General features: G+C 61.5%; 47 protein-coding genes and 1 pseudogene (1 of these 48 running past the window's edge). 22 read left to right on the top strand and 26 right to left on the bottom strand.

Annotation, left to right across the window (positions count from 1 at the left end; translation table 11 throughout):
• The 6 genes from lexA to uvrA form a co-directional block, all read left to right on the top strand.
• Positions 1-268, top strand: the end of a protein-coding gene (gene lexA / locus ACLBW8_RS27700; protein WP_064451939.1) for a transcriptional repressor LexA. 350 nt of this gene lie to the left of the window's left edge; the window shows 268 of its 618 coding nt (coding positions 351-618); the start codon falls outside the window, past its left edge; the stop codon is at positions 266-268.
• On the top strand, positions 268-882 hold the full coding sequence (imuA, locus tag ACLBW8_RS27695; protein ID WP_221294480.1) for a translesion DNA synthesis-associated protein ImuA: 615 nt from the start codon (positions 268-270) through the stop codon (positions 880-882). Before lexA ends, imuA begins: the two co-directional genes overlap by 1 nt.
• Positions 883-889: 7 nt before the next feature.
• Complete coding sequence (locus tag ACLBW8_RS27690; protein ID WP_447806822.1) at positions 890-2,305, top strand: Y-family DNA polymerase; 1,416 nt, start codon at positions 890-892, stop codon at positions 2,303-2,305.
• Entirely contained in the window at positions 2,281-5,373 is a 3,093-nt protein-coding gene (locus ACLBW8_RS27685; protein WP_447806821.1) for an error-prone DNA polymerase, read from the top strand. The genes ACLBW8_RS27690 and ACLBW8_RS27685 overlap by 25 nt, the downstream gene beginning before the upstream one ends.
• A gap of 120 nt (positions 5,374-5,493) precedes the next feature.
• Positions 5,494-7,206 (top strand): ATP-binding protein, encoded by a 1,713-nt coding sequence (locus ACLBW8_RS27680; RefSeq protein WP_447806820.1) that lies wholly within the window; start codon positions 5,494-5,496, stop codon positions 7,204-7,206.
• Positions 7,203-9,722, top strand: a complete 2,520-nt coding sequence (gene uvrA / locus ACLBW8_RS27675) for an excinuclease ABC subunit UvrA (RefSeq protein WP_447806819.1) — start codon at positions 7,203-7,205, stop codon at positions 9,720-9,722. Before ACLBW8_RS27680 ends, uvrA begins: the two co-directional genes overlap by 4 nt.
• Positions 9,723-9,833: 111 nt before the next feature.
• Here the strand turns inward: uvrA and tkt are convergent, their stop codons facing one another.
• A complete protein-coding gene (tkt, locus tag ACLBW8_RS27670; protein WP_447806818.1) occupies positions 9,834-11,894 on the bottom strand; it encodes a transketolase in 2,061 nt (686 codons plus the stop codon).
• Between the two features lie 175 nt (positions 11,895-12,069).
• On the opposite strand from tkt, the gene ACLBW8_RS27665 reads away from it, so the two are divergent.
• A complete protein-coding gene (locus ACLBW8_RS27665; protein ID WP_064451946.1) occupies positions 12,070-12,309 on the top strand; it encodes a YdcH family protein in 240 nt (79 codons plus the stop codon).
• A 135-nt stretch (positions 12,310-12,444) separates the two neighbouring features.
• Here the strand turns inward: ACLBW8_RS27665 and hglS are convergent, their stop codons facing one another.
• Positions 12,445-13,821 (bottom strand): 2-oxoadipate dioxygenase/decarboxylase HglS, encoded by a 1,377-nt coding sequence (hglS, locus tag ACLBW8_RS27660; protein ID WP_447806817.1) that lies wholly within the window; start codon positions 13,819-13,821, stop codon positions 12,445-12,447.
• Between the two features lie 287 nt (positions 13,822-14,108).
• Between hglS and ACLBW8_RS27655 the strand changes: the two genes are divergently transcribed.
• Both ACLBW8_RS27655 and ACLBW8_RS27650 read left to right on the top strand, forming a co-directional pair.
• Complete coding sequence (locus tag ACLBW8_RS27655) at positions 14,109-15,518, top strand: OprD family outer membrane porin (protein ID WP_064451948.1); 1,410 nt, start codon at positions 14,109-14,111, stop codon at positions 15,516-15,518.
• A 145-nt stretch (positions 15,519-15,663) separates the two neighbouring features.
• Positions 15,664-18,300, top strand: a complete 2,637-nt coding sequence (locus tag ACLBW8_RS27650) for an MGH1-like glycoside hydrolase domain-containing protein (protein ID WP_447806816.1) — start codon at positions 15,664-15,666, stop codon at positions 18,298-18,300.
• Here ACLBW8_RS27650 and ACLBW8_RS27645 read toward each other — a convergent pair.
• From ACLBW8_RS27645 to ACLBW8_RS27635, 3 genes are read right to left on the bottom strand one after another with little or no spacing between them, the layout of a single operon-like run.
• Positions 18,297-18,473: a hypothetical protein gene (locus tag ACLBW8_RS27645; RefSeq protein ID WP_447806815.1), complete on the bottom strand. Its 177-nt coding sequence runs from the start codon at positions 18,471-18,473 to the stop codon at positions 18,297-18,299. The genes ACLBW8_RS27650 and ACLBW8_RS27645 overlap by 4 nt on opposite strands.
• A gap of 13 nt (positions 18,474-18,486) precedes the next feature.
• The gene (locus ACLBW8_RS27640) at positions 18,487-18,801 is read right to left on the bottom strand and encodes an SCP2 sterol-binding domain-containing protein (RefSeq protein ID WP_003215671.1); all 315 of its coding nucleotides are present in this window, start codon (positions 18,799-18,801) and stop codon (positions 18,487-18,489) included.
• Positions 18,802-18,857: 56 nt separating this feature from the next.
• The gene (locus ACLBW8_RS27635; RefSeq protein ID WP_064451951.1) at positions 18,858-19,568 is read right to left on the bottom strand and encodes a histidine phosphatase family protein; all 711 of its coding nucleotides are present in this window, start codon (positions 19,566-19,568) and stop codon (positions 18,858-18,860) included.
• A gap of 194 nt (positions 19,569-19,762) precedes the next feature.
• On the opposite strand from ACLBW8_RS27635, the gene sohB reads away from it, so the two are divergent.
• Positions 19,763-20,788 (top strand): protease SohB, encoded by a 1,026-nt coding sequence (gene sohB / locus ACLBW8_RS27630; protein ID WP_064451952.1) that lies wholly within the window; start codon positions 19,763-19,765, stop codon positions 20,786-20,788.
• A 109-nt stretch (positions 20,789-20,897) separates the two neighbouring features.
• Here the strand turns inward: sohB and ACLBW8_RS27625 are convergent, their stop codons facing one another.
• Positions 20,898-22,433, bottom strand: a complete 1,536-nt coding sequence (locus tag ACLBW8_RS27625; protein ID WP_447806814.1) for an MFS transporter — start codon at positions 22,431-22,433, stop codon at positions 20,898-20,900.
• A gap of 150 nt (positions 22,434-22,583) precedes the next feature.
• Between ACLBW8_RS27625 and ACLBW8_RS27620 the strand changes: the two genes are divergently transcribed.
• Positions 22,584-23,480 carry a LysR family transcriptional regulator gene (locus ACLBW8_RS27620; RefSeq protein WP_447806813.1) on the top strand — a complete coding sequence of 299 codons (897 nt, stop codon included), beginning with the start codon at positions 22,584-22,586 and terminating at the stop codon, positions 23,478-23,480.
• Here ACLBW8_RS27620 and dhaL read toward each other — a convergent pair.
• The 7 genes from dhaL to ACLBW8_RS27585 form a co-directional block, all read right to left on the bottom strand.
• On the bottom strand, positions 23,437-24,084 hold the full coding sequence (gene dhaL / locus ACLBW8_RS27615) for a dihydroxyacetone kinase subunit DhaL (RefSeq protein ID WP_447806812.1): 648 nt from the start codon (positions 24,082-24,084) through the stop codon (positions 23,437-23,439). The genes ACLBW8_RS27620 and dhaL overlap by 44 nt on opposite strands.
• Before the next feature lie 3 nt (positions 24,085-24,087).
• The gene (locus tag ACLBW8_RS27610) at positions 24,088-25,089 is read right to left on the bottom strand and encodes a dihydroxyacetone kinase subunit DhaK (RefSeq protein WP_064451956.1); all 1,002 of its coding nucleotides are present in this window, start codon (positions 25,087-25,089) and stop codon (positions 24,088-24,090) included.
• 152 nt (positions 25,090-25,241) lie between these two features.
• Positions 25,242-26,357 (bottom strand): MDR/zinc-dependent alcohol dehydrogenase-like family protein, encoded by a 1,116-nt coding sequence (locus ACLBW8_RS27605; RefSeq protein ID WP_064451957.1) that lies wholly within the window; start codon positions 26,355-26,357, stop codon positions 25,242-25,244.
• Between the two features lie 26 nt (positions 26,358-26,383).
• Positions 26,384-27,139: an SDR family oxidoreductase gene (locus tag ACLBW8_RS27600; RefSeq protein WP_128591012.1), complete on the bottom strand. Its 756-nt coding sequence runs from the start codon at positions 27,137-27,139 to the stop codon at positions 26,384-26,386.
• 154 nt (positions 27,140-27,293) lie between these two features.
• Positions 27,294-28,301, bottom strand: a complete 1,008-nt coding sequence (locus ACLBW8_RS27595; RefSeq protein WP_447806811.1) for a substrate-binding domain-containing protein — start codon at positions 28,299-28,301, stop codon at positions 27,294-27,296.
• 58 nt (positions 28,302-28,359) lie between these two features.
• The gene (locus tag ACLBW8_RS27590; protein WP_064451960.1) at positions 28,360-29,337 is read right to left on the bottom strand and encodes an ABC transporter permease; all 978 of its coding nucleotides are present in this window, start codon (positions 29,335-29,337) and stop codon (positions 28,360-28,362) included.
• The gene (locus tag ACLBW8_RS27585; RefSeq protein ID WP_259762664.1) at positions 29,334-30,821 is read right to left on the bottom strand and encodes a sugar ABC transporter ATP-binding protein; all 1,488 of its coding nucleotides are present in this window, start codon (positions 30,819-30,821) and stop codon (positions 29,334-29,336) included. Before ACLBW8_RS27585 ends, ACLBW8_RS27590 begins: the two co-directional genes overlap by 4 nt.
• Positions 30,822-31,104: 283 nt before the next feature.
• On the opposite strand from ACLBW8_RS27585, the gene rpiB reads away from it, so the two are divergent.
• The 3 genes from rpiB (at position 31,105) to ACLBW8_RS27570 (ending at position 34,548) form a co-directional block, all read left to right on the top strand.
• Complete coding sequence (gene rpiB / locus ACLBW8_RS27580) at positions 31,105-31,566, top strand: ribose 5-phosphate isomerase B (protein ID WP_447806810.1); 462 nt, start codon at positions 31,105-31,107, stop codon at positions 31,564-31,566.
• Between the two features lie 63 nt (positions 31,567-31,629).
• A complete protein-coding gene (locus ACLBW8_RS27575; RefSeq protein WP_053255665.1) occupies positions 31,630-32,610 on the top strand; it encodes a sugar-binding transcriptional regulator in 981 nt (326 codons plus the stop codon).
• A gap of 372 nt (positions 32,611-32,982) precedes the next feature.
• Positions 32,983-34,548: a TerC family protein gene (locus tag ACLBW8_RS27570; RefSeq protein ID WP_064451962.1), complete on the top strand. Its 1,566-nt coding sequence runs from the start codon at positions 32,983-32,985 to the stop codon at positions 34,546-34,548.
• Between the two features lie 100 nt (positions 34,549-34,648).
• Here the strand turns inward: ACLBW8_RS27570 and ACLBW8_RS27565 are convergent.
• Both ACLBW8_RS27565 and ACLBW8_RS27560 read right to left on the bottom strand, forming a co-directional pair.
• Positions 34,649-34,861, bottom strand: a pseudogene (locus ACLBW8_RS27565) (thioredoxin domain-containing protein); the annotation flags it as partial.
• 93 nt (positions 34,862-34,954) lie between these two features.
• Positions 34,955-35,203 (bottom strand): hypothetical protein, encoded by a 249-nt coding sequence (locus ACLBW8_RS27560; RefSeq protein ID WP_064451964.1) that lies wholly within the window; start codon positions 35,201-35,203, stop codon positions 34,955-34,957.
• A gap of 333 nt (positions 35,204-35,536) precedes the next feature.
• Between ACLBW8_RS27560 and ACLBW8_RS27555 the strand changes: the two genes are divergently transcribed.
• From ACLBW8_RS27555 to ACLBW8_RS27520, 8 genes are all read left to right on the top strand, one after another.
• The gene (locus ACLBW8_RS27555; protein WP_064451965.1) at positions 35,537-36,385 is read left to right on the top strand and encodes a transporter substrate-binding domain-containing protein; all 849 of its coding nucleotides are present in this window, start codon (positions 35,537-35,539) and stop codon (positions 36,383-36,385) included.
• 52 nt (positions 36,386-36,437) lie between these two features.
• Positions 36,438-37,100: an amino acid ABC transporter permease gene (locus ACLBW8_RS27550; protein ID WP_064451966.1), complete on the top strand. Its 663-nt coding sequence runs from the start codon at positions 36,438-36,440 to the stop codon at positions 37,098-37,100.
• A gap of 11 nt (positions 37,101-37,111) precedes the next feature.
• The gene (locus tag ACLBW8_RS27545; protein WP_053255671.1) at positions 37,112-37,774 is read left to right on the top strand and encodes an amino acid ABC transporter permease; all 663 of its coding nucleotides are present in this window, start codon (positions 37,112-37,114) and stop codon (positions 37,772-37,774) included.
• Entirely contained in the window at positions 37,771-38,553 is a 783-nt protein-coding gene (locus ACLBW8_RS27540; RefSeq protein ID WP_064451967.1) for an amino acid ABC transporter ATP-binding protein, read from the top strand. The genes ACLBW8_RS27545 and ACLBW8_RS27540 overlap by 4 nt, the downstream gene beginning before the upstream one ends.
• A gap of 14 nt (positions 38,554-38,567) precedes the next feature.
• Positions 38,568-38,957: a RidA family protein gene (locus tag ACLBW8_RS27535; protein ID WP_064451968.1), complete on the top strand. Its 390-nt coding sequence runs from the start codon at positions 38,568-38,570 to the stop codon at positions 38,955-38,957.
• Between the two features lie 167 nt (positions 38,958-39,124).
• Positions 39,125-39,889, top strand: coding sequence for an IclR family transcriptional regulator (locus ACLBW8_RS27530; protein ID WP_221294494.1), 765 nt, complete (start codon positions 39,125-39,127; stop codon positions 39,887-39,889).
• 9 nt (positions 39,890-39,898) lie between these two features.
• Entirely contained in the window at positions 39,899-41,107 is a 1,209-nt protein-coding gene (locus ACLBW8_RS27525) for an amino acid deaminase (RefSeq protein WP_447806809.1), read from the top strand.
• A 355-nt stretch (positions 41,108-41,462) separates the two neighbouring features.
• On the top strand, positions 41,463-42,368 hold the full coding sequence (locus ACLBW8_RS27520; protein WP_447806808.1) for a sugar kinase: 906 nt from the start codon (positions 41,463-41,465) through the stop codon (positions 42,366-42,368).
• 128 nt (positions 42,369-42,496) lie between these two features.
• Here the strand turns inward: ACLBW8_RS27520 and ACLBW8_RS27515 are convergent, their stop codons facing one another.
• From ACLBW8_RS27515 to ACLBW8_RS27465, 11 genes are all read right to left on the bottom strand, one after another.
• Complete coding sequence (locus ACLBW8_RS27515; RefSeq protein WP_003174397.1) at positions 42,497-42,772, bottom strand: peptidylprolyl isomerase; 276 nt, start codon at positions 42,770-42,772, stop codon at positions 42,497-42,499.
• Positions 42,773-42,815: 43 nt separating this feature from the next.
• Complete coding sequence (locus ACLBW8_RS27510; RefSeq protein ID WP_447806807.1) at positions 42,816-45,353, bottom strand: PAS domain-containing protein; 2,538 nt, start codon at positions 45,351-45,353, stop codon at positions 42,816-42,818.
• Positions 45,354-45,489: 136 nt separating this feature from the next.
• Complete coding sequence (locus tag ACLBW8_RS27505; RefSeq protein ID WP_447806806.1) at positions 45,490-47,448, bottom strand: acetoacetate--CoA ligase; 1,959 nt, start codon at positions 47,446-47,448, stop codon at positions 45,490-45,492.
• 172 nt (positions 47,449-47,620) lie between these two features.
• Positions 47,621-48,394 carry a 3-hydroxybutyrate dehydrogenase gene (locus tag ACLBW8_RS27500; RefSeq protein ID WP_447806805.1) on the bottom strand — a complete coding sequence of 258 codons (774 nt, stop codon included), beginning with the start codon at positions 48,392-48,394 and terminating at the stop codon, positions 47,621-47,623.
• A 7-nt stretch (positions 48,395-48,401) separates the two neighbouring features.
• A complete protein-coding gene (locus tag ACLBW8_RS27495) occupies positions 48,402-49,793 on the bottom strand; it encodes a GntP family permease (RefSeq protein ID WP_447806804.1) in 1,392 nt (463 codons plus the stop codon).
• Positions 49,794-50,090: 297 nt separating this feature from the next.
• Complete coding sequence (locus ACLBW8_RS27490; protein ID WP_064451976.1) at positions 50,091-51,488, bottom strand: sigma-54 interaction domain-containing protein; 1,398 nt, start codon at positions 51,486-51,488, stop codon at positions 50,091-50,093.
• 40 nt (positions 51,489-51,528) lie between these two features.
• Entirely contained in the window at positions 51,529-53,100 is a 1,572-nt protein-coding gene (locus ACLBW8_RS27485) for an ABC transporter ATP-binding protein (RefSeq protein ID WP_447806803.1), read from the bottom strand.
• Between the two features lie 10 nt (positions 53,101-53,110).
• A complete protein-coding gene (locus tag ACLBW8_RS27480) occupies positions 53,111-54,133 on the bottom strand; it encodes an ABC transporter permease (protein WP_043050504.1) in 1,023 nt (340 codons plus the stop codon).
• Positions 54,133-55,191, bottom strand: coding sequence for a microcin C ABC transporter permease YejB (locus tag ACLBW8_RS27475; protein WP_064451978.1), 1,059 nt, complete (start codon positions 55,189-55,191; stop codon positions 54,133-54,135). The genes ACLBW8_RS27480 and ACLBW8_RS27475 overlap by 1 nt, the downstream gene beginning before the upstream one ends.
• Positions 55,191-57,053 (bottom strand): extracellular solute-binding protein, encoded by a 1,863-nt coding sequence (locus ACLBW8_RS27470; RefSeq protein WP_447806802.1) that lies wholly within the window; start codon positions 57,051-57,053, stop codon positions 55,191-55,193. The genes ACLBW8_RS27475 and ACLBW8_RS27470 overlap by 1 nt, the downstream gene beginning before the upstream one ends.
• 130 nt (positions 57,054-57,183) lie before the next feature.
• The gene (locus ACLBW8_RS27465; RefSeq protein ID WP_010210937.1) at positions 57,184-57,465 is read right to left on the bottom strand and encodes a peptidylprolyl isomerase; all 282 of its coding nucleotides are present in this window, start codon (positions 57,463-57,465) and stop codon (positions 57,184-57,186) included.
• Between the last annotated feature and the right edge of the window lie 206 nt (positions 57,466-57,671).

Here is a 57,671-nt window from a genome sequence, read left to right as displayed (position 1 = left end):
CTACCTGCTGCGCGTGCAGGGCGACTCAATGATCGAAGACGGCATCCTCGATGGCGATCTGGTGGGCGTACGCCGCAGCGCCGAGGCCTTGAATGGGCAGATTGTAGTGGCGCGCCTGGACGGCGAAGTCACCATCAAACGCTTCGAACGTCACGGCGACCATGTACGCCTGCTGCCACGCAACCCCGCGTATCAACCCATCGTGGTAGGCCCTGATCAGGACCTGGCTATCGAAGGGGTGTTCTGCGGCCTGGTGAGGCAAGGCTGATGGGCGCCGTCGTTGCCCTGGACTCGCTGTTCAATGGCGGCCGAGTCTGGAAGGGCCGGCCTGCCGCACCGGCGGCCAGCGTGCATCCCACAGGGCTTGCGGCGCTGGATGCGGTGCTGCCCAGCGGCGGCTGGCCAGAATCGGCCTTGAGTGAAATCCTGATGGCCAAGGAAGGTGTCGGCGAACTGCAATTGGTACTGCCGACCCTGGCGCGCTTGTCGGCGGCAGGGGAGCGCATTGTGCTCGTGGCACCGCCCTACACTCCGTACCCTCACGCCTGGCAGAACGCCGGGGTGGATTTGCGCCAGCTCTCGGTGATCCAGGCCGACGAACGTGATGCATTGTGGGCGGTGGAGCAGTGCCTGCGTTCCGGTAGCTGCGGCGCGGTGTTGTGCTGGCCGCGCAAGGCCGATGACCGGGCCTTGCGCCGCTTGCAGGTGGCGGCGGAAACCGGGCAGACCCTGGCGTTTGCCTGGCGATCCTTGAATGAGGCGGTCAACGCGTCGCCCGCCGCCTTGCGCCTGGCGGTCGAAGCCAGGCCTGCCCAGGTGCGGGTGCTCAAGTGCCGCGGTGGGCTGGCCCATCCGGCGCCGATTGCGCTGGCGGGGCACTGAGGTTGCCATGCGCTGGGTGTGTATTGTCTTCCCGCAATTGGCGCTGGACGGGGTGCAGCGTGTGCATCCCGAACCCGACCAACCGCTGGCGCTGCTGGCCGGTACGCCGCAGCGCCGTGTGCTGCAAACCGTCAATGACGCCGCGCGCGCCTTGGGTTTACGCCCCGGCCAATCCCTGACGGCGGCGCATGCCCTGGCCAAGACCTTTGCCAGCGCCGAATACGACCCCGCAGAGATCGAGCGTTGGCAGCAGTTTCTCGCCGCCTGGGCCTACCGTTTCAGTTCCCAGGTCAGCGTGTATTACCCGCGCGCCTTGTTGTTCGAGATCGAATCGAGCCTTGGGCTGTTCGGGCCGTGGCCGCAGCTCGAGGCGCGTTTGCGCCAGGAGCTGACCGAGCTGGGGTTTCGCCACCGTATCGTTGCCGCGCCCAACCCGGCGGCGGCGCGGGTGCTGGCGAATAGTTACGATGGCCTGGCCGTGGCCGATGATCACGCCTTGATGCAGGCGTTGGCGCCACTGCCCATCGACCGCGCCGGTCTCGACCCGCAGGCTGCCACGGCCTTGTCGCGCATGGGTCTGCGTACGTTGGCCCAGGTGCAGGCGTTGCCCCGGCATACTCTGGCACGGCGCTTTGACGCCGATTTGCTCAAGCACCTGGATGCGCTGAGCGGACAGCGGCCGTTGGCCCTGGCGTTCTATCAGCCGCCGGACCGTTTCGATGTGCGCATCGAGTTGAATTTCGACGTGCAGTCCCACCAGGCGCTGCTGTTCCCCTTGCGTCGTTTAACTGGCGACCTGTCCGCCTTCCTGTGTGGGCGCGACAGTGGCGTGCAGCGTTTCGACCTGCATTTGGAACACACCCAGGCGCCCGACAGCGTGATCAAGGTCGGCCTGCTCAGCGCCGAACGTGAGCCGGCGATGCTGTTCGAGCTGGCCCGAGGGCGCCTGGAGCAGATGCAAGTCACCGCGCCGGTACGCGGCTTTCGCTTGGTGGCCCAGGACTTGCCGGTGTTTGTGCCGCAACGCCAGGACCTGTTCGACGATCGCCCGCAACAGACCTTGCCCTGGGCGCAACTGCGCGAACGCCTGCGTGCGCGTCTGGGCGATGAGGCGGTGCAAGGCCTGCGTTTTCACGCCGACCACCGCCCCGAATGCGCCTGGCAAGCGGCCGCCGACAACCACGCGTGCCCGACCTTGAACAAGGTGCAACGCCCCGGTTGGTTGCTGCCTGAACCGACCTTGCTGGCCGAGCACGGTGTACAGATTTTGATGGGCCCGGAACGCATCGAATCCGGCTGGTGGGATGGCGCCGATATCCGCCGCGACTATTACCTGATCCAGACCCGCGCCGGCCAGCAAGGCTGGGCCTATCGCACCGTGGGGCAAAGCGATGGGCTGTGGCTGCAAGGCTGGTTTGCATGAGCTACGCCGAGCTGCATTGCCTGTCCAATTTCAGTTTCCAGCGCGGCGCCTCCAGTGCGCTGGAGTTGTTCGAGCGCGCCAAGCGTCAGGGCTACAGCGCCCTGGCGATCACCGACGAATGCACGTTGTCGGGCATCGTGCGTGCCTGGCAGGCAGCGAAGGCGGTGGACTTGCCGTTGATTATCGGCAGCGAGATGCGCATCGAGAACGGCCCGAAACTGGTGTTGCTGGTGGAGGACCTTACTGGCTACCAGCACCTGTGCCGCTTGATTACCGTGGCCCGCCGCCGCGCCGAAAAAGGCCGCTATCGCCTGCTGCACGAGGACTTCGCACAACCGCTGCCCGGCTTGCTGGCGCTGTGGGTGGCCGAAGACAGCGACACCCAGGCCTCGATCCAATGGCTGCGCCGCACCTTCGCCGAACGCCTGTGGCTGGCGGTGCATCTGCACTGCGGCCAGGACGATACGCGCCATCTGGAGCAGCGCTTGCACCTGGCCGCCAGCCTGCAGATTCCGGCGGTGGCGTGCGGCGATGTGCACATGCATGCGCGTGGCCGCCGCGCCCTGCAAGACACCATGACCGCTATCCGCCATCACGTGCCGGTGGCCGAAGCCGGCACGCGTTTACATCCCAATGGCGAACGGCACTTGCGCAGCCTGCAGGCCCTGGCCGTGTTGTACCCGCAAGCCTTGCTTGACGAGACCTTGGCCATCGCACGTCGCTGCACCTTCGACTTGAGCCAGTTGCGCTACCACTACCCGCGCGAGTTGGTGCCCGACGGCCATAACGCAAAATCCTGGTTGCGCGCCGTGACCGAAGAAGGCATCGCGCAGCGTTGGCCGCAGGGCGTCGATGCGAAGACCTTGCAGCAGATCAACCATGAACTGGAGCTGATCAGTGAGCTGGGCTACGAAAGCTATTTCCTCACGGTGCACGACATCGTGCGCTTCGCCCGCAGCCGCTCGATCCTGTGCCAGGGCCGGGGCTCGGCGGCCAACTCGGCGGTGTGTTTTGCCTTGGGCATCACCGAGATCAACCCGAGCCTGATGAACATGCTGTTCGAGCGCTTCCTGTCCAGGGAGCGCAACGAGCCGCCGGATATCGATGTCGATTTCGAACACGAACGCCGCGAAGAAGTGCTGCAGTACGTGTTCCAGCGCTACGGCCGCACCCGTGCGGCATTGACGGCGGTGGTCAGTTGTTACCACGCAGCCGGCGCGGTGCGCGATGTGGCCAAGGCCCTCGGCTTGCCGCCGGACCAGATCAATGCCCTGGCCGAGTGCTGCGGGCGCTGGAGCGAAGACGCGCCGCCGCTTGAGCGCCTGCGTGAAGGCGGCTTCGACCCGCAAAGCCCGATCCTGCGCCGGGTGCTCACGCTGACCCAGCAATTGATCGGCTTCCCTCGGCACCTGTCCCAGCACCCCGGCGGCTTTGTGATTTCCGAATACCCGCTGGACACCCTGGTGCCGGTGGAAAACGCCGCCATGGCCGAGCGCACCATTATCCAGTGGGACAAGGACGACCTCGACGCCGTCGGCCTGCTCAAGGTGGATATCCTGGCGCTGGGCATGCTCAGCGCGATCCGCCGCTGTTTCGATTTGCTGCGCCGCCATCGCAACCTGGACCTGTCACTGGCGGACATACCCAAGGAAGATGCCGCCACCTACGCGATGATCAGCAAGGCCGACACCATCGGCGTGTTCCAGATCGAGTCGCGGGCGCAGATGTCGATGTTGCCGAGGCTGCGGCCGCAAACGTTCTACGACCTGGTGATTGAAGTCGCCATCGTACGGCCCGGGCCGATCCAGGGTGGCATGGTGCATCCGTATTTGCGTCGGCGAAACAAGGAAGAACCCACCACCTATCCTTCCCCGCAGCTCAAGGCGGTGCTGGAGCGTACCTTGGGGGTGCCGCTGTTTCAGGAGCAGGTGATGCAAATCGCCATGGTGGCCGCCGACTACGGCCCCGGCGAAGCCGACCAGTTGCGGCGCTCGATGGCTGCCTGGAAACGCCACGGAGGGCTTGAACCGCATCAGGAGCGCCTGCGCACCGGCATGCTCAAAAACGGCTACAGCGAGGCCTTTGCCGCGCAGATCTTCGAGCAGATCAAAGGCTTTGGCAGCTATGGCTTTCCCGAGTCCCACGCGGCCAGTTTCGCCTTGTTGACCTACGCCAGTTGCTGGCTCAAATGCCATGAACCGGCGGCCTTCGCCTGCGCGTTGATCAACAGCTGGCCCATGGGCTTCTACAGCCCCGACCAGATCCTGCAGGACGCGCGACGCCATCGGTTGCAGGTGCGCCCGGTGGATGTGCTGGCCAGTGACTGGGATTGCAGCCTGGAGCCCATCGACGGCCAGCAACCGGCGATTCGCATGGGCCTGCGCATGATCTCGGGGTTTCGTGAAGAGGACGCGCGGCGCATCGAAGTGGCGCGCCAATACCGGGCCTTCAGTGACATCGCCGACCTCGACGCGCGCGCCGGGCTGGATGCCCGGGCCCAAGCGTTGCTGGCAGATGCCGGTGCGTTGCGCGCGCTGGCCGGCAATCGACACGCCGCGCGCTGGGAAGTCGCTGGCGTACACAAGCAACTCGGGCTGTTTGCCGGCCTGCCCAGCCCTGACGAAGCCGTGGTAGAACTGCCGGAGCCCACGGTCGGTGAGGACTTGCAGGCCGACTACGCCACGGTTGGCACCACCCTTGGCCCGCACCCGTTGGCGTTGTTGCGCGATGAACTGCGTAAGCGGCGCTGTCGCAGCTCCCTGGAGTTGATGGCGGTGGCGCATGGGCGCAATGTCAGCGTTGCCGGCCTGGTCACCGGCCGGCAACGCCCAGGCACTGCCAGTGGCGTCACCTTCGTCACTCTGGAGGATGAGTTCGGCAACCTCAATGTGGTGGTCTGGCGCGACCTGGCTGAGCGTCAGCGCCAGGCCCTGGTGGGCTCGCGGCTGCTGAAAGTCGACGGGCGCTGGGAGGCGGTGGGCGAAGTACGGCACCTGATCGCTGGGCGTTTGACTGACCTGACGCCGTTGCTGGAAGGGATCAATGTGCGCAGTCGGGATTTTCACTAGTTGCCCATGTCTTCATGGATAAGCTATATGGAATGAAACGATTTATTGCAGCCAGGCTCCAAGCTTTAATAAGTGGAGCTACGCCACCTACCCACCGTTTTGTTCGCCAAGAGCCAACCGATGCATTTTTTATCCAACACCCATGGCTGCGAAGGCTGGGGCGGTGAAATGGCCCAGCGGATCCGTGCGTTCGACTGGTCATCAACCGAGTTGGGGCCCATTGACGCGTGGCCCTACAGCTTGAGCTGCGCCGTACAAATGCTGCTGGCATCGCCCATGCCCATGGTGATGCTCTGGGGGCCGTTGGGGTACATGATTTACAACGACAGTTATTCGGTGTTTGCCGGTGGCCGGCATCCATACCTGTTGGGCACACCCGTGGAGCTGGGCTGGCCGGAAGTCGCTGACTTCAACCGCAATGTGCTGAATACGTGCCTCGCGGGTGGCACCTTGTCGTACCGCAACTTTCCGTTGGAGTTGCTGCGTAACGGTATGCCGGAAGAAGTCTGGATGGATCTTTCCTACAGTCCCGTGGCCGATGATAACCAGCAACCGGCCGGGGTTCTGGTGATCGTTACCGAGACCACTGAGCACGTGAAGTCCGAACGGGTGCGTCAGGAACTGACCCACAACCTCGAACAACGCGTGGCCGCCGAAGTGCAGGCACGTTCCGCCGCTGAAGACCAACTGCGTCAGTCGCAAAAGCTCGAAGCCATCGGCGGCCTGACCGGCGGCGTGGCCCACGACTTCAATAACCTGCTGCAAGTGATCGCCGGCAACCTGCACTTGCTGGCCCGGCATGAGCCGGACAATGCCCAGGTGCAACGCCGTGTCTCAGCGGCCATCGCAGCGGTGGAGCGTGGGGCCAAATTGTCATCGCAGCTGCTGGCTTTTGCACGTCGCCAACCGTTGTCGCCGGCGGTGCACAACCCGCAACGCATCTATGCAGGGCTGGGTGAACTGCTGCAACGGGCGCTGGGGGAAACCATTCATCTCGACGTGCAACTGCCTCAGGACTCCTGGTGCATCAATGTCGACCGCAACCAGCTGGAAAACGCGCTGCTCAACCTGGCAATCAATGCCCGGGATGCCATGCAAGGCGAGGGCGTGATTCGCATCAACGGCGAAAACATCATTCTTAACCCTGGCGATTGCATCGGTAAAAGTATCAAACCGGGTGAATACGTGCGCCTGGCGGTGACCGACACGGGCGTCGGTATGACGCCGGAGGTGCTCAAGCGCGCCTTCGAGCCGTTCTTTACCACCAAGCGTGAAGGGCACGGCACCGGCCTGGGCCTGAGCATGGTGTTCGGCTTTGTGCGGCAAAGTGGCGGGCATGTGGAGGTGTGGAGCGAGGAGGGCAACGGTTCGGTGGTGCAGATGTATTTCCCCCGCAGCCTGGAACCGGAAAGCTTCGATGAGCACAGCGAGATGGCGCCCCACAGCGGTGGCCAGGAAACCATTCTGGTGGTTGAAGACAATGAGGGCGTGCGCCTGACCGTCGTCGAACTGCTGCAGCAATCGGGCTACACCGTACTCACGGCCGAGGACGGCGACCGAGCGATGCAAGCGTTGCAAGGCGGGGTGCAGCCGGACCTGATCTTTACCGACGTGGTGATGCCGGGTCGGGTCAAAAGCACTGACCTGGCCGACTGGGCGCGCGTGCAGCAGCCGCCTGTCGCGGTGCTGTTCACCTCCGGCCACACCCGCGACATCCTCTCCACCAATCACCTGTTAAGCCCCGACATTCATCTGCTGAGCAAACCCTATAGCCCCGAAGCGCTTACGCATAGGGTGCGCAGCGTGCTCACCGCAAGACAAGGCTGCTCATGACTTCACAGCGCAACATCCCCCCGATCACGGCCCAACACCTCGGGTTTGTCCGTGTGCGGGGTGCCCGCGAACATAACTTGCGTAACGTCGATGTGGACATTCCCCGGGATGCCCTGGTGGTATTCACCGGTGTCTCGGGTTCCGGCAAATCATCCCTCGCGTTTTCCACGGTGTATGCCGAAGCCCAGCGCCGCTATTTCGAATCGGTGGCGCCCTATGCGCGGCGCCTGATCGACCAGGTCGGCGTACCCGATGTGGACTCCATCGAAGGCCTGCCACCGGCCGTGGCCTTGCAACAGCAGCGCGGCACGCCCAGTGCGCGTTCTTCGGTGGGCAGCGTCACCACCTTGTCGAGCCTGATCCGCATGCTGTACTCCCGCGCCGGCAGCTACCCGCCGGGGCAGGCGATGCTGTATGCCGAGGACTTTTCGCCGAACCTGCCCCAAGGGGCCTGCCCGCAATGCCATGGTTTGGGCCGTGTGTATGAGGTGACCGAGGCGCTGATGGTGCCCGATCCTTCCTTGACCATTCGCCAGCGCGCGGTGGCGTCCTGGCCGTTGGCATGGCAAGGGCAGAACCTGCGCGACATCCTGGTGACCCTCGGCTATGACGTGGATATCCCCTGGCGCGACCTGCCGAAAAAGCAGCGTGAATGGATCCTCTTCACCGAAGAAACCCCGACTGTACCGGTGTACGCAGGCTTCACCCCCGAGCAGACCCGCGACGCGTTGAAACGCAAGTTGGAGCCGAGCTACCAGGGCACGTTCAGCGGCGCGCGGCGCTATATCCTGCACACCTTCACCCATACCCAAAGTGCGCTGATGAAAAAGCGCGTCTCGCAATTCATGCAGGGCAGCGCCTGCCCGGCGTGCGAGGGCAAGCGGTTGAACCAGGCGGCGCTGTCGGTGAAGTTTGCCGGGGTGGATATTGGAGCGTTGTCGCAGCTGTCATTGGCGCAACTGGCCGAGTTGTTGCGTCCGGTGGCGGCGGGGCAGGACACCCTGAAACTGTCGGTGGAAAAGCGCCTCGCCGCCCAGCGTATTGCCCAGGACCTGCTTGAGCGCGTCAGCACGCTGACCGAGCTGGGCCTGGGCTATTTGTCCCTGGAGCGCAGTACGCCGACGTTGTCCTCCGGGGAGCTGCAGCGCCTGCGCCTGGCGACGCAATTGGGCTCGCAACTGTTCGGGGTGATCTATGTGCTGGATGAGCCGTCCGCGGGCCTGCACCCGGCGGATGGCGAGGCACTGTTCACCGCGCTTGATCGATTGAAAGCCGCAGGCAATTCATTGTTTGTGGTGGAGCATGACCTGGAAACCATGCGCCGCGCCGACTGGCTGATCGACGTGGGGCCAGCGGCCGGTGAGCACGGCGGGCAAATCCTCTACAGTGGGCCGCCAGCCGGTTTGGCGGATGTGCAGGCCTCGCAGACGCGCGAGTATTTGTTCGCTGAGCGACGCCCGTCGCCCCCGGCGCGACGTGAGCCCGCTGGCTGGCTGAAGCTCGAAGGCGTGACGCGCAATAACCTCAATGAGGTGCGCGTGGACTTTCCGCTGGGCTGCTTTACGGCGGTGACCGGTATCTCCGGCTCGGGTAAATCCAGCCTGGTCAGCCAGGCGCTGCTGGAACTGGTGGGCACCGGCCTGGGCCGCGTGGTGCAAAGCGACGAAGAACCGAGCCTGGAAGACGACACCCCGCAAAGCAGTGGCGGGCGGATCAGCAGCGGGCTGGAGCACATCCGCCGTCTGGTGCAGGTGGACCAGAAACCCATCGGCCGCACGCCGCGCTCCAACCTTGCGACCTACACCGGGCTGTTCGACAACGTGCGCAAACTCTTCGCCGCCACACCCGCGGCCAGGAAGCGCCACTATGACGCCGGGCAATTCTCCTTCAACGTCGCCAAGGGCCGCTGCCCCAATTGCGAAGGGGAAGGGTTTGTCAGCGTCGAGTTGCTGTTCATGCCCAGCGTGTACGCGCCATGCCCGACTTGCCATGGTGCGCGCTATAACCCCGAGACGTTGGCGGTCACCTGGCAAGGCTTGAGCATTGCCCAGGTGCTGGGGCTCACGGTGGAGCAGGCGGTGGAGGTGTTTGCCGAACAGCCCGGTGTGTTGCGTTCGTTGCAGGTGCTGCGGGATATCGGCTTGGGGTATTTGCGCCTGGGCCAGCCGGCCACCGAACTGTCCGGTGGCGAGGCGCAGCGGATCAAGCTCGCCACCGAGCTGCAACGCAATGCGCGGGGCGCCACGTTGTATGTGTTGGATGAGCCGACGACCGGCTTGCACCCACGGGATGTGGACCGCTTGCTCAGCCAGCTTAATCAGCTGGTGGACGCGGGGCATACGGTGGTTGTGGTGGAACACGAAATGCGCGTGGTGGCCCAGAGTGACTGGGTGATTGATATCGGGCCCGGGGCCGGGGATTTGGGCGGGAAGGTGGTGGCCTGTGGCACGCCGCAGACAGTCGCGAAAAGCAAGAACAGCCGGACCGCTCCGTTTCTGGCGCGAGAGCTGCCCTAAGCGTCAACGCCGAACAAAGGTGGGAGCGGGCTTGCTTGCGAATCGCGTGTGTCAGTTTAAATAGCTATCGACTGATCCAGCGCATTCGCGAGCAAGCCCACTGCCACAGGATTACCCGTGTTCAGCCAGCTGTTGCTTGGCCAGCTTCACCACGTTTTCCAGCGTAAACCCGAACTTCTCCTGCAAGTTGGCCAGTGGCGCCGACGCGCCAAAGCTGTTCATCACGACTTTGGCGCCGGTCTGGCCGACATAGCGGTCCCAGCCCAAGGGGCCTGCCTGTTCCACCACCACCCGCGCCTTGACCGCTGGCGGCAGCACGCTGTCGCGGTAAGCCGCGTCCTGCTCTTCAAACAGCTCCCAGCTCGGCATCGAGACCACCTGCGCGGCAACCCCTTCGGCTGTCAGTTGTTCATACGCCGCCACTGCGAGGCTGACTTCACTGCCCGTCGCCAACAGCAGCACTTCAGGCTTGTCCGCACCGGCCAACACGTAAGCCCCCTTGGCGGCACCCGATGCGGCCGCGTACTTCGTACGATCCAGCGTCGGCAACGCCTGACGTGACAACACCACGCAACTTGGCCGATGGGTTTGCGCCAGGGCGACTTTCCACAGTTCCAGGGTTTCGTTGGCATCGCCCGGGCGCAGGGTCAGCAGCCCCGGCGTGGCACGCAGTTGAGTCAGGTGTTCGATCGGTTGGTGGGTCGGCCCATCTTCGCCCACGCCAATCGAGTCATGGGTAAACACGAACACCACCGGCAATTCCATGATCGCCGCCAGGCGGATCGGCGGCTTCATGTAGTCGCTGAACACCAGGAACGTCGAGGTATACGGGCGCAGGTAGGACAGCGCCATGCCATTGGCGATTGCGCCCATGGCGTGCTCGCGGATGCCAAAGTGCAGGTTGCGCCCGCTGTAGTCGTCAGCACTGAAACGCCCGGCCCCGTCGAAGGTGAGGTTGGTCTTGGTCGACGGTGACAGATCCGCCGAGCCGCCGAGCAGCCAGGGGATTTGCTGGGCAAAGGCATTGAGCACCTCACCACCGGCGGCACGGCTGGCCACGCCTTTGGCGTCGGCGTCGAAGGTGGGCAACTCATCCTGCCAATGCTCCGGCATTTCGCCGGCGCGCATGCGGCTCAGTTCATCCGCCAGTTCAGGCTCATACTGTGCCAACTGCGACAAGTGCTGGTTCCATTCTTCATACAGCGGCTCGCTGCGCTCCAGCAGTACATCACGCAGCACCGTGCGGGCTTCATCGGGCACCAGGAAGCTGGAATCCTGCGGCCAGCCGTAAGCGGCTTTGGTCAGGCGGATTTCTTCAACGCCCAAGGGTTCGCCGTGGGCGGCGGCGGTATTGTGTTTGTGGGGCGAGCCGTAGCCGATCACGCTGTCGACCACAATCAGGGTCGGCGCGCCGGTGTTGGTCTTGAAGGTTTCCAGCGCTGCGCTCAAGGCCTGCAGGTCATTGGCATCGGTGACGTGCACGGTGTGCCAGCCATAGGCCTGAAAGCGCTTGGCCACGTCTTCACTGAACGCCAGTTCGGTGTGGCCCTCGATACTGATGGTGTTGTTGTCGTAGATCCAGCAGAGGTTATCCAGCTTCAAATGCCCGGCCATGGACGCGGCTTCGCTGCTGATGCCCTCCATCATGTCGCCGTCACCGCACAGGGTGTAGACGTTGTAATCGAACAGCACTTTGCCGTCGCGGTTGAAACGCTTGCCCAGCCAACGCTGGGCCATGGCCATGCCCACGCTGTTGGCGCAACCCTGGCCCAGCGGGCCGGTGGTGGTTTCTACGCCGGTGGTCATGCGGTACTCGGGGTGGCCCGGGGTCTTGGAACCCATCTGCCGGAACTGCTTGATATCGTCCAGGCTGATCGCCGGCTGGCCCGAGCGTTTGCCGTGGGCATCAATCTCGACCACACCGGCCAGGTGCAGCAGCGAATACAACAGCATCGACGCATGCCCCACCGACAACACAAAACGATCACGGTTGGGCCAATCGGGATGGTGCGGGTGATAGCGCAGGAACCGGCTCCACAGCGTGTACCCCACCGGCGCCAGGCCCATGGGCGTGCCGGGGTGGCCGGAGTTGGCCTTCTGCACGGCGTCCATGGCCAGGGTGCGAATCGTGTTGATGCATTGGGTGTCGACAGCAGTGGCAGCATGAGTCATGAAACCGTTCTCCCTCAGGTGGCGATCTACAGTGGAGGGCAGGGGGCGGCAAAGGTTTGATCCCATCGGTCGCGCTGCGACGAACGGGGCCGCATTGACCCAAGACATGACAAGACCCCTTGGAATGGGCTAGCTTCAAGAGCGTAGGCCATTGATCAACTTGCGGAGGTACTCCATGCCAGTGAAACACGACCTGTATCAGGATTTGGGTTTGAGCAAGGAAGTCGTTCACGAACGCAGGAGGAGCGATGACCGCTTGAATTCGCTGCTCGAACAATACGATGCCGCCGACAAGGAGGTAGTCGTTTTCGAATCGTCAGGCGGAGCGGATGACGAACTGGAGAAGTTGAAGAAGAAACGGCTGTCGGTCAAAGACAAGATTGTGCTGCAACTCGCTCCTACAACGGGGCGGTAATATTTGTTCAGAATTGTCTGAGGGACAGGCGGCGTTTCACTGATTATGATGCCCGCCGTCCACCCGGCTCTGGGGACTGTTGCGGCGCAAGGATTGCGCTGCTGAGCCGGGTGGGCAACCTGTTTCACACCCGCCTCATACCCCCAGCGCTTGAATGCATTCATCCATCGAGCGTTGCTGCGTCTCGCCATACAGCCTCAATTCATCAATCGTCTGGCGCCCCAACGCCGTCTCGAACTCGGCCTGATTCGATGTGGCCGCATAGTGACTTTGCGCCGCATCGCCCAGGTTTGACTGGAAGATCCCCGCTGCACTCACCGGCAGAAAGTCTTCATACACCAACGGCTCCACATCCACGTGCCCGGCAGCAATCAACGCCTCCAGCGTTTGCGGTTGATCGGCCTGGCCGCGTGCCGCCAAGCCTCGCTCCGTGGCGAAGTAGCGAAAGTACGCGAGGCCCTGCTCACGCATCTGCGCGTGGTTATCGGGGAAGGCCTGGAAGTGTTGCTCCATCAACGCCACATAACGTGCCGCGTTACCCTCATTCGGGAATGCGCCCAGTTCGTCGCGCGCCGCGTTCAGCAGTTGGTCGTACAGGGCGCGGCCTTTGGGCGTCAGCGCCACACCGCGCTGTTCAATTTCGCCGAAACGCGCACTGTGGCTGCCTTGGGCGTCGGTGAAGGCGATGGGCTCGTCGAGGGCCTTGAAGCTGGTCTGGCGCAGCAGGATCGGACACTCGCGGCGTGGCGGACCTTCGATCACCGCTTTAGGGGTAATGCCTTTGCCCGGCATGGCGGCCTGCACCTGGTCGATGTCCAGGGTGCGCGGTGTCAGGTGGTTGATGTGCGGGCCTTTGAACGCCACCACGTCGGCGACCAGGCGGTGTTGGTCGCTCAACTGCTGGTACTGCGCGCCGGTGACGGTGGCGGTGTGGTGCCAGCGAAAGGTTTCCAGGGCCTGGTGGATAAATGCATCGGCATCAGACGCACTCAGGCCGCCGTCCCGTTCTGCTTGTTCGACCAACGCCAGCGCGCCGGGGGTGAAGATCGAGCGCCTGGCCAGGGCGTTTTCGGCGAAGGCGCGCAGTTCGAGGTTTTCGATCAGTTCCAGGCGTAACAGTGAGGTAAACACCCGGAACGGGCTGGCCTGCAATGAACGTTCATGCACCGCGCGAAAGGCGGTGGAGTGCACGGGCACGCCGGCCGGCGTCAGGTCGTAATAGCCCACCGGTTGCATGCCCATCACCGCAAACAGGCGGCTGATGGTTGCCAGCTCAAGGGCGGTGCCCAGGCGGATGGCGCCGTGACGTTCCATGTCCAGGCGCTCTATTTCGCCAGTGCGCCGCAACTGCCGGGCCAGGCTTGAATCACTGCCCAGCACCCGCGCATTGGTCTCGGCTACCAGCTCCATCAGCGCGCCATACAGTGGAACTTCATCTCGGTACATGTCGGACATGGCCCTGGAAAAGTCTTTGCGTATCTCGTCGGGGCTGACATAGGCGGCGCTTGGCATAGAAAAATTCCTGAACACTGTAAAGGAGGCTTGGCATTTCTCTGGATTTTGTTGGGCTGGCGCTAGGCTTGCAAACGAAGAATCCTCAGGACTTCATTCTGCAAATGACTGATATGACGCGAATATGACAAAAGCTGACGTTTGAAAAATTTCATTTTTCATGGGCTTTTCTAACAAATTCTTCACGAGGCGCGCCCCGGTCCTCATGAAACAATCGTCACGTTTGTAGGGATGAAAACGCCGTTTGCACACAACGCACATAAAAAAATGTTTAGGGGCTGCCACACATGAAAATTTCTACACTGGCGTTATCCATCACCGCTGCATTGCTCGCGCAACAAGCTTGCGCGGATGATTTCGGGCTCGGCGCTCTGGGCACTGGCACGGGGCACAGTGGCTTTCTTGAAGACAGCCACGCGGCGGTCAGTTCGCGGACGATGTACTACAGTGCGGACAACCGCTCGGGCACCAGCAACGATCTGCGCGAAGCTGCGACATTGCTGCGGTTCGACTACAAATCCGGCTACACCCAAGGCACCCTTGGCGTCGGTTTCGACGTGATGGCGTTCGGTGCCCTGCGCCTGGACGGTGGCGATGGCCACGCCGCAGGCCCAGGCCTGTCGGGTAACGGCAACAGCTTCTTCCCGACCAAAAACAACGGCACCGAGCCTGCCGACAGTTTCGGCCGCGCTGCGGGTAACGTGAAATTCCGCATTTCCCAGACCGAGTTGCACGTCGGCGGTGCTTTGGCCCCGGTGTTGCCTATCCTGGTCTCCAACGACAGCCGTGTTGCACCGCAGACCTTTGACGGCGGCATCCTCACGTCCAGTGACATTCCTAACGTGACCTTTACCGGTGGTGAGCTGAACAAGGCCGAAGGCCGTGCTTCCAGCAACTCCACAGGCTTGAGCGTCGCTGGCGGTACCCGCGACAGCGACAGCTTCAAGTTCGGCGGTGTGGACTACAAACCGTTCGGTTCGTCCGACAACGCCATCGCTAAAAACCTGACGTTGCAGTACTACTACGCCGACCTGCAGGACTTCTACAAACAGAACTACTTCGGCCTGGTTCACCTACTGCCGCTGGGCAACGACCAGTCGTTCAAAACTGACCTGCGTTACTTCGACAGCACCAGCGATGGCAAAAACGGTGAGGCCGGCTACCAGTTCAACAACAACGGTGGCTACGCCAAGCACGCTGGCGAAGTGGATAACAAAACCTACAGCGCCGCGTTCACCTACCAGTTGGGCGGCAGCAGCCTGATGCTCGGCCACATCGGTGTCAGCGATGACGGCGGCTTCGTCTGGGTCAACCAGGGCAGCATCGCCGATCCAAACGCACAAGGCGCGGGCGGCAGCGACTTCTACCTGTTTACCGATGCCGTGGTGGGCCAGTTCTCCCGCGCGGGCGAGCAGGTCAATTTTGGTCAGTACTCGTATGACTTCAAGGCGTTCGTACCTGGCCTGAAAGCGTCCGTGGCTTATCTGGACGGCACGGGCATCAAGTCCAAAGTCGCCGGCGGTCCTGACCAGAAAGAAAACGAAACCGACTTCCGCCTGGATTACGTCGTGCAGCAAGGCCCGCTCAAAGGCTTTGGTACCACCTTCCGTACCGGTACCTACAAGGGGCATAACACCGGTACTGCGGATCAGGACCAAACGCGTCTGATCTTCAACTATACCTACGCGATCTTCTAAGAACGCGCGTGCTTTTGCAGCGCTAAAAAAACGCAGGCCGCCTAATCAGCGGCCTCTTTTTTTGCGCGAGCGGATGAGACTTCATGTGCATCCGCGCATGGATGGGTTCTACACTGCCCCCACTGTGTCAGTGATGGAGGACCCGATGACGGCCACGCCTGCAACCCACATCCGCGCAACGATTGAAGGCCAGCGCCTGGCAACCCAAGAGCCCGAGCGTTGGCGCGACTGGGGCCCTTACTTGAGTGAACGCCAATGGGGCACGGTGCGCGAAGACTACAGCGCCGACGGTGACGCCTGGACCTACTTCCCCCATGAACATGCCCGCAGCCGCGCCTACCGCTGGGGCGAAGACGGCTTGGCCGGTTTCAGCGACAAGGCACAACGCTGGTGCCTGGGCCTGGCGCTTTGGAACGGGCGCGACACGATCATCAAGGAGCGTCTGTTCGGCTTGAATAACGCCGAGGGCAACCACGGTGAAGACGTCAAGGAACTGTACTTTTTCGTCGACGGCGTACCGAGCCATGCCTATATGCGCATGCTCTACAAATACCCGCATGCCGCCTTTCCTTATGCTGACCTGATCGCCGAGAACGCCCGCCGTGGGCTTGAAGATGCCGAGTATGAAATTCTCGACACCGGCGTGTTTGAAGACAACCGCTATTGCGATATCAGCGTCGAATACGCCAAGCATCATCCCGACGATATTTTCATGCGGGTCACCGTGCATAACCGTTCGGACCAGCCGACGCAGCTGCAGGTGCTGCCCCAGTTGTGGGCGCGCAATGACTGGAGCTGGACCTTTGACGCGCCCAAGCCGCAATTGCGGCTGGACGGCGAGCAGGTGCTGGCCCTTCATCATGAACTGCCCGATCGCCATTTCAGCGCCTGGGGGCAGGACGGGCTCGAGTGGGTGTTCTGCGAAAACGAGAGCAATATTCCCCGGTTGGATGGGCAGCCGGCGCCTGGGCCGTTCAAGGATGGCATCAATGATTACGTGGTGGACGGCGTTCAGTCGGCGATTCGCCGTGACGCGGGCACCAAAGTCGCGGCGCGTTTCACCCTTGAACTGGCGGGCCTGGAGAGCAAAACCCTGTACCTGCGGTTTGCGCCTACGGATGCACCCGAGGTCAACGCACGCAAGCTGTTTGAGCTTCGCCGTCAGGAGGCTGACGACTTTTATGCGGCCCTGCAACAGGGGATCACCGATGAAGATGCGCGCAACGTGCAGCGCCAGGCACTGGCCGGTTTGCTGTGGTCCAAACAGCTTTACTATTTTGACGTAAACCAGTGGCTCGACGGCGACCCGGCCCAACCGGCGCCACCGCCCGAGCGCTTGCATATCCGCAATACCCATTGGCGGCACCTGTCCAACTTCGACATTCTCACCATGCCCGACACCTGGGAATACCCGTGGTACGCCTCCTGGGACCAGGGCTTCCAGGCGGTAGCGATTGCGCTGATTGATCCGGAGTATGCCAAGCAACAGTTATTGCTGTTGGTGAAAGACCGCTTTATGCACCCCAATGGTCAACTGCCGGCGTATGAATGGCGTTTCGACGACGCCAACCCGCCAGTGCATGCCTGGGCCAGTTGGCGGGTGTATCAGCAGGACAAGGCGCTGACCGGGGTTGGCGACATGGATTTCCTTGAGCGCATTTTCCACAAGTTGCTGCTGAATTTTTCCTGGTGGGTCAACCGCAAGGACGCCGAGGGCCGCAACCTGTTCCAGGGCGGGTTCCTGGGCCTGGACAACATTGCCTTGTTCGACCGCTCCGCGGCATTGCCACCGGGCTACCAGCTGGATCAGGCCGACGGCACGGCGTGGGTGGCCGCCTATGCGCTGGACCTGATGCGCATTGGCCTGGAGCTGGCCAAACGCAATGTGGTCTACGTCGATATCGCCGTGAAGTTTTTCGAGCACTTCCTGTATATCGCCGGTGCGATCAACCGCGTCGACGACAGCGCCGAGGGCCTATGGGATGAGCAGGATCAGTTCTTCTATGACGTGCTGCACCGCCCCGACGGCCAGAACGAGCCGGTGCGCCTGCGTTCCATCGTCGGCCTGATGCCGTTGTTCGCGGTGCTGGTGCTGGAGCAGCGCGAACATGAAGGCCTTGAGGGGTTGCGTGAACGGTTGCTGGGGTTCATGAAGCACCGGCCGGATTTGGCGAAGCTGGTGTCGCGCTGGAACGAACCCGGGCAGGGCAATCGCCTGCTGCTGGCGTTGTTGCGCGGCGAGCGCACCAAGGATTTGCTGCGGCGCATGCTCGATGACACTGAGTTTTTGTCGGCCTTTGGCGTGCGTTCATTGTCCAAGGCCTTTGCCGAGCAGCCGCTGGCGCTGAAGATGAATGGCGACACGTTGTGCGCGCGCTATCAGCCTGGCGAATCCGACTCACGCTTGTATGGCGGCAACTCCAATTGGCGTGGGCCACTGTGGATGCCGGTGAATTACATGCTGATCGAATCGTTGCGCGAATTTCACCGCTACTACGCGGACAATTTCTCTGTGGAGTACCCGTCTGGGAGTGGTTATCTGGCGTCCCTGGAGGAAGTGGCTGACGGCCTCAGTCAACGCCTGACTCGGTTGTTTTTAAGGGATGAGGAGGGGCTGCGGCCGTCGATGGCGGGGTATGCGCAGCTGGAGGCGGACCCGGCCAGCCGTGACCTAGTGTTGTTCCATGAGTATTTCCATGGTGAAACCGGGCGTGGGTTGGGCGCGTCACACCAGACCGGGTGGAGTGCGTTGGTGGCGTTGCTGCTGCAGCCAAAGATCTAAGCGGCACCACTGATCTGTTGTTCAGTGGGAGCTGGCTTGCCTGCGATGAAGTCGACACTGTCTGCATCCATGGCGATTGCTGTCGCAGGCAAGCCAGCTTCCACATGGAAAGGACATAGCTTAGAAATGGCAGGTAAAAAAATCCCGCCGGCAAAGGCGGGATCGGTATTCAAGGCTGCCCTTGAATCAAGCCGGGAACAGTTCGCTCAGCTTCATGGCCAGCATCATGTCGCCTTCGGTGCGCAGTTTGCCGCCCATGAAAGCCTGCATGCCGTCGGTGGAACCGTCAACGATGCCTTTCATGGTTTCGCCGTCCATGACCAGTGTCACCTGGGCGTCCGGGTTTTCGCCTTCCAGCAGTTCGCAGGTGTTGTTCTTGACCACCAGCGAGAAGTTCTGGGTGTCGTCGATACGGAAACCGAATACCAGGTCCAGGCCGTCGGCAGCGGCTGGGTTGAATTTGGCTTTCATTGCTTCTACAGCTTTGGCTACGTCAGTCATGGTTTCGATCCTTTATGGGTGAGTCCAGTGACCTAGGGGTCACGGTTGGCCGCAATTCATCGGAAAGTGATGAGCTGCGGCGCCTTCAACAGTTGCAAGTGGGTATGACTGTTGAAGGAAGCCAGTGCCACCTCGCGACCACGGAATTTCAGCTGGTTAAGCGAGGTGTTAACAATTTGCCAGTTCAATTCGAAAGCCTGGGCAGCAGGCATTCGGGTAATCAGGTGGAGCAGGGCAGTGATGGTTCCGCCGGAGGTAAACACGGCGATCTTGTGCGCGTTATCGGCCGCTTCAAGAATGCGTTGCAGGCCACCTTGTACACGTTCGACAAACCCCAGCCAGCTCTCCAGCCCGGGCGGATCATAGGTGCCGGCCAGCCAGCGCTCGATGATCAGCGCGAAGATGCGTTGGAATTCGCTGCGGTTCTGCGCACCATTGCGCAGCACATCCACAGCGTGGGGTTCGCTGGCGAGCAAGTCAGGGAGCAGGGCGCGGATGATCGCTTCGCCGTCGAATTCGTTGAAGGCAGTGTCGATTTCCAGCGCTGGTATTGGCTGGCCGAGGGCGCTGTATTGTTCGAATGCGGCAGTGGCGGTGTGTTGCTGGCGACGCAGGTCACCCGAGACACAGCGGTCAAACGTAATGCCCAGGTCCGCCAGGTGGCGACCGAGCACTTGCGCTTGTTCCACGCCGACGGGCGACAGGACGTCATAGTCGTCTGCACCGAAGGAGGCCTGGCCATGTCGAATCAGATAAATGCTGCCCACGTCCGTTTTCCCGGTACGTTGAAAGTCTGGCGAGGTTATGAGGATGCCTGCGAGCTGTCAATGAAAAAACATACGCTTGTTTTAAAAGCGCGTTAGAGGGCCGCTGCTGGCGGTTTGAGCACTGGTCCGAAGGCAGTGCCATCGGTATGCTGAGACCATCCGCGCCTGGCGCACTGCAACTTGTAAGGAGTCACATGGATTTTCTGGCCGAATACGCGAGTTTTCTGGCGAAGACCGTCACCTTGGTGGTCGCTATTCTGGTGGTACTGATCAGCTTCGCGGCGTTGCGCAGCAAGGGCCGTCGCAAATCCGCCGGCCAATTGCAGGTCAGCAAGCTCAATGACTTCTATAAAGGCCTGCGTGAGCGCCTGGAATCGAGCCTGCTCGACAAGGACCAGCTCAAGGCCTTGCGCAAGTCCGAAAGCAAAACCGAAAAGAAGAAAGGCAAGAAGAAACCCGAGGCCAAGCCACGGGTGTTCGTGCTGGATTTTGACGGCGACATCAAGGCTTCGGCCACCGAGAGCCTGCGCCATGAAATCACCGCGCTGCTGAGCCTCGCCACGCCGAAGGACGAAGTGGTGCTGCGCCTCGAAAGCGGCGGCGGCATGGTGCACAGCTATGGCTTGGCCTCTTCGCAACTGGCGCGTATTCGTCAGGCGGGCGTGCCGTTGACCGTGTGCATCGACAAGGTCGCGGCCAGCGGCGGCTACATGATGGCGTGCATTGGCGAGAAGATCATCAGCGCGCCGTTCGCCATCCTCGGCTCCATTGGCGTGGTGGCGCAGTTGCCTAACGTGAACCGCCTGCTGAAAAAACACGACATCGATTTTGAAGTGCTGACCGCCGGTGAATACAAACGCACCCTCACCGTGTTTGGCGAAAACACCGAGAAGGGTCGCGAGAAATTCCAGGAAGACCTGGACATCACTCATCAATTGTTCAAGAACTTCGTGTCGCGCTATCGCCCACAGTTGGCAATCGACGAAGTGGCGACCGGTGAAGTGTGGCTGGGTGTTGCCGCCCTCGACAAACAACTGGTCGACGAGCTGCAAACCAGCGACGAATACCTGGCCACCAAGGCCAAGACCGCCGAGGTGTTCCACCTGCACTATGCCGAGCGTAAAAGCCTGCAAGAGCGGGTAGGCCTGGCGGCCAGCGGCTCGGTAGACCGTGTGCTGTTGACCTGGTGGAGCCGGTTGACCCAGCAGCGCTTCTGGTAAGTCCAGAAGGTAGCCGATCCCAATGTGGGAGCGGGCTTGCCCGCGATAGCGATGTCCCAGTCGATACATCTACCGACTGACCCGCCGCCATCGCGGGCAAGCCCCACATTTAGTTCTGAGTCAGTCTGGAAGACTGTTGTTGTACTGAGGGAATTGGTTTTCGCATCAACATCCCCACCACCAACGCCCCCAGCAGCCCCAACAATCCCGCCACCCACAACACCGTGCTGAACCCGCCCACAAATGCCTGCCGTGCCAGCGGCTGAGCTACTTCCCGTGCCTCCTGCGGCAGCAAGCCCATCGCCGCCGGCATATCCCCGGCCACTACCCGCGAGGCGATACCCGCCACCTGGTCCTGCCATTGCGTGTCGATACTCGCGCGAAGCAACTGCTCACTGTGGCTGCTCAGCAATGCCCCATACACACCAATGGCCAACAGGATCGCGCTGAAGCGCATGGTGGTGCTCATGCCCGACGCCATCCCCGCCCGGTCGCGTGGCACGCAGGCCATGATGTTTTTCTGCGTGTCGCCATTGAGCAGGCCGGCCCCGGCGCCCGTGACGGCAATCGCCAGCGCGAAGGCCAGGTAGCCGCCGACATTCACCGCCCAGGCGCTCAACACGTTGCCGCAGCCGACCAGGGTCAAACCCGCGGCCATCATAGTCGCTGGCGCAAAGCGCACCGCCAGGTGTGCACCGATGCGTGGGCAGATCAGCATGGTCAGGGCAAACGGCAACATGCCCAGGCCCGAAGCAATCGCCGAGAAGCCCAGGCCGTTCTGCAAGTAGAACGGCAGCAACGTCATCATCACCTGGGCGCAGCCGGCATAGGCAAACATCCCGAGCAGGGCGCCGATAAACCGTGGGTGGCGGAACAGTTGCAGGTCCACCATGGGCCGTTGTTGCGCGCGCTCGACCAGTACAAACACACCCAGCAACACAGCCCCGCCGATCAGGCGCGCAGAGGTCAACGGACTGTCCCAACCGATGCGGTTGGCCTCGATCAGCCCCCAGATCAGGCACAGCAGGCTGGCACTGAATGCCAGGCTGCCCCATGGATCCAGGCGTGCTGACTGAGTGTCGCGGGACTCTGGAATCGCACGCAGCACCAGCGCCATCAACCCCAGGCCCACGGGCAGGTTGAGGTAGAAAATCCAGCGCCAGCCCAGGTATTGGGTAATCAGGCCGCCCAACGTTGGCGCGGCGGTCATCGCCACGCCCATGCACGCGCCCCAGAACGCCCAGGCTTTGGCGCGTTCCACTTCATCGTGAAAGGTATGGCCGATGGAGGCCAGGGCCGACGTCAGCAGCAAAGCCGCGCCGACGCCTTTGACGGCGCGGGCAATGTCCAGAAACATGGCATTCGGCGCTGCGCCACACCCCATGGACGCCAGGATGAAAAGGCTCAAGCCCCAGACCAGGGTCTTCTTGCGCCCGAAACGGTCGGCGATGCTGCCGGCCGGTAACAGCAGTGCGGCGAACGCGAGCATATAGGCGCTGACCACCCACTCGATATCGGCGAAGTTGGCGCCCAGGTCGCGGGCAATGCTCGGCAGCGTCACGGCGACGATATTGGTGTCGAGCACGATCAGCGAACAAACGCCGGAGGCGGTCAGCAACGTCAAGCGCGGACTGACCTGGCTCATGGCTGAATTACCTTGGGGGCAATATGGAAAAGGCAGTTGACGTACATCGCAAGGGCTCTCTAGTGTTGAGGTCTTGTGAGCTTATCCCTGGCGCTTGCTTGAGTTGTTAGCTGGGCTGAAGCACTTCATTACCTTTGAGCTAATCCTGCGATGGAAATCCGCCACTTCCGCTATTTCCTGGCGGTCGCCCGCCAGCGCAATTTCACCCGCGCTGCCGAGCAATTGGGCATCGCGCCGCCCACCCTGAGTCGGCAGATACAGGACATGGAAACCGCCCTGGGCACGCGTTTGTTTATCCGTCAGCAGCGCGAAGTCAGCCTTACCGAGGCGGGCGCTGCGTTACTGATCGAGGCGGAAGCCACCGTGCGTCAGTTCGAGTTTGCCCAGCGCAACGCCCAGCGCGCCGGACGTGGGGATATCGGGCATGTCGAACTGGGCTACGTGGCCTCGGCGGTATACTCGGGGCTGTTGCAGCGGCAAATGCAAGCGTTCAGCCAGGCGTTTCCGGATGTGAGCGTGAATGTGCGCGAATGCGCGATGGCCACATTGCCGACGGCGGTGGCGGACGGGCGCTATGACATCGGCTACATCCGCTCGCCGATGACGCTGCCCGATGGGGTGGAGGCAGTGCGCCTCGACAGCGAAGGTTTTGTGCTGGCGCTGCCGCAGGATTCCTGGCTGCTGGGGCTCAAGGCCATCGGCTGTGAACACCTGCAAAACGAGACCTTTATCTTGCCGGAGCAAATCAGCGGGACGTTGCACGTGGCGGCGCAGGGCGGTTATGCGCCGCGCCTCGGGCCGCAACCGGGCGGCTTGGTGGCGGTGGTGGCGCTGGTGTCGTTAGGGCAGGGCGTCGCGGTGGTGCCGGCGTCGATGGTCGGGCATGTGAGCTTGCCGGGTGTGGTCTACCGCAGTATCCACGGCAGCGAGGCGGCGTCCTGGCTGTCGTTGATTCACCGGCGCTTTGAGCAAGCGCCGGCAGTGGCACGGTATATCCAGCAAATCAAACGCTCAGTCGGGGCTGCACCGAGTCAGCCAGGCGCGTGAGGATCAGGCAGCACGACACGGCGCCGGCATCCAGCACGCCGAGGGAGCGCTCGCCCAAACGGCTGGCCCGGCCGATTTTGGCGACCAGGTCTTTGGTTGAATCGCGGCCTTGTGACGCGGCGGCTTTCATCGCCTCCAGTGCATCGTTGAAACCAGCGCCTCCCGCATGCGCATGTTCGAAGGCTTCAACCGCCGGGATCAGCGTGTCCATCAAACACTTGTCACCCACGCCCGCTTCGGTGATGTCCTGCAGTGAGGTCAAACCGCCGCGCAGCAAGTGCGCAAAGGTCGCGGCGTCGATATTCTCGCTGCTGCGCACTTCGTCGGCCATGCCGATAAACAGGCTGCCATACAACGGCCCCATGGAGCCGCCGATGCCTTCCATCAGGCTCAGGGTCAGTTCATCCAGGGCCTGGGCCAGCGTCAGTTGGCGGCCTTCGATCATGCGGCCGCAATGGGCGAACCCCTTGGCCATGTTGATGCCGTGGTCGCCGTCGCCAATCGCGCCGTCGACTTCGCTGAGGTATTCACGGTTGGCCACGATCACGCTGACCAGGTCGGCGACGATGGCGCTGCCGTCGCGGGTGGAAAAATGCTGGCTCATGGTTCACTCCGCCTGGGTCATGCCGATGGAGCGGCACGGTTGGTCGATAAGGGTTTTCAGCTCGGCGTCGAGGCCGAGCAGGGTGAGGGTGACGCCCATCATCTCCAGGGAGGTGAAGTAGTTGCCCACGTAGCAACGGTGAATCTTCAAGCCCTTGGCCTTGAGCTGTCGCTCAACCTCGGCGTAAAAAATATACAGCTCCATCACCGGCGTGGCGCCCAGGCCCGAGACCAGCACCACCACACTGTCGTCCTTGCTGAAATCACGGTCAGCCAGGATCGGCGCGAGCATGCGCTCGGCCATGGCAGCGGCGGGTTCGATGGGGACGACTTCAATGCCCGGTTCGCCGTGATGGCCGATGCCCAGTTCCATCTGGCCGTCGGGGATCTGGAAGTTTGGTTTGCCCACCGCCGCAATGGTGCAGGGCGTGAGGCCGATGCCAATTGAACGGCAGTGATCGACCGTTTTCTGGGCGACGCGAATCACGCCATCGAGGTCGTAATGCTGGGCAGCCGCGGCACCGCCGATCTTCCACATGAAGATCTCCCCGGCCACGCCGCGCCGCTTGGCGATATCGGCCTGGGGGGCGGAGGCCACATCGTCGTTGGCGACCACGGTACGGATGCGCATGTCTTTGCTGGCGGCCATTTTCATTGCCAGCTTTACGTTCATGTTGTCGCCGGCATAGTTGCCGTACAGGCAGGCTACGCCGGCGCCATGGTCGGCGGCGCGGAAGGCATCGAAAAAGCTCTTGGCGGTGGGCGAGGAGAAAATCTCGCCGACGGCCACGGCGTCCACCAGGCCCGGGCCGACGTAGCCGAGAAAGGCCGGCTCATGGCCCGAACCGCCGCCGGTCACGATGCCAACCCGGCCTTGCCCCGATGGCCTGGCTTTGACGATGACCCGAGGGTTGCTCTCGTATTGGCGCAGTTCGGGGTGGGCGACCAGAATACCGTGCAGCATGTCCTCGACCACTTGGTCCGGATCGTTGATGACTCGATTCATAACGCGGGTTCCTGTTCTTGTTCTAAAGGGCAACAACAATTCAATGTGGGAGCGGGCTTGCTCGCGAAAGCGGTGGTTCAGTTGATGCATGTGTTGCCTGGCACTCCGCTTTCGCGAGCAAGCCCGCTCCCACAGTTTGATAGGTGGCGTTCTTAAGGTTCGAGTACAACTTTGAGCGACTTGTCCCCGCGCTCCATCACCGCAAACGCTTCCTTGAAATCCGCCAGTGCGAATTTATGGGTCACCACGTCGCGCATGTCGATCTTGCGGTTGCCGATAAAGTCGATGGCGCGCGGGTACATGTAGGGCCCCAGGTGCGAGCCCAATATGTCCAGTTCCTTGCGGTCGCCGATGATCGACCAATCTACCGTGGCTTCGTCATTAAATACGCTGAACTCGACGAAGCGCCCCAGCTTGCGCAACATCGCCAGGCCCTGGTTCACCGCCTTGTGGTGCCCGGTGGCTTCGATATAAATGTCGCAGCCATAACCGTCGGTGATCGCGCGGATTTTTGCCAGGACGTCGACGTCGGCCGGGTTCCACACTTCGTCGGCGCCCATGCGCAGGGCGAGGGCGGCGCGTTCGGGTTTCATGTCCAGCACGATCAGCTTTTTCGGGTTGCGCAGGCGCACGGCGCCAATGATGCCCAGGCCCAGGGTGCCGGCACCGGCCACCACCACCACGTCGTCATGGTCGACATTCGCGCGCTCGGCGGCATGCAGTGAGCAGGCCAGCGGTTCGATCAGGATCGCTTCGTCGGGGGCGATGGATTCCGGCACTTTGTGGATGATGCCTTCCTTGGTGAAGATCATGTACTGGGCCATGGCGCCCTGCACATTGTTCTGGAAGCCATACAGGTCATGCTTCTGGCACATCCAGTACTGGCCGTGGTTGCAGAAGCGGCAGCCCCAGCACGGCACGATCTGCTCGGAGATCACCCGGTCACCCACCGCCACGCCGCGTTTTTCGGCGCCTGGGCCGAGGGCAACCACGCGGCAGACGAATTCATGCCCGGGGATCATCGGCGGTTTCACGTAGCGCGGTTGCTCGGCGTCGCCCCAGAACGACGGTGCGCCGCGATAGGTCTTGATGTCGCCCATGCAGATGCCGCACAGCTCGACTTTGGTGAGAATCTCGTCAGGCCCGGGCGTGGGCACGTCGACGGTTTCCAGGCGATAGTCTTCCGGGCCATGGCAGACCACGGCCTGCATGGTTTTCGGGATGCTGGGGGCGAGCTGTTCAGGGGTGCGTTCGGTGACGGTGGACATGACAAAACCTCACGACAAAAGATGAATTACTGAATGCTGTAGCCGCCGTCGATCACCATGTTGGCGCCGGTGATCATCTGCGCGGCATCGCTGAGCAGGTACAACGCCAGCCCGGCGATTTCTTCCGGCTGGGCAAAACGGCCCGCCGGGATCTGCAATTTGGCCCGTTCACCCACTTCACCGGCCCAGGCTTTCTTGCCCAGGGCGGTCTCGACGATGGTCGGGGAGATGGCGTTGACGTTGATCTGTGGCGCCCACTCCATGGCCAATACCTTGGTCATGCCGACGATGGCCGCCTTGCTCGCGCAGTAGGCGACGTGGCGGTCCAGGCCGATCACGGCGGCCTGGGAGGCGAGGTTGACGATGCGTCCGCCGCCGTTGGCGAGCATGTGTCTGGCGCACGCCTGGGCCACGAAGAAGCTGGCTTTGAGATTGATATCCAGGGTGCTGTCCCAGGCGCTTTCGCTGACGTCGACGGCCTTGTCGAGCAGGACGATGCCGGCGCTGTTGATCAGGTAATCCAGGCGCTGGAAGTGTTCGAATACGTGGTCGATGGTGTGCTGCACCTGGTCGATCCGGCTGAGGTCGACCGCAATACCCAGATGCCCGGCGCCCAGGCTCGCGGCCACTTCCACCACGGCGGGGTCACGGTCCAGCAACGCCACGCGTGCGCCGCGCTCCACCAGCAGGCTGGCGCAGGCCAGGCCGATGCCGGCAGCGCCGCCGGTAATCACCGCGCAACGGCCGGTGAGGTCGAAGGCTTGGTTCCAGAATCCAGACATACGCTTACTCCATTTTTGAAAACGGTGGAGATCCAATGTGGGAGCGGGCTTGCTCGCGAAAGCGGTGGATCAGCTGACGGATGTGCTGACTGACACACCGCTTTCGCGAGCAAGCCCGCTCCCACAGTTGGAATGCATTCACAGGTCGAAACCGCTACTTACCGCCGCTGACCTGTTTGTACAGCGCATCGGCATTGGCATTGGTCACCGGCACCCACGGCAGGATGTAGTTCTTGGCGGTGCCGTCACCCCATTTCACGTCCTTGGCATAGCGTTCCCAAATCACCGACTGCGGCTTGTAGTCCTTGCCGGCCAATGCGCGCAATGCCACGTCCAGCGCGCCCTGAGACTGGGCCTGGGCGTCTTGCAGGAAGGTGGTGACTTCGTCTTTCTTCGCCGCCTGGATCGCATCCGGCATGCCGTCGATCGAGGTGACCGGCACGTCTTTGGACGACAAGCCATGGGACTTCAGGGCTTGCACGGCGCCGAGGGCCATGTCGTCGTTCTGGGCGATCACGCCGTTAATGCCTTTGGGGTGCGCGTTCAGCCAGTCTTCGGTGAGTGTCAGGGCCTGGGCGCGGTCCCAGTTGGCGGTTTTTTTCTCGATGATCTTTATGTCGGGGTGTTTGCCCAACACTTCCAGCTCGCCTTTTTCCCGGTCGATCTGCGCCGACTGGCCAATGGGGCCCTGGATGATCACGACGTTGCCACGGCCGTTGAGCTTGTCGACCATGGCCTGGGCTTGCAGGCGGCCGCCTTCCACGTCGTCATTACCCACATAAGGCACGGACGCATCGGCTACTTTCGTATTGGAGGCGATGACGACCACGTCGTTGCTCATGGCTTGTTTTACGGTGCCGACACCGCCCTTGGTGTCGATCGGCACGAACAGGATGGCGTCGTAGTGCTGGGTCACCATGTTTTCGATCTGGTTGTTTTGGGTCAGGGCGTCGTAGTTGCCGTCGAACACGGTCAACTGCACGGTGCCGTCCTTGACCGCCGGATGTTCCTTCAGCTCGCGGACCCAGTTCTGCATGAACTGGCCCTTGAGGCCGTACACGGCGGCGCCGATTTTGTAGGTCTTGCCATCGGCGGCCAAGGCAATACTGCTGGCGAGCAGGGAGAGAGCCGCAACGGCGGCCAACGTCATTCCAGGTTTCATGGTGAGAACTCCGCTTATTGTTGTAGGTCGTTCAGTTCATTTTTTGGAGGAAAAGCGACTAGCGTTTTTTCTTGCGCCACACGTCGATCAGTACTGCGAACACGATGATCAGGCCCTTGGCGACCTGCTGGTAATAGGACGACACGCCGAGCAGGTTCAGCCCGTTGTTGATCACGCCGATCAACAACGCACCAAATAGCGTGCCGACAATGCTGCCGGTGCCGCCCGACAAGCTGGTACCGCCGATGACCACCGCGGCAATCGCATCCAGCTCATAGGAAACCCCGGCCTGGGGCAGGGCGGAGGTGGTGCGGGCCGACAACACTACGCCGGCCAGCCCGGCGAGCAGGCCGGACACCACGTACACCGAAAACATCACCTTGCGCACGCCGATGCCGGAGGTGCGTGCGCTCTTTTCATTGCCGCCCACCGCGTACACATAGCGGCCGTAAGTGGTGTAGCGCAGCACCATCCAGAAGATCAGCGCGACCACGGCGAAGATGACGATGGGCACGCCAATCGGGCCGATCTTGCCAATGCCCAGCGCCAGGTAGGCGTCGGGCAGATCCGTGATGGGGCTGCCGTCGTTGAGAATGAAGGTCATGCCCCGTGCGACGCTGAGCATGCCGAGGGTGGCCACGAACGGCGGGATCGACAGGTTGGCGACCATAAAGCCGTTGACCACGCCGAGCATGGCCCCGGCAAACATCCCGGCACTGACCGCCGCCAGCAGGCCATAACCCTGGGTTGCGACCATCGCGCTGCACAGCCCGGCGAAGGCCAGGATCGAGCCCACCGACAGGTCGATGCCCTTGGTCAGAATCACGTAAGTCATGCCCACGGCGAGGATGCCGTTGATCGAGGTCTGGCGCAGGATGTCCATCCAGTTGCGCCAGGTCATGAAATATTCGCTGGAAAACGCCATCACCACGCACAGCAGGATAAACACCAGCGGCAGGCCGAAGCGGTCGAGGGATAAACGCAGTCGATTGCGCGGCGCGGCAGTCATGGGTGCAGCGATGGTTTTGGCATTCATGAGGCAAGACTCAACAAGGCTTCCTGGGAAAGGGCGGTGTCGGTGCTGATGGTCACCAGCCGGCCGCCCTTGAATACGGCGATACGATCACTCAGGTGCAGCAGCTCGGGGGCTTCGGACGACACCACAATGGCGGCGCCACCGGCGCGCACGAACTGGTCGAGCAGGTGGTAAATCTCCTGCTTGGCGCCTTCATCAATGCCCCGGGTCGGTTCATCGCACAGCAGGCACACCGGTTCGGTCGACAGGCATTTGGCAAGCACCACTTTCTGCTGGTTGCCACCGCTCATGGAGGCCACCGGCAGTTCCAGGGATGTGGTTTTGATCTGCAGGCGCTTGACCATGTCCTGGGCGAGTTGGGTTTCCTTGCGCGCATTGATCAGCGACCAGCTCGACAGGCGTTTGTAGGCCGACAGCGCAATGTTGGAAAGAATGCTGCCGGTGAGTACCAGGCCACTGTCTTTGCGGTCCTCGGTGACCAGCGACATGCCGGCGTTGATCGTGGCTTTGGGCAAGCCGATCGGCATGGGTTTGCCTTGCAGGGTCACGCTGCCGGAATCCGCGACGGTCAGGCCGTAGATGCAGTTGAGGAATTCGCTGCGCCCCGAACCCATCAGGCCATAAATGCCGAGGATTTCACCCTGGCGCAGTTGCAGGCTGATGTCGTGGAATTCGCCGTTGCGGCTCAGGTTGTCGACTTGCAGGCAGGTCGTGGGGGCGCATTCGCGGCCGACCTTGTGATCAATGCGCGTCAACTCCTGGCCGACGATGCCGCGCACCAGGTGGTTGCGGTCGATATCGGCCATGCGTCCGCTTTCCACAAAGGCGCCATCGCGAAAGATGCTGTAGTCATCGGCGATCTGCGCCAGTTCGCTCAGACGATGCGACACATAGACGATACCGGCGCCTCGGGCAGTGAGGCGGCGGATGGCTTTGAACAGGGTTTCTGCCTCGCGCTCGCCGATGGCCGAGGTGGGTTCGTCCATGATCATCACCTGGCAGTCATGGCTGAACGCCTTGGCGATTTCTACCAGCTGGATCTGCGCCACGCTCAAGCGGTGCATGGGGCGGGTGGCGTCGACGTCGAACTCCAGGCTTTCGAGCAGCTCGCGGGTGCGGCGATTGAGGGTCTTGCTGTCGACAATGCAGCCGGCATGGCGCGGTTCGCGGCCCAGCCAGATATTTTCGGCGACGGTCATGTAGGGGATGGGTTCCAGCTCCTGGGTGATCATCGCGATCCCTGCCGCCAGGGCTTCACTCGGGCGGTTGAACTGAACGGGGGTGCCGTTGAGCGCAATGGTCCCGGCGTCGCGTTGGGTGATGCCCATCAGGATGCTCAGGAACGTCGACTTGCCTGCGCCATTGCCGCCGCACAACGCATGGACGCTGCCGGCCCGCAGAGAGAGGCGCCCGTCACGCAGGGCAGGCACCCCGGCGTAAGCCTTGGCGACGTGTTCAGCCTGGAGCAGTAATGGCGTGGCCATCGGCGTGTCCTCGTGCTGTGAATTCTTATTAGGTCGCACAGTCATGTTTCGCTGTGATCATATGTGTATCAAATGAAATTCTGATCAGTCAATCTCTTTCACTTAAAACGTAGGAATCTCATCCTGAGTGGTAATGGTGCCCTGTTATAGGGCTTTGACTGTCGGGTCAGTTAAAACTCACTTGACAGAAAGGGCTTAATGCCCGCGAAATGACTGAGAGAAATTTCATCTACTGATCATTTGATCGGTCTTAAATGCCCTCTCGGCAGTGGAGCCAGACGCCATGAACACACCTTTCCAGGTGGCTATCGGATGCGATGAAGCGGGTTTTGAGCTCAAAGAGCTGTTGAAGCGCCATATCGAGGCGCTCGGCTATCCGGTGACCGACTTCGGTACTCACTCCACGGCGCCGGTGCTGTATCCGGACATCGCCCTGGCCGTGGCCACCGCCATCAATGCCGGGCAGCAACGCCTCGGTGTGCTGGTGTGCGGCACCGGGATCGGCATGGCGATCTCGGCCAACAAGGTGTTGGGCATTCGTGCGGCCCAGGCCCATGACACGTATTCGGCGGAGCGCGCGCGCAAGAGCAACGATGCGCAAATCCTGTCCATTGGCGCGCGGGTGATCGGCGCCGAACTGGCCAAAAGCATCGTCAAGTCGTTCCTGGAGTCGGAGTTCGAGGCTGCGCGTTCTGGGGCCAAGGTCGAGCGGATCAATGCGATCGAGCGCGATGGGCATCAGTAGTGGACGTAACGGGGCAAGAGTCGGGAGAATGCGCCTTTGACGCCGAAACGGAAGCCCGTCCCCATGAGTGACAGTACCCAGCGCATTGCCAGCGATATCGATCAGATGACCGAAGTGGCGATGCTCTATTACCTTGAGAACGTCACTCAGGAAGCCATTGCCAAACGCTTCGACCTGTCGCGGGCGAAAGTCAGCCGCTTGCTCAAACGTGCGCGCGATGAAGGGATTGTCGAGGTGCGCGTCTTGCAGCACCCGGCGATGAACAACGAGCTGGAGCGGGCGTTGGTGGAGCGCTTCAAGCTGGACCGCGCCTTGATCGCGGTCGACCACAGCGACCCCGACACCCAGCGCTCGGCTGTCGCCAGCCTGGTGGCGAACTACCTGAACAAGACGCTGAGCGACGGCATGATTGTCGCCGTGGGCATGGGGCGTAACGTCGGTGCCGTGGCGGATAACGTATTTTTGCCGGTGACGCGCAATTGCACGTTTGTCTGCGCCATCGGCGGTTCGCTCAAGGCCGGCGAATACATGAACCCCGATCATATTTGCCGTCGCCTGGCCCTGCGTTTTGGTGGCGAGAGCGAAAGCCTGTACGCCCCGGCGCTGGTGGCAAACCCCGAGTTACGGGGCGTGCTGATCAACAATGACACCGTGCGCTCGACCCTGGACCGTGCGCGGCGCGCGGACATTGCGCTGATTGGCATTGGCGACATGAGCGAGAACAGCAACATGGTGCGCATGGGCTGGTTCTCGCCGCAGGAGATCGCGCAGGCGCGGTTGTCGGGCACCGTGGGCGACATGATGGGGTATGACTTTATCGACATCCATGGCCAGCCGGCGGTCAACGCGATTCAAGGTCGGGTGATCGGGTTGACGGTGCAGGAGCTGTTTCGTATCCCGGATGTCGTGGCGATTGCCAGTGAGAACACCAAGGCAGCGGCGACGCTTGGCGCGTTGCGCTCGGGGGTGATCAATACGCTGGCGACCACGGTAACGAATGCCCACACCATCCTGGCGCTGGATGATGCGACGCGCAAAACCTGATATTGCGCAGGTCAAAATGTGGGAGCGGGCTTGCTCGCGAAGGCGGTGTGTCAGTCGACATATGGATTGACTGAACCTCCGCATTCGCGAGCAAGCCCGCTCCCACATTGGTTTTGTGTGTGATTTGGGACAGATTTTGTAATAATTTTGCGTTGTAGGAAGTTTGGGTTTCGCCTGTACGATTCAAGTCCTTTTCTCATTGCAGGACTTGCATGAACACCCTCTCGGAGCCTCCCAGTCGTCTTTCCCCAAGACATCCGCTGTCGCTGTTCCCGCTGAAGCACCCCGTATTCCAACTGCTAACCTTGTCCCGGTCCACTGACCGCGCTTTGCCGTGTCTGGCATTCTGAAACCTATAAAGAGACTCTATAAATGGAATGGTTAGCGGATCCAACGGCCTGGCTCGGCCTGTTGACCTTGATTGTGCTGGAACTGGTGCTGGGCATCGACAACCTGGTGTTTATCGCGATCCTGGCGGACAAGCTGCCGCCGGAGCAGCGCGATCGCGCGCGGTTGATCGGTTTGTCCCTGGCGTTGCTGATGCGTTTGGGCCTGCTGGCGAGTATTTCCTGGCTGGTGACGCTCACGCAGCCGCTGTTCGAGGTGTTCGACAAGAGCTTCTCCGGCCGTGACCTGATCATGTTGTTTGGTGGCGTGTTCCTGTTGTTCAAAGCCACCATGGAATTGCACGAGCGCCTTGAAGGCCATGTGGCGCAGCGCACGGGCAATGTGGCGTACGCGATGTTCTGGCCGATCGTGGCGCAGATCGTGGTGCTCGACGCGGTGTTCTCCCTCGACGCGGTGATTACCGCCGTGGGCATGGTCGATGAGCTGGCCGTGATGATGATCGCGGTGATCGTGTCCATCGGCCTGATGATCGTGGCGAGCAAGCCGCTGACCCGTTTCGTCAACGCGCACCCGACAGTCATCATGCTGTGTCTGGGCTTTTTGATGATGATCGGTTTCGCGCTGACCGCCGAAGGCCTGGGCTTCCATATTCCCAAGGGCTACCTGTATGCGGCGATTGGTTTCTCGATCCTGATCGAGCTGTTCAACCAGATTGCCCGCGCCCGCCGCAAGAAGTCGGCGCAAGGCGTGTTGCCGGTGCGTGAGCGTACCGCCCATGCGGTGATGCGCTTGCTCGGCGGCCGAAGCCTGGCGGTGGAAGAGGTGGGTGAAGACGTGGCCGACTTGCTGGGCGAGCGGGATGCGACCCAGGGTCCGCTGTTTGATCGACGCGAGCGCGTAATGATCAGCGGCGTGCTGCAACTGGCCGAGCGACCGATCCGTACCTTGATGACGCCACGGGCCAAGGTGGACTGTATCGATCTGGCGGACGATCCCGACACGATCCGCCGCAAACTGATGCATTCGTCCTACTCGCGCCTGCCGTTGATCCGCAACGGCGCGGTGGATGAGCCGCTGGGTTTCGTGCACAAAAAGGAATTGCTCAAGGAATACCTGGCCGGCAATGAGCCTAACCTGGAGCACCTGGCGCGTCGGGCGATCAACCTGCTGGAGAGCTTTTCGATCCTCAACGCCCTGGAGCAGATGCGCCAGGAGTCGACCCACATTGCCTTCGTGATCAACGAATTCGGCGACTTCATGGGCGTGTTGAGCATGACCGACATTCTCGAGTCCATCGCCGGTGAATTGCCGGACGCCAGCGAAATCGAGGGGCCGGATATTGTCGAGGAGGGCGAGGGGTTTCGCGCCAATGGCGCCTTGAACCTCAACCTGGTTCGTCAGCGTACCGGTTTCAATGCCGTTTCCACCGAGGATTATCAGACCCTAGCTGGCTTGGTGATGAGCCTGCTCGATCGCCTGCCGATGGTCGGTGACAGTCTCGAGCATGAAGGCTGGCGCCTGGCTGTGGCGGCGGTGGAAGAGCGACGGGTGACGCAGGTGCTGTTGGCGCCGGTGACGCGTAGTCTTTGAACACCTCCTCCAGGAGTGTTTCCTGTTCATGGGGGTCACCGATGCCCTTGAGGTTTTCGACCTCAAGGGCGTCTTTGTAGACCACCAGCGTGGGGGTGCCGCTAACCCCGTGAATCGGCGGGGTTTGGGTGGTGTCGAGGATCATGCTTTTTACACGCCCGGCGTATTGAGCGGCGATGCGATTGAAACGCAGGTCAGCCCCCAAGCACGCCGGGCAGTAGGGGGAAGTGAACAACACAATCACCAGCGGGTGTTCAGTCAGGATTCTTTGGTATTCGTCGAGGTCACGAATAACCGTTTTTGCAACACCCATGATGATCTCCTTGCGAGCCCGGCCAAATGGTTGCGGGTACGCTAAATCGCGAGATCACCACCGTCTACTGTCAACCTTCACAGGTACCGCTGTTCACGCATCGTCCGCGCGCTCCATGCGTTCCCGGGCCTTTCGCGCCTGATTCGCGCATTTCTTGTATTCCTCATTGTCCCTGGACGCCTTTGCCCGCCGGTAGTCATGGTGGTTCTGACCGGTGTAGTCGGCATTGAAGGCTTCCTTGAGTTTCTGCAGTTGTTCCTTGCATTCGTGGCGGTCGTTAGCGGCCGAGGCGCTGCCGGCTGCCAGGAATGAAAGCAAAACCAAAGTGAGGCTGAGCTTCATCAGAAAGGTCGTCCTTGTTGGCTTGAATGTGCCAAGGCTAGTCCAGCGTGGGGATTTTTGCATGGTGCCCCGCGCCGCAAGGGTGCGGGGTAACACCGTTGTGGTGCACCCGGTTGGGGCCTTTCACGGCGGTGTGGGGCCTTGGGTAGCAATCTGATTTCCCATGATGGCATCACGCTGTACACCCCATGAGAAATTATCCTTCTGATTTATAACGAATTTATCCTTGGCATATTTTTCTGTTACTGCGTGTGGCACACTTTCTGCTGTCTATTCCGTTGTTACATACTAAGTTCCGGTATAGCGGAATACACAACTCCTGGAGTGCTTGTCATGCATCACCGACCTTCCGTGTTTAAAGCGTGTGTTTTTCTCTTCGCCGCATCGGCTTCCCTCGCAAGCATCGTGCACGCGGCGGACAGCAAGCTCGATGATGTGCTCAAGCGTGGGCATCTCATCGTGGGTACAGGCAGTACCAATGCGCCGTGGCACTTCCAGGGAGCGGATGGCAAGTTGCAAGGTTTTGATATCGACATCGGCCGCATTGTGGCCAAGGGATTGTTCAACGATCCAAGCAAGGTCGAATTTGTGGTGCAGTCGTCCGACGCACGCATTCCCAACCTGCTGACCGACAAGGTCGACATGAGTTGCCAGTTCATCACCGTCACCGCCAGCCGTGCGCAGCAGGTTGCCTTTACCTTGCCGTACTACCGCGAAGGCGTGGGCCTGCTACTGCCGAACAACAGCAAATACAAAGAAATCGAAGACCTGCAAGCCGCAGGCGACAGCGTCACCGTGGCCGTGCTGCAAAACGTCTATGCCGAAGAGCTGGTGCACCAGGCACTGCCCAAGGCCAAGGTCGATCAGTACGACAGCGTCGACCTGATGTACCAGGCCGTGAACTCCGGTCGCGCCGATGCTGCCGCCACCGACCAATCCTCGGTCAAATACCTGATGGTGCAGAACCCGGGCCGCTACCGCAGCCCGACCTACGCCTGGAGCCCGCAAACCTACGCGTGCGCCGTCAAGCGTGGCGACCAGGACTGGCTGAACTTCGTCAACACAGCGTTGCATGAAGCCATGACCGGCGTGGAATTCCCGACCTACAAAGCCTCGTTCAAGCAGTGGTTCGGTGTGGACCTGCCAGAGCCTGCGATTGGTTTCCCTGTTGAATTCAAGTGATGTGTAAACCGGGGGCGCAGCGTGTTGCGCCCCGCTTCAGGTACTGCCGACCATGAACTATCAGTTGAACTTTGCCGCCGTGTGGCGTGATTTCCCCAGCTTGCTGGCGGGGCTCGGCCTGGGTCTTGAGCTGGCGTTGCTGTCGATCGCGATTGGCTGTGTGATCGGCTTGATGATGGCCTTTGCCATGCTGTCCAGGCACCGGGCGTTGCGAGTCTTCGCGTCGGTGTATGTGACGGTGATCCGCAATACGCCGATCCTCGTGCTGATCCTGTTGATCTACTTTGCCCTGCCGTCGCTGGGGATTCGTCTCGACAAAATCCCTTCCTTCATCATCACCCTGTCACTGTATGCCGGTGCCTACCTGACCGAAGTGTTCCGTGCCGGGCTGTTGAATATTCCCAAGGGCTTGCGTGAAGCCGGCTTGGCCATCGGCCTGGGCGAGTGGCGCATTCGTGCCTACATCACCGTGCCGGTGATGCTGCGCAACGTGTTGCCGGCGCTGTCGAACAACTTTATTTCGCTGTTCAAGGACACCTCGTTGGCCGCCGCTATCGCGGTGCCGGAGCTGACCTATTACGCCCGCAAAATCAACGTCGAAAGCTACCGGGTGATTGAAACCTGGATGGTTACGACCGCGCTCTACGTGGCCGCCTGTTATTTCATCGCCATGCTGCTCCGTTACCTGGAACAGCGTCTGGCGATCCGTCGTTAAGGAGGGTTTCCATGTACGAGTCCCCCAGCTGGCTGCATGAGTTGTGGATCGCCCGGGATACCCTCTGGGCGGGGTTTCAGACCAGCATCTACTGCTCGGTGCTGGCGATTATCTTTGGCACGCTGATCGGTATCTTCGCGGGGTTGATCCTGACCTACGGCAAATTCTGGATGCGTGCGCCGTTTCGTCTGTACGTTGACCTGATCCGTGGCACGCCAGTGTTTGTGCTGGTGCTGGCGTGTTTTTACATGCTGCCGGCGCTCGGTTGGCAGATCACCGCGTTCCAGGCCGGTGCGGTCGGGCTGACGTTGTTCTGCGGCTCGCATGTCTCGGAAATTGTGCGCGGCGCGTTGCAAGCCATCCCCCGTGGGCAACTGGAAGCGGGCAAGGCGATTGGCCTGACGTTCTACCAGTCCCTGGGTTACGTGCTGTTGCCTCAGGCGCTGCGACAGATATTGCCGACCTGGGTCAATTCCTCCACGGAAATCGTCAAGGCCTCGACCTTGCTTTCGGTGATTGGCGTGGCTGAATTGCTGCTGAGCACGCAGCAAGTGATCGCGCGTACTTTCATGACCCTGGAGTTCTATCTGTTCGCCGGGTTTCTGTTCTTTGTCATCAACTACGCCATCGAGTTATTCGGGCGCTACATTGAAAAGCGGGTGGCCTTGCCATGAACCAACCACACACCAACCCACCGCTGCTGAACATTCGCGGCCTGCGCAAACAATACGGCCAGGTGGAAGTGCTCAAAGGCGTCGACCTGTCCATGCAGCGCGGCAACGTGGTGACCTTGATCGGCTCCAGCGGCTCGGGCAAGACCACGCTGCTGCGTTGCGTCAACTTGCTGGAAGAATTCCAGGGCGGCCAGATCACCCTGGATGGCGAATCCATCGGCTACAGCGAAATTGCCGGCAAGCGTGTGCGCCACCCTGAACGCGTGATTGCCCAGCACCGCGCGATGACCGGCATGGCGTTCCAGCAGTTCAACCTGTTTCCGCATCTGACGGCGTTGCAAAACGTCACCCTCGGCCTGCTCAAAGTCAAGAAAATGGGCAAGGACGAAGCCGTGGCCCTGGCCGAAAAATGGCTCGACCGCGTCGGCCTGCTGGAGCGGCGCAACCACTTCCCCGGCCAATTGTCCGGCGGCCAGCAACAGCGTGTGGCGATTGCCCGTGCGATCGCGATGAACCCCAGCTTAATGCTGTTCGACGAAGTCACCTCGGCCCTCGACCCGGAGCTGGTTGGGGAGGTGCTGAGCGTGATCAAGGGCCTGGCGGAGGAGGGCATGACCATGTTGCTGGTCACCCACGAAATGCGTTTTGCCTATGAAGTGTCGGACAAGATTGTATTCATGAACCAGGGCCGCATTGAAGAGCAGGGCACCTCGAAGGACATCTTCGAGCGTCCGCAATCGCCGCGCCTGGCGGAATTTTTGAAGAACATTCGTTTTTAATCAGGAGCAACGTTATGACCATTACTCGTTACGGCACCGGCAGCACCGCCGGCGGTGGCCAGCCACGTCCTTTCGCCCGCGCGGTGGAAGCGGACGGCTGGCTCTACGTCTCGGGCCAGGTGCCAGCGGTGGACGGTGAAATCATCAACGGCGGCATCGTCGAGCAAACCCGCCAGACCCTGCGCAATGTGGTGGCGATTCTGGAAGAGGCCGGCTACGAACTCAAAGACGTGGTGCGCGTGGGTGTATGGCTGGAAGACCCACGGGACTTCTGGAGTTTCAACAAGGTATTCGGCGAATACTTCACCCCGGAACACGCCCCGGCGCGTGCCTGTGTACAGGCCAACATGATGGTGGACTGCAAGGTCGAGATTGATTGCGTGGCCTACAGGAAAAAAGGCTAAATGCCCCATTCTTGAAGCCATAGGAGATCCAATGTGGGAGCGGGCTTGCCCGCGATGACGGAGTGTCAGCCAGCCCATCTGGCACTGACCCACCGCAATCACGGGCAAGCCCGTTCCCACAGGGGATCACTGTGCAGCACCCACCTTTGACGGGACCGATTACTGCCATGACCGAAGACACCATCAAACGCCGCGCCAAAGGCCTGGACCGTGCTTTCGATATCCTCGATTTTCTCAAGGAGATCGGCCAGCCCCTGCGCCCGAATGATATTGCCAGCGGCATCGGCAGCCCCAAATCCACCGTCTATGAGTTGGTCGCATCCCTGCTGGAGCGGCGCATCCTGGAAACGGTGGGCAAGGACGGCCACGTCTACCTCGGCCGCCAGCTGTACTTCCTCGGCCAGGCGCACTTGCGCCATTTCGACCTGACCCGCGAGGCCGACCACGCCTTGCAGGAAATTGTCAGCCAAACCCACGAAACCGCGCAGATGTGCCTGCTCAACGGGCGCAAATACACGGTGGCGCTGATGCGCGAAGGTGAGCGGCATTTCCGTATTTCATCGGACATCGGCGAAAACGCACCCATCCCGTGGACTGCCTCCGGGCGCCTGTTGCTGGGGCACTTGAGCGACCAGCAAATCATCGACCTGATCGACTACGACGATTTCATCCTGCCGGACGGCCAGCGCCTGGCGCTGGAAACCTTCCTGGCGCAAATCCGCCAGGCCACGCTCGACGGTTTCTTCTCCTTCGACAGCGTGGCCGACACCTTTACCCATTGCTTCGCTGCCCCGGTCCGCGACGCACAAGGCATCAGCATTGCGACCTTGTGCATCGTCGCCCCACGGGCCGACGCGATTAAAAATTACAACGACTATCGCCGGGTGTTGATCGACAGCGCCAACAACCTGGCCCGTCGCATCAACGAATAGGAGTTTTCCATGTCTGCCTTCAACGCCGTTGAAAAAGGCGCCGCCGCGATTGGCGCCCACCTGGTCCGCGACGTCAGCCTGCCGGCCCTGGTGCTGCACCGTGACGCCCTGGAACACAACATTCGCTGGATGCAAGCGTTTGTCAGCAACAGCGGCGCAGAACTCGCGCCCCATGGTAAAACCAGCATGATGCCCGCGCTGTTCCAGCGCCAGATCGCCCAAGGCGCCTGGGGTATTACCCTGGCCAATGCGGTGCAGACCCGCGCCGCCTACGCCGGTGGCGTGCGCCGCGTGTTGATGGCCAACCAATTGGTTGGTGCGCCGAACATGGCGTTGATTGCCGACCTGTTGGCCGATCCTGATTTCGACTTCCACTGCATGGTCGACCACCCGGACAACGTCGCCGATCTGGGCCTGTTCTTCGCTGCCCGTGGCTTGCGCCTGAACGTGATGATCGAGTACGGCGTGGTCGGCGGCCGTTGCGGTTGCCGCAGCGAGCAGGAAGTGCGCGAGCTTGCCAAGGCGATCAAGGCCCAGCCGGCCCTGGCCCTTACCGGCATCGAAGGCTATGAAGGCGTGATCCACGGTGAACATGCCATCAGCGGCATCCGCGAGTTCGCCGCCAGCCTGGTGCGATTGGCCGTGGACCTGCAAAACAATGGCTCTTTCGACCTGCCCAAGCCCATCATCACCGCATCGGGGTCGGCCTGGTACGACCTGATCGCCGAGTCCTTCGAAACGCAAAACGCCGCCGGCCGTTTCCTCAGCGTGTTGCGCCCGGGCAGCTACGTGGCCCACGACCACGGTATCTACAAAGACGCGCAATGCTGCGTGCTCGACCGCCGCAGCGACCTCAATGAAGGCCTGCGCCCTGCGCTGGAAGTCTGGGCGCATGTGCAATCGTTGCCCGAGCCCGGCTTTGCCGTGATTGCCCTGGGCAAGCGTGACGTGGCCTACGACGCCGGGTTGCCGGTGCCGCTCAAACGCTACAAGGCCGGTATCCTGCCGGCCGAAGGCGATGACGTGACTGCGTGCAAAGTCACGGCGGTGATGGACCAGCATGCGTTCATGACGGTGGCGCCAGGGGTTGAGTTGCGTATCGGTGACATCATCTCGTTCGGCACCTCGCACCCTTGCCTGACCTTCGACAAATGGCAAGTGGGCTGCCTGGTGGATGAGCAGTTGCAAGTGATTGAGTCGCTGCATACCTGCTTCTAGACCGAGTCGCGGCCATCGCAGGCAAGCCAGCTCCCACATTGACCGCGTTGTATCTGAAGGAATGCAGTCAACTGTGGGAGCGGGTTTGCTCGCGAAGGGGCCATCAGCCACACCAGAGATTAGCGGCCATCGCAGGCAAGCCAGCTCCCACATTGACCGCGTTGTATCTGAAGGAATGCAGTCAACTGTGGGAGCGGGCTTGCTCGCGAAGGGGCCATCAGCCACACCAGAGATTAGCGGCCATCGCAGGCAAGCCAGCTCCCACATTGACCGCGTTGTATCTGAAGGAATGCAGTCAACTGTGGGAGCGGGCTTGCTCGCGAAGGGGTCATCAGCCACACCAGAGATTAAAGGCATGAACACACAACCGCGCATCGCCCTGATCGGCGAATGCATGATCGAACTGCAGCACCGCGCCGACGGCAGCCTGCATCAGAGCTTCGGCGGCGACACCCTGAACACGGCGGTGTACCTGCGCCGCGAGCTGGGCGCTGTTGGCACGGTCGACTACGTCACCGCGTTGGGCGATGACAGTTTCAGCGATGCCATGTGCCAACAGTGGCGCGACGAAGGCCTGGGCCTGGACAGGGTTCAGCGCTTACCCGGCCGTTTGCCGGGGTTGTATTGCATCCAGACGGACGCCAACGGCGAACGCAAATTCCTCTATTGGCGCAATGAAGCCGCAGTGCGTGATTGCTTCACCACGCCGGCCGCCGAACCGATCCTGGCGGCCTTGCCGGATTACGCCGTGGTGTATTTCAGCGGTATCACCCTGGCGGTGCTCGGTGAAATCGGGCGTGAGCGCTTACTGCAAAGCCTGATCGAAACCCGCCGTCGCGGCGGCAAGGTGGTGTTCGACAACAACTACCGGCCGCGTCTGTGGGCCAGTGTCGAGGCGGCGCGCGCGGCGTATCACACGGTGTTGGCCGAGGTGGATATCGCCTTGCTGACCGAGGATGACGAACGTGCATTGTTTGGGTATGCCGACACTGAGCAGGTGTTTGCGGCGTACCCGGGCATTGAGGAAGTGGTGCTCAAGCGCGGGGCGGATGCGTGTTTGATACGTTGCGCAGGCGAGCGCTTTGCCGTGCCGGCGTTGCAGGTCGACCAGGTGGTGGATACGACGGCGGCGGGGGATTCGTTCAGTGCGGCGTATTTGGCCAGCCGGCTGAAGGGTGGTTCGCCAGAGGCGGCGGCCTTGGCTGGGCATCGGTTGGCGAGCCGGGTGATTCAAGTGCCTGGTGCACTGATCCCAAGATAGTCGGTGAATGGCCGCCTGCGGCGGTTCGCGGGCAAGCCCGGCTCCCACATTTGCTTGCATTTCAACTGAAGGAACTCGGTCAACTGTGGGAGCGGGCTTGCTCGCGAAAGCGGTCTAACGCCAAACCCTCAGTCTCGGTAAAACACCTGCACCAGGTGATAGCCAAACTTGCTCTTGATTGGCCCGTGCACCACCTTCACCGGCTTTTTGAAGATCACCGCATCAATCGCCCCGACCATCTGCCCTGGCCGCACTTCACCCAAATCACCGCCGCGCTTGCCGGACGGGCAGGTCGAGTATTTCTTGGCCAGCACATCAAACGCTTCGCCCTTGGCAATGCGCTGCTTGAGCTGTTCGGCTTCTTCGCTGGTCTTCACCAGAATGTGACGTGCTTGGGCTTTCATTGATTTCTACCAGGTGTGCGGCGGCGCGCGATTATGCCTGAACTCATTCGTCGACGCTGATCATGCTGCGGATTTTTGTCGCCAGCAGGTCAATGGAAAACGGCTTGGCGACCATGTCCATGCCGTCCTCCAGGAAGCCCTGGCGCTCGGCGGCTTTTTCGGCGTAACCGGTCATGAACAACACGCGCAGGCCCGGCCGGTGCTGACGGGCGATTTCCGCCAGTTGTCGGCCGTTCATGCCCGGCAGGCCGACGTCGGTCACCAGCAGGTCCACGCGCAAATCCGACTCCAGCAACGGCAGCGCCGTGCGTGCGTCCGCGGCCTGGTGTGCGGTGTAACCCAACTCATCCAGCACATTGATCACCAGCATGCGCACCGCCGGGTCATCCTCGACCACCACCACCGACTCACCGGCCAGCGCCAACGGGGCTTCGCTCAGATGTTGCGGCAGGTGGCTTTCCAGGGCGGTGCCATGCAGGCGCGGCAGGTACAGGCGCACGCAGGTGCCTTGGCCGGGTTCGCTTTGAATCGTCACGTGGCCACCGGATTGCTGGGCAAACCCATAGATCATCGACAGCCCAAGGCCTGTGCCCTGGCCGATAGGCTTGGTGGTGAAAAACGGGTCGAACGCCTTGGCCAGGATCTTCGGTGCCATGCCGGTGCCGTTGTCGCACACGCCCAGCATCACGTAGTCGCCGGCCTTCACCGGTTCGAGGGTGGTGATATCGCTGCCATCGAGGTAGCTGTTGGCGGTTTCGATCAGCAATTCGCCGCCGTCGGGCATCGCGTCGCGCGCGTTGATCACCAGGTTGAGCAGGGCGTTTTCCAACTGGCTGGCATCGGTATTCACGGGCCAGATATCGCGGCCCAGTTGCACCTTGAGCGTGATATGCGCGCCCTTGGTTCGCCGGAACAAATCTTCCAGGGACACCACCAGCTGGTTCGGGTCAAGCGGGCGGCGGTCCAGCGACTGGCGGCGGGAGAACGCCAGCAGCCGATGGGTGAGGGCGGCCGCGCGATGGGCTGAAGACACCGCGGCGTCGGTAAAGCGGCCGATTTCGTCGCTGCGCCCGGCACTGATATAGCGCTGCATCAGGTCCAGGCTGCCGATAATCCCGGTCAGCATATTGTTGAAATCATGGGCAATGCCGCCGGTAAGCTGGCCCACGGCTTCCATTTTCTGCGCATGACGCAGCGCATCTTCGGCGCGCTCGCGTTCAAACATTTCGTTTTGCAAGCGCTGGTTGGCCTCCGCCAGCGCCTGTGTGCGCTGGGCGACGCGCTCTTCCAGGTTCTCGTTGAGGTGGCGCAAGGCCTCTTCGGTGAGTTTGCGTTCGGTCTCATCGATGACAAAGATATAGAAACCGTTCACCGAGCCGTCATTGCTGAAGCGCGGCAGGTACTTCATCAAGGCGTGGCGCGGCCGGCCGTCGTGATGCGGCGTAACAGTCATGAAGCTGCAGGCCTTGCCCTTGAGCGCGGCAGCGATCTTGTCTTCGCGACCGGCATACAACTCGTCGCCGATCACCTCACGGATGGTTTTGCCGTACAGCTCCTGGGGCGTCATGCCATACCAGTCCAGGTAGGCGCTGTTGTTCAGGCGAAAGCGCTGTTCGTGGTCGACGTAGCCAATCAGCACCGGCATGGCGTTAATGATCAATTGCAGCTCGGTCTGGCTTTGGCGTAGCGCCTGCTCGGTGTGTTTGCGTTCGGTCAGGTCCAGCGCGGCGCCAAGGAAGCGTGCCGGGCGGCCTTGCGGGTCTTTGTAGCAGCGACCACGGGCGAACACCCAGCGCACCTGGCCATCGGCTTGCAGCAAGCGGTATTCCTCGGCGTATTCGGTGCCGAAAGTGATGCAGTGCTTGATGCTGCGCGCCACCATGCCGCGGTCTTCGGGATGGACGCCTTGCAGGTAGTCGCTGATGGGCAGCAGGCCGGCGTCACTCGGGTCGACGCCATGCAAATAGGCGAAGTGGGCGTCGGCGATGAAGCGGTCTTCGCCGATGTCCCAATCCCACGTACCTACCGCATCGGTGGCGGCCAGCGCCAATTGCAGACGTTGTTCGGTGCTGTGCTGGGCCTTGAGGCTGTCATCGGAGCGCTGTTGCAGTTCGATGGCTTTGCTGCGGCGCTCGTTGGTTTCGATGGCGGTGACCAGAATACCGGCGACGGCGCCGCTTTCGTTGCGGACCGGGCTGTAGGTCAGGTCGAGCCAGATTTCGGTGTCGCGGTGGTTGCGTTGCAGGACGAAGCGCTGTTCGGTGAACGTGCGAACCTGGCCGGTGAGTACGGCGTCGTAGATCGGGGCGGTGAAGCTCGCCAACTCCGGCCAGCTCTCATGCGCGGGTTGGCCCATGGCGCCGGGGTGTTTGTTGCCCGCGAGCGCGGCGAAGCCGTCGTTGTAGAGCTGCGTGAGCTGGCTGCCCCACAGCAGGAGCATCGGCATCGGCGAGTGGACCACGATATCGACGGCTGTGCGCAGGCTTTGCGGCCAGTCATCGGCCTCACCGAGGGGGCTTTGCGCCCAGTCCAGCCGCGCAATCAATGCAACGGCTTCGCTTCCGGTGGATGTTACTTTCATGAAAAAGCCCTAAACCCGACACTTTGAAATACGACAAAGCCGATTATCCCGCGACACGGGAACGGCTGACTACCCCTCGAAAAATAGCATGCATTGGGGTTTTGTCTTCAAATGAGTGCTTACAGGCTGAAACCTTTCATCCTTGTGCCAGCTCCGGGCGGTCACGAAACTGTGCCAGTGCCTCCGGGTTTGCCAACGCGTCAGTGTTTTTTACCGGCTCACCGTGCACCACGTTGCGCACCGCCAGTTCGACGATCTTGCCGCTGATGGTGCGCGGGATATCGCTGACGGCGAGGATCTTCGCCGGCACATGGCGCGGCGTGGTGTTGGCGCGAATCACCTGGCGAATCTGTTGCTCCAGGGCTTCATCCAGTTCAATGCCGTCATTGAGGCGCACAAACAGCACCACCCGCACATCGTCCTGCCAGCGTTGGCCGATGGCCAGGCTTTCCAGGACCTGCGCGACCTTTTCCACCTGGCGATAAATTTCCGCCGTGCCGATGCGCACGCCACCCGGGTTGAGCACCGCATCGGAGCGACCATGGATCAACAGGCTGCCATTGGGGCACTGTTCGGCGTAGTCGCCCTGGGCCCATACACCGGGAAACTGGCTGAAATACGACGCGCGCAGTTTCTGCTGATCCGGGTCATTCCAGAGCCCGATCGGCATCGCCGGAAAATGCCGAGTGCAGACCAATTCGCCTTTTTCCCCAATCAATGGCTGGCCCTGGTCGTCCCACACTTCGATAGCCATTGCCAGGCTCTTGCACTGCATTTCACCGCGCCGTACCGGTAGCACCGGGTTGCCGATGACAAAGCAGGAGACGATATCGGTGCCGCCCGACATCGACGACAGGCACAGCTCGCCTTTGATGTCGCGGTACACGTAGTCGTAGCTCTGCGGCGACAGCGGCGAGCCGGTCGAAATCAGCCCTTTGAGGCTGCTTAAATCATGACTCAGGCGCGGTTGCAGGCCGGCTTTTTCCAGCGTGGCGAGGAATTTCGGGCTGGTGCCGAATACGCTGATTTTCTCCGCATCGATCAGGTCGATCAGCCGTTCGGGGCCCGGGTGAAAGGGCGAACCGTCATACAGTACGGCCGTCGCGCCCAGGGCCAGCACCGACACCAGCCAGTTCCACATCATCCAGCCGCACGTGGTGTAGTAAAAGAGGCAGTCATCCCGCGACAGGTCGGCATGCAGACCGTGTTCCTTTAGGTGCGTGAGCAGCACGCCGCCGGTGCCGTGGATGATGCACTTGGGCACGCCGGTGGTGCCGCTGGAATAGAGGATGTACAGCGGGTGATTGAACGGCACGGCGACAAACTCAGGTTCGCCGCCGGGTTGGTAGAAGTCGCTCCACAGTGTGACCCTGGCCTGGGTCTGATAGTCCTCGACTGTCGCCTGCGGGCGGGCATACGGCACGATGATCAACTGTCGCAGGGAGGGCAGGCGCGCAAGGATTTCATTCAGCTTGGTGCTTTGGTCGATGGTCTTGCCGGCGTAGCGATAACCCGCGCAGGTGATCAGCACCTTGGGTTCGATCTGGCCGAAACGGTCGATCACGCCTTGGGTGCCGAAGTCCGGCGATGAACAGGACCAAATCGCACCGAGGCTGGTGGTGGCGAGCATGCCGACCAGGGTTTGCCAGGTGTTGGGCATGCACGCGGCCACGCGGTCGCCCACGCCTACACCCGCTGCGCGCAGGCTGTTTTGCAGGCCGGCGACGTGGGCAGCCAGTTCGGCGTAGGTCAGTTGTTCGCGCTGGCCGTCTTCGCTGATAGCGACCACTGCCGGGTGATCATCGCGGCGGCGCAGCAAATGTTCGGCAAAGTTCAGTGTCGCGTCGGGGAACCACTGTGCGCTGGGCATTTCACGGTCTTCGATCAGCGTTACCGAGGGCGGGCTGCGAAATTGCACGTCAAAGAACGCGACGATGGCCTGCCAGAAGTCGGGGCGCTGGTCGATGCTCCACTGGTGCAGGGCCGGGTAGTCCGGCAACTGAACGCCGTAGCGGCCGTTGATGAAGCGTCGGAACTGGTCCATCCGCGTGTTGGCGATGCGTTCGGGGGAGGGTTGCCAGAGGATCTCGGACATTGCGCAATCTCTTGTTCTTAGATGAAATCTACCCAACAACACTGAGCAAATGTGGGAGCGGGCTTGCTCGCGAATGCGGTGGGTCAGTTACAAACTTGCTGGCTGACACTCCGCCTTCGCGAGCAAGCCCGCTCCCACATTTTAAAACTCCTGCGTTTGGAATAGCGGGGGTTTACTGCGCCAGCCAGCCGCCATCGATATTCCACGCCGCGCCGCGCACCTGGGCGCCGGCCTCACTGCACAGAAACAACACCAACTCACCCAACTGCGGCGGCGTCACGAACTCCAGCGACGGCTGTTTCTCCGCGAGCAAATCATGCTGCGCCTGCTGTGGATCAACACCGTTGGCCGCACGGTCATCAATCTGCTTCTGCACCAGCGGCGTCAGCACCCACCCAGGGCAGATGGCGTTGCAGGTGACGTTGCTGGTGGCGGTCTCCAGGCCCACCACTTTGGTCAGGCCGATCACGCCATGCTTGGCCGCCACATACGCGGCCTTGCCCACCGAACCGACCAGGCCATGCACCGAGGCGATATTGACGATACGCCCCCAGCCTTTGGCCTTCATGCCCGGCAGGCTCAAGCGCGTGCTGTGGAATACCGACGACAGGTTGATCGCGATGATCGAATCCCAGCGCTCCACCGGGAAATCCTCCACCGCCGAAACGTGCTGAATGCCGGCGTTATTGACCAATATATCCACGCCACCGAACTCGCGCTCGGCATAGGCCAGCATGTCGGCGATCTGCGCCGGGTCGCTGACGTCTGCCGGGTGATGGCCGACTTTGCCGCCGAACGCCTGCACCTGGGTGATCACCGCGCTGGCGTCGCCGAAGCCGTTGAGAATCAGGTTGGCGCCGGCCTTGGCCAGGCTCAGCGCTATGCCCAAGCCGATGCCGCTGGTGGAACCGGTGACCAGGGCGGTCTTGCCGTTCAAGTTCGTCATGTAAACCTCACACAATGCCGGTGGTGTAGAAAGTACCGATCACCACGAACACCGCGAGGGTCTTGATAATCGTGATGCCGAAAATATCCTTGTAGGCTTCGCGGTGGGTCAGTCCGGTCACCGCCAGCAGCGTAATCACCGCGCCGTTGTGGGGCAGGGTGTCCATGCCGCCGCTGGCCATGGCCGCGACCCGGTGCAGCACTTCAAGAGGGATATTGGCCGCATGGGCCGCCGAAATAAAGCTCTCGGACATCGCCGCCAGGGCGATGCTCATGCCGCCCGAGGCGGAACCGGTGATACCGGCCAGCAGGGTCACGGTGATCGCTTCGTTGACCAGCGGATTGGGGATGCCCTTGAGCCAGTCCGCCAGCACCAGAAAGCCCGGCAGCGAGGCGATGACCGCACCAAAGCCATATTCCGACGCGGTGTTCATCGCCGCCAGCAGCGCACCGCTTACCGCGCTTTTACTGCCTTCGGCGAGCTTATCGCGAATCGCCGACCAGCCGAACACCAGCACCATGACGATGCCCACCAGCAACGCCGCCTGCACCGCCCAGATCGCCGTGAGCTTGGCGATCTCGGTGGTCACCGGCGCGCTCATGCCCGGCAAGCTCAGGCTGTGGGTCTTGCCATACCACTGCGGAATCCAGTGGGTGAACAGCAGGTTCATCACGCCCACCAGAATCAGCGGTGACAGTGCGACCCATGGGTTGGGCAAGGTGAGGTTTTCAGCGGTTTCCGGCTCGTTACGCAGCTCGGTGCCATAGCCTTCGCCGGCTCGTTGCGCCTTGTTGCGCTGGCGCGCCAGGTAGAGCATGCCGGTGCAGAACACGAAGATGGTGCCGATCAAGCCCAGCCACGGCGCAGCCCAGGCGGTGGTATTGAAGAACGTGCTGGGGATGATGTTCTGGATCTGCGGCGTGCCCGGCAGGGCGTCCATGGTGAACGAGAACGCGCCGAGGGCGATGGTCGCGGGGATCAGGCGCTTGGGGATATTGCTCTGGCGGAACATCTCTGCTGCGAACGGGTAAACCGCAAACACCACCACAAACAAGGACACGCCGCCGTAGGTGAGCAGGGCGCAGACCAGCACGATCACCAGCATCGCCTGGCGTGTGCCGAGCAAACGGATCGCGGCGGCAACAATCGAGCGCGAAAAGCCCGATAGCTCGATCAGCTTGCCGAACACCGCGCCGAGCAGGAACACCGGGAAATACAGTTTGATAAAGCCGACCATTTTTTCCATGAACACCCCGGTAAAGGCAGGGGCGACGGCGGACGGGTCGGTGAGCAGCACGGCGCCGAGGGCGGCGATGGGAGCAAACAGGATGACGCTGTAGCCACGGTAGGCCGCCAGCATCAGCAGCGCGAGGGCTGCCAGGGCAATGATCACACTCATGGTGTGTCTCCAAATCGGATTGTTATTGTTGTGGGGTGGTGCTTTGGAGAGGGGCTATAGCGAGATGTGTGCCAACACGTTAACGCGTTGAAATATAAGAATATTATTTGATTTTACATCGGCGGGTCAGAATTTTGTCTCTATCTAGAGACAGGTGAAGACCCAATGTGGGAGCGGGCTTGCTCGCGAAAGCGGTGTGTCAGTGCTAGATGTGCTGGCTGAAGTACCGCATTCGCGAGCAAGCCCGCTCCCACATTAGATTGTCTTCATATATAGAATTGTTTCTCTGTTTTGAGACTAGGCGATGCCAAGGGCAACCATTTTCTTGTACAGGGTCGACCTACCCAGCCCCAACCGCTTGGCCGCGTCCACCACATTGCCTTCACAGGCCTTCAGCGCCGCTGCAATCAGCTGCCGATCAAACCGCTCCCGCGCCGCCGCAAACGTCTCGCCCTCGAGCGTTTCCACCGCGTCACGCTGCACCGGGCTAAACGTCCCAATCGCCGCGCGAATCTCCCTGGCATCCAGCACCAGGTCATCACTCAACAACGCTGCGCGTTCCAGCACATTGCGCAACTCACGGATATTCCCCGGCCACGCATGTTGCGCCAACAGCGCGAGGGCCTCGCGGTCCAGTTCGTGCTGGCTGCGCAGTTCTTCAAGAATCGCCTCGCTCAACGCCGGAATATCATCCAGTCGCTCCCTCAAAGGCGGCACCTGGATCGGCAGCACATTCAGCCGGTAATACAAATCCGCACGGAACTCACCGCGCTTGATCGCCGCCTCCAGGTCCATGGACGTGGCGGCAATCACCCGCACATCGCTGTGCAGCATGTCGTTGGAGCCTACCGCTTCGTATTCCTTCTCCTGCAACACCCGCAGCAGTTTGCTTTGCAGCGGCAGCGGCATATCACCGATTTCATCGAGAAACAGCGTGCCGCCCTGGGCGATCTGCAACTTACCCGGGCGGCCTTTGCGGTCGGCTCCGGTAAACGCGCCCGGCGCGGTGCCGAAAAACTCGGCTTCGAGCAGGTCATGGGGAATCGCGGCGCTGTTGATACTGACGAAGGCTTTGTGCGCACGCGGCGAGGCGCCGTGGATCGCCTGGGCCAGCAGCTCTTTGCCGGTGCCGGTTTCGCCCAGCAGCAACACCGGTGACTCGGCGCTCGCACTGCGCCGCGCTCGGCGCTTGACTTCCAGGCTGGCCGCGCTGGTGCCGATAAAGTGCGCGAAGTTGTATTTGCTCTGCCGCGAACGCAGCAACGAACGCGTGGAAGCAAGCTCCTGCTGCATGCTGAGGTAGCGCTCGATCAGTGGCGACAGGTTGCGCAGCTCATCAAACAACGCAAACCCAATTGCACCAATCACCGCGCCGGCATCGTCGTGAATCGGCAGGCGCATCACCACCAGCGGGCCCTTGGGCGTGTCCTGGATATCCAGCAAAATCGGCTGATCGTTGCGCACGACCTGGCGCAATAAACTGTTGGCGATCACCTGCTCACAAGGCTGGCCGATGGCATCGTCGGCGCTTTTAAGCCCGAAACGCTTGGCGTAGCGCTCGTTCATCCACACGATATTCGCGTCACGGTCGACAATCACCGTGCCTTCGCTGGACTGCTCGATAATCTCGAACAGCGACTGGATAGCCAGGCCGCGAACCCGTTGGTAATCCTTGAGGCTTTCGTTGCTATTCATGCACCCGCCGCCAACACAAAATATGAAGAGGGTCGCGCTCCTACAAGGGAATATGCGCTGCCGCCAGAAGCTCTTTGGTGTACGCGTGCTGCGGCGCTTCGAACACATCATGGCTCGCGCCGCGCTCCACCACCTTGCCATCCTTGATCACGATCATGTCGTGGGCCATGGCGCGTACCACGGCCAGGTCATGGCTGATAAACAGGTAGGTCAGGCCGTATTTTTCTTGCAGTTCACGCAGTAACGCCACGACCTGCTTTTGCACTGTGCGGTCGAGGGCGGACGTGGGTTCGTCCAGCAACATCATCGCCGGCTTGAGCACCAAGGCGCGGGCGATGGCGATGCGTTGGCGCTGGCCGCCGGAAAACTCATGGGGGTAACGATGACGGCTGGCGGGGTCGAGGCCCACATCCTTGAGCACCTGGATTACCTGCGCATCGCGGTCGGCCAGGCTGCACGGCGCGTGCACTTCCAGGCCTTCGCTGATGATCTGCTGCACCGACATACGCGGGCTGAGGCTGCCGAACGGGTCCTGGAACACCACCTGCATCTGCTTGCGCCACGGGCGCATTTGCTGGTTGTTCAGGGGGTCGAGGGCTTCGCCCTGGAAGCGGATGCTGCCGGTGGAATCCAGCAAACGCAGGATCGCCTGGCCCAGGGTCGACTTGCCTGAACCGGACTCGCCGACAATCCCCAGCGTCTTGCCGCGCTGCACGCTGAGGCTGATGCCGTCGACTGCGCGCAGGTAAGTTTTGCGCCGGAACAGCCCGCCGCCGAGGGGGAATTGCACGGTCAGGTTGTCGACCTGCAACACCGTCTCGCGCTCGTCGTTGCACAGCGCACTGCCGGCAGGCTCGGCATCCAGCAGCAGGCGGCTGTAAGGATGCTGCGGTGCGTTGAACAGCGTCTGGCAGTCGGCCTGCTCGACAATCTCACCGGCGCGCATCACGCACACGCGTTGGGCAATGCTGCGCACCAGGTTGAGGTCATGGCTGATCAGCAGCAGCGACATGCCCAACCGTTGTTGCAGGGACTTGAGCAGCAGCAGGATCTTGCGCTGCACGGTCACGTCCAGCGCGGTGGTGGGTTCGTCGGCGATCAGCAGTTCCGGCTCGCAGGCCAGGGCCATGGCGATCATCACGCGCTGGCGCTGGCCGCCGGACAGTTGATGCGGATAGGCCTTGAGGCGCTCCTGGGGTTTCTGGATGCCCACCAGTTCAAGCAGTTCGAGGATGCGCGCCTGCGCCGCCTTGCCGCCCAGGCCCTTGTGCAACAGCAGGGTTTCGCCGATTTGCTTTTCGATGCTGTGCAACGGGTTGAGGGAGGTCATTGGCTCCTGGAAGATCATCGCAATGCGGTTGCCGCGCAGCTTTTGCAACGTGCCCGCCGACGCGCCGATCAACTCCTGGCCGCGGTACTTCACCGAGCCGGTGGTTTCGGTGCCGGCTTCGGGCAGCAATTGCAAAATCGAATGGGCCGTCACCGACTTGCCCGAGCCCGACTCGCCCACCAGTGCCAGGCACTCGCCGGGGCGGACATCCAGGCACAGTTTGCTCACCACGGTCTGGCCGCTGAAGGCGACGCTGAGGTCGCGGATTTCGATCAGGTTCATCTGCAGTCACTCATGAACGTGGGTCGAAGGCATCACGTAATGCCTCGCCAATAAAGACCAGCAGCGACAGGATCAGCGCCAGGGTGAAAAACGCCGTCAAGCCCAGCCACGGCGCTTGCAGGTTTTGCTTGCCCTGGGCAATCAGCTCGCCCAGCGACGCGCTGCCCGCCGGCATGCCGAAACCGAGGAAATCCAGGGCGCTCAAGGTGGAGATCGCCCCGGTCAAAATAAACGGCAGGTAACTCAGGGTGGCGGTCATGGCATTCGGCAGGATATGCCGGCGAATGATCTTGCCGTCGCCCAGGCCCAATGCGCGGGCGGCCTTGACGTATTCCAGGTTGCGCCCGCGCAGGAACTCGGCGCGCACCACGTCCACCAGGGCCAGCCAGGAAAACAGCGCCATGATCCCCAGCAACCACCAGAAATTCGGCTCGACAAAGCCCGACAGAATGATCAGCAGGTAGAGTACCGGCAATCCGGACCAGACCTCCAATATGCGCTGGCCAAGCAGATCCACCCAGCCGCCGTAGTAACCCTGCAAGGCACCGGCGGCAATGCCGATGGCGGCGCTGATTGCCGTCAACGCCAGTGCAAACAGGATCGACACCCGTGCACCAAAGATCACCCGCGCCAGCACATCGCGTGACTGATCGTCGGTGCCCAGCCAGTTCACCGCCGAGGGTGGGCTGGGGGCAGGGCGGGTCAGTTCGTAGTTGGGCGTGTCGTCGCTGAACGGGATCGGCGGGAACAGCATCCAGCCACCGTCCTGCTTGATCAGCTTTTGCACGTAGTCACTGCGGTAGTCGGCCTGGAACGGCAACTGGCCGCCGAACTGCTGCTCGGTGTAGCGCTTGAACACCGGAAAATACAGCTCGTTCTTGAAGCTGAGCACCAGCGGTTTGTCATTGGCGATCAATTCGCCGCCCAGGGTCAGGATAAACAGGCCGATAAACAGCCACAGCGACCACCAGCCGCGCCGGTTTTTCTTGAACCGCTCAAAACGCCGACGCGCCACCGGGGATAAATTAAGCATCAGGCGTTCCTCGCGGCGAAGTCGATACGCGGGTCCACCAGGGTGTAGCAGAGGTCACCGATGAGTTTTATCAAGAGCCCGAACAAGGTGAAGATAAACAGCGAGCCGAACACCACCGGGTAGTCACGGGACACGGCGGCTTCGTAGCTCATGCGGCCCAGGCCATCGAGGGAGAAGATCACTTCGATGAGCAGGGAACCGGCGAAAAACACGCTGATAAAGGCCTGGGGAATCCCCGAGATCACCAGCAGCATCGCGTTGCGGAACACATGGCCGTAGAGCACGCGTCGTTCGCTCAAGCCTTTGGCGCGGGCCGTGACCACATACTGGCGGGTGATTTCATTCAAGAATGAGTTCTTGGTGAGGATTGTCAGGGTGGCAAACCCGCCGATCACCAGCGCCGTGACCGGCAACACCAAGTGCCAGAAGTAGTCGGCGATCTTGCCGACGGTGCTGAGTTCATCGAAGTTCTCCGACACCAGCCCGCGCACCGGGAACCAGTTCAGCGACGTGCCACCAGCGAACAGCACGATCAGGAACATCGCAAACAGGAACGCCGGCATCGCGTAGCCGATGACGATGGCGGTGCTGCTCCACACGTCAAAGCTGCTGCCATGGCGCACGGCTTTGCGAATGCCCAGGGGGATCGACACCAGGTAGGTGATCAAGGTGGCCCATAAACCCAGGGAAATGGTCACCGGCATTTTTTCCAGGATCAGGTCGATCACGGTTTTGCCGCGGAAGAAGCTGTTGCCGAAGTCCAGCTGGGCGTAGTTCTTCAGCATCAACCACAGGCGTTCCGGGGCGGGCTTGTCGAAGCCGTATTGTTTTTCGATGTCCTTGATCAGCTTGGGGTCGAGGCCACGGCTGGCGCGTGAGCCGCTGATGCTTTCGCCGGAAGAACCGCCGATGCCGCCCCCGCCGATCCCTTGCAAGTGCGCGATAGCCTGTTCGACCGGCCCACCGGGCGCGGCCTGTACGATCACGAAGTTCACCAGCAGGATGATCACCAGCGTCGGGATGATCAGCAGCAGGCGCCGCACGATATAGGCAAACATCAGCGGGCACCTGCGCGTTTTTTCAACTCGGCGTCCATTTGCTCATTCGTCAGTGGCGTGGGGCTGATTTCCCACCAGGTTTCCAGCGCTTCGTCGTTTTTGGCCGCGATGGCCGGGCGCCCGAAGCGGTTCCACCACGCGGCGGAGGTGCCGGGCGGGTAGTAATTCGGAATCCACAGGTAGCTCCATTGCAGCACACGGTCCAGGGCGTGGGCGTAGGTGAGCATCTGGGCGTGGGTGTTGGCCTTGACCAGGCCGTTGATCAGGGTGTCGACGGCCGGGTCTTTCAACACCATGTAGTTATTGGCGCCGGGGTCGTAGGCTGCCTGGGAGCCGAAGTAGTTATACAGCTCCATCCCGGGTGAGGTGGTCACCGGGAAGCCAATCACGATCATGTCGTAATCGCGCGCCATCATGCGGTTGACGTATTGCGAGGAGTCGATGCGGCGGATATTCAGGGTGATGCCGATCTGCGCGAGGTTGCGTTTGTACGGCAGCAACAGACGTTCCAGGCCCGGCTGGGCATTGAGGAAAGTGAATTCCAGCGGTTCGCCTTGGGCATTCACCAGCTTGTCGCCGTCCGGTGTCCAGCCGGCTTCTTCCAGCAAGGCCAGGGCTTGTAACTGCTTGTCGCGGATCATGCCGCTGCCGTCGGTGATCGGCGCCTTGAAGACCTGGGTGAAGGCTTCGTCTGGAATCTGCCCGCGCAGGGGTTCCAGAATCGCCAGCTCTTCTTTGGTCGGCAATTGGCTCGCCGCCAGCTCGCTGTTGGAGAAGTAGCTCTGCTGGCGGATGTACATATTGCGCATCATCTGGCGGTTGGCCCATTCGAAGTCCCACAGCATTGCCAGCGCCTGACGTACACGGCGGTCCTTGAACATCGGCTTTTGCACGTTGAACACATAGCCTTGGGCCGGTTGCGGCATCTCTTTGGCCAAGTGCGCGCGTTGCAGGCGGCCGTCGTCGAGGGCCGGGCCGTTGTAACCGATGGAATAACCGGTGGCGGAGAACTCGCGGTTGAAGTCGTAGGCGCCGCCGCGCAGCACCTGGCGGGCCACTTCGGTGTCGCCGAAATACTCCAGGCTCAGGTGATTGAAGTTGTACAGGCCACGGCTGACGGGCAAGTCCTTGCCCCACCAGTCCGGGTCGCGAGTAAACGTGATGGTGCTGCCGGAGTCGATCTTGCTGATTTTGTAAGGGCCGCTGCCCAGCGGGGCTTCATAGCCGCCGCCATTGGCGAAATCGCGGGTCTTCCACCAGTGTTCGGGGAATACTGGCAAGGTGGCGATATCCAGGGGCAGGGTGCGGTTTTCATTGCTGGAAAAGTCAAAACGCACCTGGCGCTCGCCTTCGACTTCGACGTGCTTGACGTCGGCGAACAGGGTGCGAAAACGCAGGCTGCCTTGGGTCATCAGCAGGTCGAAGCTGTAGCGCACATCTTCGGCGGTGATCGGCTTGCCGTCGGCAAAACGCGCCTTGGGGTTGAGGTAGAAACGCAACGACAGGCCGTCGTCCGAGCGTTCCATCTTCTCTGCAACCAGGCCGTAAACCGTGTAGGGCTCATCCAGCGAACGCTGGGCCAGCGGGGCGTACAGCCAGCCGTCGACCTGGGAGACGCCGATGCCTTTGTCGATATACGGCAACACATGGTCGAAACGCCCGATCTCGATGGCCGAGCGGCGCAGGCTGCCGCCTTTGGGGGCGTTAGGGTTGGCGTAGTCGAAATGGGTGAAACCGGCAGGGTATTTGGCGGGTTCACCGTATACGGTCAAGTAAGTTTGCGGGGCCGCAATCGCGGCGGTGCTGGCCATTAGAAGGGCCAGGGCAGTGCCGAAGAGTTTTAGGGAAAAAGCCAATCGCATTATCAGCCTTGAACGCCAGGTGAAGAAGAATAGGGACGGGTACGTTAACGGCTTAAGCGTCGCCCGTCACCCCATGCACAACGGCCCGCCAAAAGGCGGGCCGTTGTTTATAGCAGCAGCGCAGACTGGATCAGTCCTGGCGGCTGGTGACTTCCAGCAGGTGGTAACCGAACTGGGTTTTCACCGGGCCTTGCACGGTGTTGACCGGGGCGCTGAAGACGACGGTGTCGAACTCTTTAACCATTTGGCCTGGGCCGAACGAGCCCAGGTTGCCGCCGTCGCGGCTGGATGGGCAGCTGGAGTTGGCTTTGGCGATTTCTGCGAAATCGGCGCCGCCTTCGATCTGGGCTTTGAGTTCGTTGCACTTGTCTTCAGTGGAAACGAGGATGTGACGGGCGGTGGCTTTGGCCATGGGGAGTAACTCCTTGATGTAAAAAGGGTGAGCCTACCGGATTGAGGCGTTTATTTCCTGGCAAAGTTCCAATGTTTTGTTGGGTGGGTGGTTGGCTGGTTGGTTGGGTACATATCCGTTGCTGCGGTAACGGCGGCTTAGGGTTCCGCCCTTACGGCGGGTCACTTTTTTACAAAGCGCCTAAAAAAGTAACCAAAAAACGCTTT

Source organism: Pseudomonas sp. M5A4_2d, assembly GCF_053345295.1.
Note: the sequence above shows the minus strand (reverse complement) of the source record. Positions and strands in the feature narration are given on the sequence as shown.

What these genes read in the sequence shown, in the direction of transcription:
- ACLBW8_RS27480 (WP_043050504.1), bottom strand. Translation starts at nt 54,133, where the DNA reads ATGCTTAATTTATCCCCGGTGGCGCGTCGGCGTTTTGAGCGGTTCAAG.
- sohB (WP_064451952.1), top strand. Translation starts at nt 19,763, where the DNA reads ATGGATTTTCTGGCCGAATACGCGAGTTTTCTGGCGAAGACCGTCACC.
- ACLBW8_RS27495 (WP_447806804.1), bottom strand. Translation starts at nt 49,793, where the DNA reads ATGAGTGTGATCATTGCCCTGGCAGCCCTCGCGCTGCTGATGCTGGCG.
- ACLBW8_RS27485 (WP_447806803.1), bottom strand. Translation starts at nt 53,100, where the DNA reads ATGAACCTGATCGAAATCCGCGACCTCAGCGTCGCCTTCAGCGGCCAG.
- ACLBW8_RS27575 (WP_053255665.1), top strand. Translation starts at nt 31,630, where the DNA reads ATGAGTGACAGTACCCAGCGCATTGCCAGCGATATCGATCAGATGACC.
- rpiB (WP_447806810.1), top strand. Translation starts at nt 31,105, where the DNA reads ATGAACACACCTTTCCAGGTGGCTATCGGATGCGATGAAGCGGGTTTT.
- ACLBW8_RS27585 (WP_259762664.1), bottom strand. Translation starts at nt 30,821, where the DNA reads ATGGCCACGCCATTACTGCTCCAGGCTGAACACGTCGCCAAGGCTTAC.
- ACLBW8_RS27690 (WP_447806822.1), top strand. Translation starts at nt 890, where the DNA reads ATGCGCTGGGTGTGTATTGTCTTCCCGCAATTGGCGCTGGACGGGGTG.
- ACLBW8_RS27470 (WP_447806802.1), bottom strand. Translation starts at nt 57,053, where the DNA reads ATGCGATTGGCTTTTTCCCTAAAACTCTTCGGCACTGCCCTGGCCCTT.
- ACLBW8_RS27680 (WP_447806820.1), top strand. Translation starts at nt 5,494, where the DNA reads ATGCATTTTTTATCCAACACCCATGGCTGCGAAGGCTGGGGCGGTGAA.
- ACLBW8_RS27545 (WP_053255671.1), top strand. Translation starts at nt 37,112, where the DNA reads ATGTACGAGTCCCCCAGCTGGCTGCATGAGTTGTGGATCGCCCGGGAT.
- ACLBW8_RS27505 (WP_447806806.1), bottom strand. Translation starts at nt 47,448, where the DNA reads ATGTCCGAGATCCTCTGGCAACCCTCCCCCGAACGCATCGCCAACACG.
- ACLBW8_RS27550 (WP_064451966.1), top strand. Translation starts at nt 36,438, where the DNA reads ATGAACTATCAGTTGAACTTTGCCGCCGTGTGGCGTGATTTCCCCAGC.
- ACLBW8_RS27555 (WP_064451965.1), top strand. Translation starts at nt 35,537, where the DNA reads ATGCATCACCGACCTTCCGTGTTTAAAGCGTGTGTTTTTCTCTTCGCC.
- ACLBW8_RS27665 (WP_064451946.1), top strand. Translation starts at nt 12,070, where the DNA reads ATGCCAGTGAAACACGACCTGTATCAGGATTTGGGTTTGAGCAAGGAA.
- ACLBW8_RS27600 (WP_128591012.1), bottom strand. Translation starts at nt 27,139, where the DNA reads ATGTCTGGATTCTGGAACCAAGCCTTCGACCTCACCGGCCGTTGCGCG.
- ACLBW8_RS27625 (WP_447806814.1), bottom strand. Translation starts at nt 22,433, where the DNA reads ATGAGCCAGGTCAGTCCGCGCTTGACGTTGCTGACCGCCTCCGGCGTT.
- ACLBW8_RS27590 (WP_064451960.1), bottom strand. Translation starts at nt 29,337, where the DNA reads ATGAATGCCAAAACCATCGCTGCACCCATGACTGCCGCGCCGCGCAAT.
- ACLBW8_RS27515 (WP_003174397.1), bottom strand. Translation starts at nt 42,772, where the DNA reads ATGAAAGCCCAAGCACGTCACATTCTGGTGAAGACCAGCGAAGAAGCC.
- ACLBW8_RS27595 (WP_447806811.1), bottom strand. Translation starts at nt 28,301, where the DNA reads ATGAAACCTGGAATGACGTTGGCCGCCGTTGCGGCTCTCTCCCTGCTC.
- ACLBW8_RS27540 (WP_064451967.1), top strand. Translation starts at nt 37,771, where the DNA reads ATGAACCAACCACACACCAACCCACCGCTGCTGAACATTCGCGGCCTG.
- ACLBW8_RS27475 (WP_064451978.1), bottom strand. Translation starts at nt 55,191, where the DNA reads ATGTTTGCCTATATCGTGCGGCGCCTGCTGCTGATCATCCCGACGCTG.
- ACLBW8_RS27525 (WP_447806809.1), top strand. Translation starts at nt 39,899, where the DNA reads ATGTCTGCCTTCAACGCCGTTGAAAAAGGCGCCGCCGCGATTGGCGCC.
- ACLBW8_RS27510 (WP_447806807.1), bottom strand. Translation starts at nt 45,353, where the DNA reads ATGAAAGTAACATCCACCGGAAGCGAAGCCGTTGCATTGATTGCGCGG.
- ACLBW8_RS27490 (WP_064451976.1), bottom strand. Translation starts at nt 51,488, where the DNA reads ATGAATAGCAACGAAAGCCTCAAGGATTACCAACGGGTTCGCGGCCTG.
- hglS (WP_447806817.1), bottom strand. Translation starts at nt 13,821, where the DNA reads ATGCCAAGCGCCGCCTATGTCAGCCCCGACGAGATACGCAAAGACTTT.
- ACLBW8_RS27650 (WP_447806816.1), top strand. Translation starts at nt 15,664, where the DNA reads ATGACGGCCACGCCTGCAACCCACATCCGCGCAACGATTGAAGGCCAG.
- ACLBW8_RS27560 (WP_064451964.1), bottom strand. Translation starts at nt 35,203, where the DNA reads ATGAAGCTCAGCCTCACTTTGGTTTTGCTTTCATTCCTGGCAGCCGGC.
- ACLBW8_RS27605 (WP_064451957.1), bottom strand. Translation starts at nt 26,357, where the DNA reads ATGTCCACCGTCACCGAACGCACCCCTGAACAGCTCGCCCCCAGCATC.
- ACLBW8_RS27610 (WP_064451956.1), bottom strand. Translation starts at nt 25,089, where the DNA reads ATGAATCGAGTCATCAACGATCCGGACCAAGTGGTCGAGGACATGCTG.
- imuA (WP_221294480.1), top strand. Translation starts at nt 268, where the DNA reads ATGGGCGCCGTCGTTGCCCTGGACTCGCTGTTCAATGGCGGCCGAGTC.
- ACLBW8_RS27500 (WP_447806805.1), bottom strand. Translation starts at nt 48,394, where the DNA reads ATGACGAACTTGAACGGCAAGACCGCCCTGGTCACCGGTTCCACCAGC.
- ACLBW8_RS27570 (WP_064451962.1), top strand. Translation starts at nt 32,983, where the DNA reads ATGGAATGGTTAGCGGATCCAACGGCCTGGCTCGGCCTGTTGACCTTG.
- ACLBW8_RS27640 (WP_003215671.1), bottom strand. Translation starts at nt 18,801, where the DNA reads ATGACTGACGTAGCCAAAGCTGTAGAAGCAATGAAAGCCAAATTCAAC.
- ACLBW8_RS27520 (WP_447806808.1), top strand. Translation starts at nt 41,463, where the DNA reads ATGAACACACAACCGCGCATCGCCCTGATCGGCGAATGCATGATCGAA.
- tkt (WP_447806818.1), bottom strand. Translation starts at nt 11,894, where the DNA reads ATGACTCATGCTGCCACTGCTGTCGACACCCAATGCATCAACACGATT.
- ACLBW8_RS27620 (WP_447806813.1), top strand. Translation starts at nt 22,584, where the DNA reads ATGGAAATCCGCCACTTCCGCTATTTCCTGGCGGTCGCCCGCCAGCGC.
- uvrA (WP_447806819.1), top strand. Translation starts at nt 7,203, where the DNA reads ATGACTTCACAGCGCAACATCCCCCCGATCACGGCCCAACACCTCGGG.
- ACLBW8_RS27465 (WP_010210937.1), bottom strand. Translation starts at nt 57,465, where the DNA reads ATGGCCAAAGCCACCGCCCGTCACATCCTCGTTTCCACTGAAGACAAG.
- ACLBW8_RS27530 (WP_221294494.1), top strand. Translation starts at nt 39,125, where the DNA reads ATGACCGAAGACACCATCAAACGCCGCGCCAAAGGCCTGGACCGTGCT.
- ACLBW8_RS27655 (WP_064451948.1), top strand. Translation starts at nt 14,109, where the DNA reads ATGAAAATTTCTACACTGGCGTTATCCATCACCGCTGCATTGCTCGCG.
- dhaL (WP_447806812.1), bottom strand. Translation starts at nt 24,084, where the DNA reads ATGAGCCAGCATTTTTCCACCCGCGACGGCAGCGCCATCGTCGCCGAC.
- ACLBW8_RS27535 (WP_064451968.1), top strand. Translation starts at nt 38,568, where the DNA reads ATGACCATTACTCGTTACGGCACCGGCAGCACCGCCGGCGGTGGCCAG.